This is a genomic window from Borreliella bissettiae DN127, from assembly GCF_000222305.1.
In the GTDB taxonomy this organism is placed as follows: Bacteria; Spirochaetota; Spirochaetia; order Borreliales; family Borreliaceae; genus Borreliella; species Borreliella carolinensis.
The window spans coordinates 576,715-634,385 of the sequence record NC_015921.1 but is presented as its reverse complement, the minus strand read 5'-3'; the positions used below and the strand labels follow the sequence as shown (position 1 = coordinate 634,385).

Genomic DNA, 57,671 nt, shown 5'->3' with positions numbered 1-57,671 from the left:
TTTTTTCCTTTATAGTAGGAGTAGCATAGCTTAAAGGCATTTTTGTTTCTTCTTTGAAAAATTCTTTAAGAGAATTGTTAATCACTTCTTCTAAAACAGTAGCTCTTAGCCCCTCAGAATATTTATTTTCAATAATATTAATGGGAACTTTTCCAATTCTAAAACCTTGAATCTTAAGTCGGGAAGAATAATCTTGCAATAATGAATTATATTTTTCCTGAACAACACTTTTTGAAACTTTAATGACAACCTCAACTTTTGAACCTGGAAGAAGCTTAATATCTTTACTCAAAATCACTGCTAATGCCCCAATTAAACCTTATTGATAATTATTAAAAAGCGAAAGACGGGATTTGAACCCGCGACTTCCACCTTGGCAAGGTGACACTCTACCCCTGAGTTACTTTCGCAATTTTACAGAAGGTGGGAGTCGAACCCACACGCCAAAGGCACTAGATCCTAAGTCTAGCGTGTCTGCCAATTCCACCACTCCTGCATACTTCATACTCAAACTAGTATACAAAAACTTAAAAGCTTTTGCAAGTATGCTCAATCTACTAAGTAAATAATAATTTCGCACTCAGCAGGAGTCGAACCTGCAACCTTCGGATTCGAAGTCCGCCGCTCTATCCAGTTGAGCTATGAATGCAGTTGAAAATAAAAATGATTAAAGGGTGATTGACGGGGCTTGAACCCGCGACATTCGGAACCACAACCCGACGCTCTACCAACTGAGCTACAACCACCAATAACTAGTGACTATGATTATTATAATATTTTATAAAATATTTAATATTTAAGTCAACAAAAAATAAAAATAATAAAAACCATAGGTCTTTTATTAAAAAATTTATAATAAAACACTAAATTTTCTAAAACTAAAATTTTTGAAATCTTTCTAAGCTTTTTTTCAAAAAATCATAAACTCTAATGGTTGAAGAAATATTCACTCTTTCTCTAGTAGTATGAGGCCATTTAATCCAAGGTCCAAGAGTAACAGATTCTATACCCCCCAACCTAGAAGATATTATGCCTGTTTCAAGCCCTGCATGTATTAAGGAAACATTAGCAGATTCAAGATACATCTCTTTGTATACGTCTTGAAGATGCTTTAAAAGATTGCTATTCTTATCGGGCTTCCAAGAAGGATCGTCATAAATTACACGCAAATTAGATCCTGATAAATCACTTATTGATTGTAAATGATTGCAAACATAATCTTTGTCTGAATCTAACAAAGATCTTATTAAAAAAGTAAAAATATAATCGTCTTGCATTTTTAAAAGACTTGAAAAATTTAAAGAGGTTTTTATAAGCTTATTTTCATAATTTTCTACTTTTTGAACTCCATGTAAAAATCCCATTCCCATATTCAAAAACTTATTTTTACTATCTTCATCAAGAACTTTAACTGATGAAAATTCTCTTTTATTAACAATAATATCAAATTCATCTTCAAGAGAATATACACTTTTAACTTTAAGTACGAAAAGTTTAAGCTCTTTATTTAATAAATCATAATCAATATCATCTATAAAGATTAAAGCCTTGGCTTCATTTGGAATTGCATTACTACTGTTTCCACCAAAAATACCTTCGATTTCAAAATTAATATTTGCTTTAATTTCAAAAAGAGCAAAAAACATTAATTTTAAAGAATTTGCCAAATCTAAATGAATATCTGCTCCAGAATGGCCACCTTTAAGCCCTTTAAACAAAATCTCTACCTTTGTTTTTTTCGTTACAAGGCTATACTTAGGAGAAAAAACAATCTCAATAAATCTTGATCCCGCACAACCAACTAAAAAATAACCTTCTTCCTCTCCATCAAGATTAATAAGGCTTTTACCACTACATAAATTAGGATCAAGACCAAGAGCACCTATTAAACCTATTTCTTCATCAACCGTAAATAGAAGTTCCAAATCGGGATGAGGAAAACTATTGGCTTCACTCATAATCCCCAGCATCATAGCTACTCCAATCCCATTATCAGCTCCAAGAGTAGTCCCTACTCCCTTAAGATATCCATCCTCTTCAACAATTTCAATTGGGTCTGTTTCAAAATCATGCAAACTGGATTCATTTTTTTCACAAACCATATCAACATGAGATTGTAAAATAACAGGAGGCATATCAATTTTATTATTTGACTTTATCTGCACCACAATATTCCCAACACTGTCTTCCTTAAAAGGGTAACCAAATTTTTTGGCCCTCTGCTTAATAAAATTAATAATTCCTTTAACATTTTTTGAACATCTTGGAATTTTTGAGATCTCTTTAAAAAAATCAATTACAATGCTCATAATAACTTTCCTTTGATTATATTAAATCCATAAATATACTTAGATTTAATTCATAATTAATCATATAATATACTAAATTAATCTTTAAATTCATTCAATGAATTTAATAATGCTAGTTAAGCTTTTCAACAAAATCTGCATAATAATTAAAATTTAAAAATTCTTTAGGAATTTCTGAAATAAATCTTGAGGGCACCTGATCAAAAATTTGCCTATCTTTTTTCCGCTTATTAGCCATGGTAATAACAAGAGAATCTTTTGCACGAGTTAATGCAACATAAAAAACTCGTCTCTCTTCTTCCAGGTCAAACTCACTATCTTCAATGATTCTATGATGAGGAATAATATTGTCTTCAACGGCAATAAAAAATACATAATCAAATTCTAACCCTTTAGCAGAATGCACTGTCATTAAATTAATATTAATATTTTCAGACTCCTCATTTGCTTCGTTAGATTGAAGAACTATGTAATTTAAAAAACTGCTTAAATCTCCCAATTCACCAAGTTGTTTGGATTCCCAATTTTTAATTATGCTTAAAAAGCCTTCTATATTTTGATATTTATATTCAGCCACTTTAATTGAATTGGGATTCTCATTAACTAAAAATCCCCAATATTCAATGCTTTCTATCATTTCTTTGATTATACTAGAATAAGTATTTTTTGTTATACTAAATTTATATTGATACTCTTCAATAAAAGATACAAAATCTTCTATGCTTTCAATGACTTGCTTATTTAAAGCTTTGTCATAACTAGAAATGTTTGTAAAAGAAAAAGTAATGTCACAAAGAGCCTCATAAATGCAACAACCTTTCTTGTCTGCTATATCTCTAATTTTTTTCAAATATTCCTTACCAATCCCTCTTCTTGGAACATTAATGATTCTAAGCAAATCATAATCACTTTTAGGATTTATTATTACATTTAAATAAGAAATAATATCTTTTATTTCTTTTCTCTGGAAAAAAGATGTTCCCCCCGAAACTTTATATTTTATGCCTTGTCTTCTAAAAATCATCTCAACGTTTTTAAAAAGAGCATTGGTTCTCATAAGAACCCCTATCTTTTTAGACTTAAAACCTTCCAGCCTTGAAAGCTGTATGATTTGACTCGCAACAAACTCAGATTCTTGAATTTCATCCTCAAATATGAAAAAATCTATAACTTTGTTACACATCTTTGAAGACCACAAAGTCTTTTCTTTTCTATTTTTATTATTTAAAATCACAGAATTGGCAACATCTAAAATATTTTTTGCAGAACGATAGTTTTGTTCAAGCTTTATTTCTTTAACATTGTAATCTTTTTCAAATTGCAACATATTGTTATAATTAGCCCCACGCCAAGAATATATCGATTGATCATCATCCCCAACACAACACAAATTATTATGATTTATTAAAAGACGAATAAAATTATATTGAATCAAAGAAGTATCTTGAAACTCGTCAATCAAAACATATTTATATCTTTTAGAATATTTATTTCTAATATCAGAATTACTACTTAATAATTCTTTTGGTTTTAAAATCAAATCGTCAAAATCAAAAGAATTATAAAGCCTTAATCGCTCTTCATAAAGCTTGAAAATGTTTATATCTTCTTCCTTTAAATCATTAAGGGTAAGAATACCGTTTTTTAAAAGCGAAATAACATTACTAAGTGAATTAAAAGAAACTTTTTTATTAAAAAGACCTTCATCAAGCAAAATCTCTTTAAGAAGAGAGATTCTATCATTTTCATCGTAAATGCTGAAGTTTTTTCTATATCCTAACAATTTATAATTTTCTTTTAAAAAGAAAAGCCCAAAAGCATGAAAAGTTGAAACCATCAGATTGCTAAGAGGACTTTTTAAAATTTTTTTAATTCTGTCTTTCATTTCATTAGCAGCCTTGTTGGTAAAAGTCAAGGCTAAAATTTCCTTCTGAGCAATGCCTTTTAAAAGTAAATACGCTATTCTGTGAGTAACAACCCTTGTTTTTCCACTACCAGCACCAGCAATAATTAAAAGAGCCCCTTCAATAGTAGTAACTGCTTCATATTGAAATTGATTGAGAGAATTTTTAAAAAAATCATCATTAGACAAAATTAAAAAACCTTTGTTCCGTCTGGATATTCCACAATAACTTTAAAATTTTCAGGAAAAGCAAAAATCTTTCGCGACTTAGATTGATCAAAATCTTTAGCTAAAATTGGAATACGATACTTATTTAATGTATTAACGGCAAACTCTGAATTTTCAAGCCCTACCTTAACCGATCCTTTTGCCATAAAATTAGTTCCCCCAAAAAGCTTGGCCTTAAGATTGCCTTTACTAGCCCCATTTTCTAACATTGCATTTATTAACATGGGAATAGCATAAACCCCATATCTTCCCCTTTGGTCAGGAGATATCTCAAGATCTGACTTAACTAGAACATAATGATTCATTCCAATTAAATTGTTTGATTCATCGCAAAGCACAACAGCAACACAAGAACCAAGAATTGTAGAAATAACTCTTTTATTTGAAACAAAAGCTTCACCAGGAACTATTATCGTAACATCGCGTTTTAATTTAAAATTAAAATGGTTTAACATAAAATTAATAGCCTCTTGAAAAAAAATTTATAAAACTCTTATAAAGACCTTGCCAAAACCCTAATTTATTCACTTTATCACTAAACAAAGCAACATCTCCTAATTTTTCATTTTCTAAAAAAATCATAGCCCTCCCAACAGGCATATCTCCACTAAGTGGAGCAACCAACTTATCAACAGTATAACTTATATTAATTTTATCAAATTCATCTTTAGTTAAAATATAATAAAAAGGCTCTTTAGAAAAAAGAGCAACTGTATCTACTGTACCATTATAGACTTTTTCTTTTAATTTTACTATTAAAGGAAATTTTGAATATTGATTAAATCCATATTCAAATAAATTTTTTGCAATAGAAGCTCTAATCTTCTCCCCAAATCCATTAATTCCTTTTTCAACCCCCAACACAACTGCTATCAATCTTATCTCGCCCTTTTTAGCAGTAGCAATAAGATTCAAGCCTGATTCCTTAATATATCCCGTTTTAATACCATCTGAATAAGGATAATCATGTATTAATAAATTGGCATTTCTTTGTTTTAAGTTTAAAAATTTTGATGATAAAGCAGTTCCTAAATTTTTACTCTTTGGATAAACAAAATACTTTAAAGAATGAATATTAAGCATAAATTTAAATTTTTCTACATAAGATTTTACAAAAAAAGCCATATCTAGTGCTGTAATTTTATTCTCACTGCTATATCCAGAAGGTTCAACAAAATGCATATTTAAAAGTCCTAAATTTAAAACATTAATATTCATCAAACTAACAAAACTATTTAAATTGCCTACTACAAACTCAGCAATTGCAATAGAAGCATCATTGCCTGAAGAAATTGAAAGCCCCTTTAAAATCTCTTCAAAATTAACAATTTGACCTTTTTCCAAAAACATTAAAGAAGAATTGGGAGGCGCATTATAATATGAAGCAGAATCGCTAATAGGAACTATGCTTTTTAATTTTATATTTCGCTTTTCAGCTTCAATTAAAGCTGTATAAATTGTAACAATCTTTGTAAGCGATGCTGGAGGAAAAACCAAATTGGGCTTCTTAGAATAAAGTATTCGTTTAGTATCAAAATCCATTAAAACTATTGATTTTGCATACTTTGATAATTTATTAATCTCAGCCAAATTAACTGCAAAAAGATCATAATATAGCGGGGAAAAAATTAAAAATAAAGTTAATAAAAATTTTACAATAACACAGATACTATTCATGTTGTAATATTAAAATAATATATTATTTATTAATTGTTAATTACAATACAATTAAAAAGGAGCCATTTTTATGAATTCTTATGATTTTATAACAGCTTTGGTCCCAATAATCCTAATAATTATTGGACTTGGCATAATAAAAAAGCCAGCTTACTATGTAATACCCATATCATTAATAGCCACTGTTTCTATAGTTATATTTTATAAAAACTTGGGAATAGTAAACACAAGCCTTGCAATGCTTGAAGGCGCCTTAATGGGGATATGGCCAATAGCAACTGTGATTATTGCTGCCATATTTACATACAAAATGTCAGAAGATCAAAAAGACATAGAAACTATTAAAAATATTTTATCAAACGTATCTTCTGATAGAAGAATTATAGTCTTGCTAGTAGCATGGGGATTTGGAAACTTTTTAGAAGGAGTTGCTGGATATGGAACTGCTGTTGCAATCCCAGTGTCAATATTAATAGCAATGGGATTTGAACCATTTTTTGCTTGCTTAATCTGCTTAATAATGAATACCTCATCAACAGCCTATGGATCTGTGGGGATCCCTATAACATCTTTAGCTCAAGCAACTAACTTGGATGTTAACATTGTTTCATCTGAGATTGCATTCCAACTAATACTTCCAACCTTAACAATACCTTTTGTGCTGGTAATTCTTACAGGGGGAGGCATTAAAGGATTAAAAGGGATATTCCTTCTTACTCTACTCTCAGGAATGTCAATGGCAATATCTCAAGTATTTATATCAAAAACTTTGGGTCCAGAACTTCCTGCAATCCTTGGAAGTATTCTTTCTATGACAATAACAATAGTTTATGCAAAGTTTTTTGGAAATAAAGAAACTGCTGAGCACCAAATCAAAAGCACAATATCCTTATCAAAAGGAATTATTGCATGCTCGCCCTATATTTTAATAGTAACATTTATAGTGCTTGTATCTCCTCTTTTTAACAAAATTCACGAATACCTAAAAACCTTTCAAAGCACTATTAGCATTTATCCAGAAGCAAATCCCCTACACTTTAAATGGATTATCTCACCGGGATTCTTGATAGTACTTGCAACAATAATATCCTATTCAATACGAGGAGTTCCAATATTAAAACAGCTAAAAATATTTATGCTAACCTTGAAAAAAATGGCATTATCTTCATTTATAATCATTTGCATTGTTGCAATATCAAGATTAATGACACATAGCGGAATGATAAGAGATCTTGCTAATGGAATCTCAATAATAACAGGTACATTTGGACCATTATTTAGCCCGCTAATTGGAGCTATTGGGACATTTTTAACAGGAAGTGACACGGTTTCAAATGTTCTTTTTGGACCCTTGCAAACACAAATGGCAGAAAATATTGGGGCAAATCCTTACTGGCTTGCAGCAGCAAATACAACAGGAGCAACTGGAGGAAAAATGATTTCTCCCCAAAACATCACAATAGCAACAACAACTGCTGGATTAATTGGACAAGAAGGCAGGCTTTTATCAAAAACAATAATTTATGCTTTATGCTACATTTTAGCAACAGGATTGCTGGTTTATTTAGTATAAATTAATCATTTAAAATAAATAAGATTAATTTATACTAAAATTAATCTTATTTATAAATTTGAATAATGTAAAAATCACAAAATAATAATATGTCCTTGAATTTTTATCTGATATTTTAATATCATATACATGTTATATATATGTTAATATATTATACATAATAGCATGTCTATAATATATTTATTAATACGTTTAATTAATAACTAGAACTAATAAAAGTTTATAGTTACAACAGGAAGGTATAATTATGAAAAACCATATTTTATATAAATTAATTATATTTTTAACCACATCTGCAGCAATATTTGCAGCAGACGCATTAAAGGAAAAAGATATATTTAAAATAAACCCATGGATGCCGACATTCGGATTTGAAAACACAAGTGAATTCAGATTAGATATGGACGAACTTGTTCCTGGATTTGAAAACAAAAGCAAAATTACCATTAAGCTTAAACCGTTTGAAGCTAATCCCGAATTAGGCAAAGACGATCCATTCTCAGCTTACATTAAAGTAGAAGATCTTGCATTAAAAGCGGAAGGCAAAAAAGGTGATCAATTTAAAATTGACGTGGGAGACATAACAGCCCAAATCAATATGTACGATTTTTTTATTAAAATAAGCACTATGACAGATTTTGACTTTAATAAAGAGTCTTTATTTAGTTTCGCACCTATGACTGGGTTTAAAAACACTTACTATGGATTTCCAAGCAATGATAGAATAGTAAGAGGAACAATTCTTGCAAGAGGCACCTCTAAAAACATAGGGACAATTCAGCTGGGATACAAACTACCAAAACTCGACCTTACATTTGCAATAGGGGGAACAGGCACAGGTAACAGAAATCAAGAAAATGACAAAGACACCCCATACAACAAAACATATCAAGGAATCCTTTATGGAATTCAAGCAAAATGGAAGCCAATAAAAAATACACTTGATCAAAACGAAGATACTAAATCTGTAATTGCAGAAACACCCCTTGAATTAAATTTTGGCTTGTCAGGAGCCTATGGAAATCAAACATTCAATAATTCATCAATAACATACTCTTTAAAAGACAAATCCGCAATTGGTAACGATTTATTGAGCCCAACTTTATCAAATTCTGCAATTTTAGCATCTTTTGGAGCTCAATATAAGCTTGGATTAACAAAAATCAATGATAAAAATACCTATCTTATTTTACAAATGGGAACTGATTTTGGAATAGATCCTTTTGCAAGCGATTTTTCTGTATTTGGACACATCTCAAAAGCAGCAAATTTCAAAAAAGGAGCATCCTCAGATCCTAACAAAAAAGCTGAGAATATATTTGATCCAAATAGCAATGCTCTTAATTTCAGTAAAAATGCAGAATTGGGAATTGCATTCTCAACAGGAGCAAGCATAGGACTTGCCTGGAACAAAGACACTGGAGAAAAAGAATCCTGGGCAGTTAAAGGATCTGATTCCTACAGTACAAGACTATTTGGAGAACAAGACAAAAAATCTGGGGTTGCACTGGGAATAAGTTACGGACAAAACCTTTACAGATCTAAAGATACAGAAAAAAAATTAAAAACCATATCCGAAAATTCATTTCAAAGCTTAAATGTTGAAATTTCAAGCTATGAAGACAACAAAAAGGGCATTATAAATGGACTAGGGTGGATAACATCTATCGGTCTTTACGATATTTTAAGACAAAAATCTGTAGAAAATTATCCTATAACAAGCCCAAGCGCTAATTCAGACAATCAAGCCGGACAAAGTTCAACAACACAAGCTACAACCCCTAATCTGACATTTGAAGATGCAATGAAGCTCGGCTTGGCTTTATATCTTGATTATGCAATTCCAATAACATCCATTTCAACAGAAGCATATGTGGTACCCTATATCGGGGCATACATTTTAGGGCCTTCTAATAAACTTTCAAGCGATGCTACAAAAATTTATTTAAAAACAGGGCTTAGCCTTGAAAAACTAATAAGATTTACAACAATTTCTCTTGGGTGGGATTCAAATAACATTATAGAACTTGCTAATAAAAACACAAATAACGCCGCTATTGGTAGTGCTTTCTTACAATTCAAAATAGCCTACAGCGGAAGCTAACAGCAAAAGAAGGGCTTTGGCCCTTCTTTTTTATCTTTTAAAAATTAATAAATTGTTACCTTATATTTCTTTCCTTGCAAATTTTTTCATAAGCATCTTGAATTTTAATAAATTTATCATTTGCATCTTTTTGCCTTACAGGATCATTTGCAAACTTATCGGGATGGTATTTTATAACAAGGCCTTTATACGCCTTTTTAATCTCATCATCACTAGCACTATATGCTAAACCCAAAATACTGTAAGGATTTACAATTCTAATATTAATATCTTTATAAGCTTCATAACCATCAGATTCAAGTTCTAAAAAAACACCAACATAAGAGATAAACTTTTCAGCTTCTAAATTTTTATACCTAGAAAGTCTGTTAATTTCTTTAAGAGAAGCAAAAAGCCATATAAAAAGATCTTTGTGCTGAAAATAGCCAAGCTTAAGAGTATACAAAATTTTATCAGCATTATTATTCTTAGTAATAGCAGAATGAAAGATAGTATACAATTCTGATTTACCACGCTCAGACAAATTCAAAGAATTAATAATAAAATTGACATAATTTAACTGCTCTCCAGTGACAGTTCCCAAAATAGACAGCAATTTGGCCATTAATAAAAAAGAAAGTTTATAAAATTCAAACTCTCTAGATCTAGAATATGAGTAATCTCTTGTAAAGTATATTCTAAAAACACCCAAAAAACTAAATAATATCAACACAAACGGAAATAATATAAAAAGCATTGCTATTAAAACGGGATTAAAAATAAAAATAAACAACAACACTAAAAAAAACATTCTAATTAGGCTTGGCATTTATTGATCACAACCTCCAACGCAATCAAGGCATGTCAAAATCTCTAATAAATTTTACAACTTCCTTTTTTATTTGTTTTAATTCAATATCAGACTTTGCCTTTAAAGCTCTAACAACAAATTTAGCAGCATTTAAAGAATCGCTTTCATTTAAGCCCCTAGAAGTAATAGCAGCACCCCCAATTCTAATGCCAGAAGCCAAAGAAGGGCTTTTCTTATCAAAAGGAATAGCATTTTTATTTAAAGTAATATTTACACTCTCGAGCAATTTCTCAGCATCAGCACCTGTGAGCCCCGAACTACTAAGATCAACCAAAAACAAATGGTTGTCTGTACCTCCACTAACAATCCGAAATCCTTCCGATTTGAAATATTCAGCCATAACTTTAGTATTTTTTATTACGTTAGCAATGTATTCTTTAAAATTTTCCTGAAGAGCCTCTTTGAATGCAATAGCCTTACCCGCAATAATATGAACTAAAGGACCCCCTTGAGTTCCAGGAAAAACTGTAGAATTTACAACATTAAACAAGGGCTTCTCTTTTCCATTAAAGTTTACTGATCTGTCAAAATCCTTTCCAGAAAGTATTATTCCGCCTCTTGGGCCTCTTAAAGTTTTATGCGTAGTGCTTGTAGTAAGATGCGCCACATCAATTGAGGAATTATGAAAACCGGCAACAATAAGGCCTGCAATATGCGCAATATCACACAAAAGATAAGCAGAAACATCATCTGCTATTTCTCTAAATTTTTTAAAATCAATTTCTCTTGAATAAGAAGAAGCACCGGCTATTATTAAATTTGGTCTGCAATCTCTAGCTATCTTAAGAACTTCATCATAATCAATTAGCTCAGAATCTCTAGAAACACCATAAAAATAAGTATTAAAAAATATACCAGAAAAATTTACTCTGCTGCCGTGAGTTAAATGTCCTCCATGAGATAATTGCATACCAAGAATTCTGTCGCCTGGGCTAATAAGGGCCATTATGGCAGCCATATTGGCCTGAGATCCGCTATGTGGTTGAACATTAGCATACTTTGCACTAAAAAGCTCTTTTGCTCTTGAAATTGCCAAAGTTTCAATCTCATCAATAAAAGAACAACCACCATAATATCGATTCAAAGGATATCCTTCAGCATACTTATTAGTTAAAATACTCCCAACAGTCTGCCTTATCTCCAAAGACGTAAAATTTTCAGAAGCAATAAGCTCAATATGTTCTTTTTCTCTTAATTTTTCTTTCTCAATTAAATCAAATATTTGATCATCCCTCATTTAAAATTATCCTCCAAAACAAATCTATGCATTAAAGAATACGATCCGTTTGTCAAGCTTTTATACTTTAAAAACCCAGAATCTAAATATCCATCAAAAAATTCATTTTTATCATAGTCCTCTTTGCATCCGTATTGAATATAGTTTTCAGACATATTTAAAAAATACTTGGAGCTATCCTTAAATAATACTGCATTTATTATATCAAAATATACAAAACCAACCCCAGCTAAAAAAAATTCAAACCAAAAATGCTCATTTAATTTAAGAGAATTAGAATCATAGTAAAGCCCAACTATATTTCTCAGCGGAATCTCGTACTTTAAAAATAACAAATTCGTAAGAACTATTAAATTACTAGATGAAATTTTTCCCTCTTTAATAGAATCCTTTAAACTTAAATTATTCTCAATAATCTTAAAATTTGAAGTCAAAACATCAATAATTGCTTTAGCCAACTTATAAACTGAATTACTACCAGCCGTCTTAGATAAAATTAGAGAATCTAAAGGCATTAAATCAACAGAGTTGTAAGATAAATAATCTTTTTTTTTGTCTTGAACATGTTTTTTGTACTCTTGATTATCAATATCTCTATTAACCTTAATGCCTTCTAAATATTTTGCATCTAAAAATTCCAAATTAAGTTTAGAAGTCTTTACCCTAGTCTTAAAAATAAATTTATTTGTCTTTAGGCTTTCAAAAAATAAATTACCAATATTAAAATCAAGATGTTCATTGCTGTGGTCTGCAATTTTTTGACGCTCATTCTCAATTGGTCTTAAATAGAAGATATTAAAATTAATATCTTCGGGATTTGAATCAAAATTACTACTAACATCTTGATTAAAATAAATCTCTTCAATTATTGCAAACTCTTTCGAATCATTCAAAGTCCATTTAAAAAAATCATCTTTAACATAAAACGGAATTTTATTGCTTTGAACATTGTCCAATAAAACATAAAGCTTCCCACCAGAATTTAAAGTTTTAGGAGAAATAAATTCTAATCTATTCTCAGAAACATCTAAAATATTTTGAGGTAAAATTGTATAAAGTTTGTCCTTAGTTTCGAGAAAAATTTTAATGCTACTAGAATATGGAAACAAATTCATGCCTTGTAATAAAGTTGAAGAATTTGCATTTAAAGTTATTTTATCCTCTGAAAAAATAAAAGGTATATTCCCCCTATTAAGCTTAACAGGAACTTGCCTGCTGATAACAAGAAAAAGTTCGTTGCTAGTACCCCTTTCGCCTTTTACAAAAATAAGTCCGGAATTTATTTCATCTGTAATTTTAAAAACTATTTCGGTGTTATTCCAACTAATAATGCTACTTTTAACCAAATAATTATTGTTGATATTAATCTCTCCTGTACTGTAGCCCAAATTATTTCCTTTAATAACAATAATATCCTTGTGCGAAGTGGGAATTGGAGATATATCATAAATAATTGGCTTTGAATAAAATAAAAATCCAGAAAAAACAAATAAAATCAAAAAAATAATAAAAATTAAGCTTAAATAAAAATATTTGTTTTTTAAAAAAATAGCCAAATATTAGCCTCTTTTAACCTTGGTTCCTTCCTTAGTATCAACCAAAACAAAACCTTTTTTGGCAAAAAAGCCTCTAATTTCATCGGCACGCTTAAAATTTTTTTCACATTTAGCTATTCTTCTCTCTTCAATCAAAGTTTTCATATTCTCATCAATAACTACATCATGGTTTTCTAAATTTTTTAAAATTTCTTCTCTCAGATTAAGTGATATAATCTCATCAAAAATAAAAGCCAATCTGAGTTTTGAAACAAATCCTAGATTTTCAGATTTAATTATCTCCCAAAGTAAAGCCAATCCTTGAGAAACATTCAAATCAAAAGAAACTTTTTCTATAAAAGAATCATAATATTCTTTTTCTACACTAAAACCAAAATTTTTTAAATCCTTATTAAGTATATTTAAATCATCTAGATCTAAGGATTCATAAAAATAACTTAGCCTGTTTATCAAATTTTCTCTAGCAATCTTGCTTGCTTGAAGATTATCCAATGAAAATTTTAATTGATTCCTGTAGTGTGATGTCAAACACAAATATCTAAAATCAAGAGGAGAAAAATTTTGATCTTCCAAGTCTTTAACTGTAATAAAATTTCCACGCGACTTTGACATCTTATTATAATCCATAATCAAAAATTCTCCATGAACAAAGATATCACACCATTTCTTATTTAAAAAACACTCTGCTATTGCTATTTCATTTATGTGGTGAACTCCAATATGATCAACTCCTCCCAAATGAATATCAAGCGTATCTTTGAAATACTCCAAATTCATAGCAGCACACTCCAAATGCCAACTTGGATAACCAAATCCCCAAGGAGAATCCCATCTCATCTCCTGATCTTTAAACTTAGAATTAGTAAACCACAAAACAAAATCGGTTTTATTCCTTTTAAATTTATCAATATCAACCCTGGACAAGGTCATATCTTTATCAATAAGATCAATACCGGCCATCTCGCCATAGCTTTTAAAACAAGAAGTATCAAAATAAACATTGCCATTAGAAAAATAAGTAATTTTTTTTTCTTCCAAAATTTTAACAACCTCTATCATGATTGGAATATATTTACTTGCAACAAGAACTTTGTCGGGATATACAATGTTTAATTTTCTACAATCGTTAAAAAAAGCTTCTGTAAAAAATTCACTAATCTCATAAACTGTAAGACCCTTTTCTCTTGCTGTCTTGGCAACTTTATCTTCTCCATCATCAAGATCACCTGTTAAATGCCCAATATCTGTAATATTCATAGCATAATTAACTTTATACCCTAAAAATCTTAAAGTTTTAATTAATAAATCTCCAAAAATATAAGTTCTAAAATTTCCGATGTGAGCATAATTATAAACAGTAGGCCCGCAAGCATACAATTTAACATTTTCAAAATTTGTTAATTCTGAAAAATCCTTTGTTCTAGTATTATATAACTTCAAAATCATACATTTCTCAAAATTGAAAAAATAAAAAATCTAATTTATTATTAAGTACGTATGCCTAAAAGCCTAAATAATTTTCTTAAAAAAATCAATATTAAGCCTCAAACAAAAAACCTAGCTGACTATACAACATATAAAATTGGAAACATTTCGAAATTATTTCTTACCCCTAAAAATATTAAAGAAGCTGAAAATATTTTTAAAGCAGCAATAAAAGAAAAAATTAAACTATTTATTCTTGGGGGAGGATCAAATATTTTAGTCAATGATGACAAAGAGCTTGATTTTCCAATAATATACACCGGACATCTAAACAAAATAGAAATTCACGAAAATAAAATTATCGGCGAATGTGGTGCAAATTTTGAAAATTTATGTAAAATTGCGCTTGATAACAGCTTAAGTGGCTTAGAATTTATCTATGGACTACCCGGGACGCTGGGAGGCGCTGTATGGATGAATGCTAGATGCTTTGGAAATGAAATTTCTGAGATACTAAAAAAAATTACATTTATAAATGATAAAGGAAAAACTATTTGCAAAGAATTTAAAAAAGAAGACTTTAAGTATAAAAAATCGCCTTTTCAAAATAAAAACTTTCTCATATTAAAAATTGAATTGAATTTAAAAAAAGAAAATAAGAAAATTATTGAAGAAAAAATGACTAAAAATAAACAAGCAAGAATAAATAAAGGCCACTATTTATTTCCAAGTAGCGGAAGCACTTTTAAAAACAATAAAGCATTTCTCAAACCTAGTGGGCAAATAATTGAAGAGTGCAAGCTCAAAGGATTAAGCATTGGCGGTGCTACAGTATCTAAATATCATGGAAACTTTATTATCAATATTAATAACGCCACTTCCAAAGACATAAAAAGCTTAATTGAAAAAGTAAAAGCTGAAGTCTACTTGAAAACTGGGCTTTTACTTGAAGAAGAAGTTCTTTACATAGGATTTAATTAATCAAAAAAACTAAAAAAGAATATCTTTAATCTCGTCATTAATCTTTTTAATCAATTCCTTTGTCTTTAATATCTTATCCTTAGAAGATTTCACCAAAGATGAATATTCTTGAAGAGAATTTACAGCATCCAAATTAATCTTAGAAACTTTAAACTCTTTCAAATCTTGGTTAAAGTTGTTAAACTTACTACTAACAAAATAATGGTTATTAAATATTTCTTTATACATATTCTTGGCATCTCTGATCTTAGTATCGTGAGATAAATACCTTTCTTTAAACTCACCAATTTCCTTAAAATGCTTAGCAAGAGTAAGATCTACTTTCTCGTGTCTTGAAAAATTGCTATCCACATTATCTTGAATGTCTATGAAATTTTTATAAATTGTATCAATCTCTGAATTGATCGCCGCAATAATGCTATCGACCATTTTAAGTTCATCTTTAATGGTTTTAGAATATTTTCCAGAATTAATAGCAAGCTTTCTAATCTCCTCAGCAACAACTGCAAAACTTTTACCTGCATCACCTGCTTTTGCTGCTTCAATTGCTGCATTCATAGCAAGCATATTGGTCTGAGCCGAGATTGAAACTAAAAGTTTATTTACACTTTGCAAACTATTTGTTTGAGACAAAAGATCTGCAAAATTTTTATTCACATTTTCAAAAACAATATTTAAATCAAAAACCTTACTTTTAATATTTTCAATATCAGTAGAATTTATAGTAGCAACCTTATTAAAAATTTCCAAATTTTTATCTATGCTATAGAAAAAACTAACATTCTCCTCAAAATTTGAAGAGATTTCTGATATATACTTATTGTGATCATTAATCGGATCAGCAATAGATTCAAAGCCTTTTAAAATATCAACAATTGACTTTTCAAATCTAGAAAAAGTATCCTTTAGTTGTTCGTAAGCCAAAATGCTAGAGTCTATACTCTCAGTATTTGATATAGCAGTCTCTATTTGTTCCAAATATTCATTTAAATCTTCAGAATAAAATTTTATCTTCTCAAAAGATTCATTACTCTTAGAGGACAGATTATCTAGCTTTGAACTAATATAAGAAATAATAGACGAAGAATACTTAACCTCTAAAGGAGGCTCAAGACTAAAAGGATCGCTTTTTGATTTTTGATAATCAACAATTCTGTTAAAATCATTAATTAATGAAAAAACAAAAGTTTTGCACAAATAAAAAATAATTGCAAAAGATAATAATAAAAATACAAAAAATATAATCCAATTTGATTTAAACATAATAGGAATGGAATTGACATTTAAAATCAGCCCTTGAGTCAAAAAATCATCAGTTTTTACAAAGTTTAAAGAATATAAATCTCTTTCATAATTAAAAGTGTACTTAGAGCTAGAAGAATCTTTTTTAGCATAAGCTATAACTTTTTTTAAAAAATTCTCATTATAAGATGGAGAAAAAGATTTGGCGTGAAGATTATTAAAGTTTAAAAAAATGGGCATATGATTTCTGTCAAGCATAAAAAAATTATAATTCTTACTGCTAAATTTAAGAGCAGAATACAACTGATTTTCAATAATATCTAACGACTCATCAAAGCATACTAAAATCCCTATTACACCCAATGTTGCAACAGAATCTCTAACCGGAAAACTTATTATAGAATAAATTTTTCCATCTATTATCATGTATCTTGAATAATATTTAAAATTTTTTTCTACAGGAACAGAATAAATTGGATCCAACCTAACATCTTTTAAGCCTAAAGATGAAAAATTTGAATTTGATATTAAAACATTTTTCCCTATAGGAATATAAAATACTCCTTCAAGTGAATCTTCTGCTAAAGGAATAGTTTTGAAAATTTTATCTATAGAGCTAAATTCTCTTGACTTTAAAAACAAATCACTATTTTCATCTAAGCTATCACCCAATTTTAAACTTGAAGACAAAAGAAAGCTTTTTGAAGAATTAACCAATATCCCAAACCTATAGCTATCTTTTACAAGCTCCTCAAGAAACCTAGAAGATTCCGAATATTTAGCTTTAATAACAGCAGAAACACTGTTTAAAAACAACTTAGAATCAAATTTAAAACGATCCAAATACTCATTTTTATAATTCATATAAGCATAGCCTATGAATAAAAAATTTAAAAAAAGAAATCCAAATAAAACTAGATAAAGAAATCGTTTAGTATTTTTCAGATTAACATCGATTAAATTCTCATCTGTCATAAAAGCTCTCCAAACATAACATTAGTATGATTAAAATCTTAAAACAAACCTTTCACCTTCATAAATCACATACAAATAATTACTAATAACACTTGGCAAATTAAACCTTTCTTTCTGAATCTTAAAGATTAAATCCTTCAAATATTTGCAAATAATTATTTTATTATTTAGCTACATGCATATATAATTATATAATAAAACATATAGAATACTAAAAATTTAATGTTTTAAAATTTTAGTAAAAAACAAAATTTTGAGGGGACTTAGTGAAAAGAAAGAAACTTAACTCTAGCCTTTTTTATAAATTCAATTTTATAATTTTGGCATACACAATAATCATTATTGCAACAACCTTTTTGCTACTAGATCAAGGCTATAAAAAAATCATAACAAAAGAACTTCAAGACTTTACAAAATTTATTAACCAAGCAATGATCAAAAGCTTTTCTGATGAATCTAAAGAAATAATAAAAGCTTTAAGCGTATTAACAACCAGATATGATTATAAATCTGCAATTCTTAATAACAAAAGTGAAGAGCGCTTAGTATCTGACAAAATTTTAATTACACTACCGTCTTTTATTAAAATAATAGAGTATGCAAACAAAGATGGATACATAATCGAATCAAGTGAAAAAAAAAGAAGCGGCCAATATATAAGCTTAAAAGAATTACTTCTGGGCAAAGCTATAACTACATTTCAAATTTCAATTCTTCACAACAGTTTAGTAAAAATAAATAACAATTTTTATATTCCAATAGCATATAAAATAACAGATTCAAAAAAATCTAATATTGGATATATTATTTTATATGCTGACATTTCAGAAAAAATTGCCGAACTAAAAGAATATCTTTTACTGCTTTTGGAAAACTCCTTGCTAGAACAAAATGCAAGCAGCCAAAACTCATCAAAATACTTTAATGTATACTTAATAAACAGCAGTGGGGATGCATTTGGCGGAAAAGACGAAGTTTTAAAAAACATAAAACACATATTTAGCTTTAACGCAAAAACATTAACTCAAATATTAAGTGCATTATCCCAAGGAAAAACAAATTACAATACAAGCAATTCAAATGAAATAATCTCATTAGCAAGGATCACAACATCCCATTGGTACTTAGGAATAAAAATAGATTATAACAACATATTTTCAAAAGAATTTAAAAATATGAGATTAGTTTCACTTTCTATTATATTTATTTTGGTAATAATTTTTATATTAATAATGATATCAACCATAAAAACTTTAATAATATCAAAAATAGACAAACTCAATGTTGTCATTCCAAAGGTTAAAACCGGCGACTTAACATTTAAAATCGAATCAAAAGGCAAAGATTCAATAAGCTCAACAATAAATCTTTTTGGGCATTTTATTGAAAATCTAAAACACGTAATTAATTCACTACAAGAACGAGTAAAATTGCTTAAAGAAAACGGAGACCATTTATTTAGCGAAATAAACAAAACCCATAATACAATTAAAAATTCAAATCAATACATAGAAAAAACACAAGAAGAAGTAGAAAAACAGGTAGAATTCATATCTAATACAACAAATATCATTGAAAGTCTTTCAAAAAATATTTCATCTCTTGATAATTCAATTGAAACCCAAGCCGCAAGCGTTGAACAATCCTCATCAGCTATCGAAGAAATGATAGGGGGAATCCAATCAATAACGGAAATAACTCAAAAAGCTGCAAAAAGCACAGAAGAACTAAAAAGATTCTCTGATGATGGGCGAAAAAAACAAGAGGAAGTTATTACTCAAATCAAAGAAATTTTCAAAAACTCAACAAGATTACAAGAAGCAAACTCTTTAATTTCATCTATAGCAAGCCAAACCAACCTGCTCTCGATGAACGCTGCAATTGAAGCATCTCATGCTGGTGAAGCTGGAAAAGGATTTGCCATTGTCGCAGAAGAAATAAAAGACCTAGCAGAACAAGTAACATCACAATCAGAATCTGTTGCCTCATCAATTAATGAAATAATGGATTCGATAACCAAAACCGTAAACACCTCTGAATTAACAAATAAAGCTTTCAACCAAATATTTGATTCAATCAATTTAGTTGTTCAAGTAATAGAAGAAATAAATCATACAATGCAAGAACAATCAATAGGTAGCCAAGAAATTTTAAAGGCTTTAAACACAATGCGGGAAATAACATATGAAGTAAAAATCGGTTCAAATGATATGTTTAGAGGCAACAAAGAAATCATTAGCACCATTAAACTGTTGGGAGAGATTAATATTACGGTCTCAAACTCAATGAAAGGTTTAAAAGAAGAGATTAATAAACTAGTAGAAGCAATTGAGCGCATTAAGGTTTTAGGAACTACAAATTCAAGTCACATTTCTGGAATTAGTGAGAGCACGGATCAATTTAAAACCAAATAAACTAAATTAAAAGGGAATAATATGCAAAAAAAGACATTTTATAATACTGAAAAATATCTTAAAAGCCATTTAATGTTATTTCCTATTTTTGCTTATACAAAAAACTTTTTAGATGCTAGTATTGCATCTGTTTGGATTTCAATATGCATTATACTTCCTGCCCTAATAATCAATCAAATAGAACTGAAAAAATATAAAAACCATATATTAGGGATATATCTATTAATAATAGGAATTTTTACCAGTCTAACTTACTTATTCATGTTTTATTTAACGCCAACACTATACAAAGAATTTAAATTTTCAATACCCATTTTAATAGCCATAATAATATCATTTCATAAAAACGAACCTTTTAAAATCTTAAGAAATTCATCAATGATAATCAAATATTCTAAAATTCCAATTTTAATTTTCATTGCCCTAAGCTCAACAATCTCACTAATTAGAGAAATATTAAACACAGGGAATTTAAAGCTTTTTAATAACGAAATAACTATAATAAAAGGGCTTGCAAATACAAAAATGTCAGCTCATAGTTCAAACATTTTCATTGTAGCGTCTTTAACTTTACTATTAATCAATATACTAACAAGTGTTAAAGAAAAAAAAATTAATAAAAGCGTTAAAGAGGAAAAAAATGAATAAAAGTATTAAAAAAAAGATTAAAGACGAAATTAGCATTATAGTTGCCGATCTAGCATTATCAAATAACATAAAGCCAGATAATATCAATATAAATATTCAAAAACCTCCAAAAAGTGATCTGGGAGATATTTCTATATTAATATTTGAGCTTAGCAAAACATTGAAACTTCCTATTGAAACCATCTCTGAAAAAATAATAAAAATACTTAAGGCTAAATACAAAATTAAAGCTATGGGAGCTTACCTAAACATCAAAATTCCCAGAAAAGAATATATAAAAAATACAATACAAATGGTAAATGCCCAAAAAGATAACTATGGGGCAAGTAAATATCTAGACAATAAAAAAATAATATTGGAGTTTTCATCGCCAAATACAAACAAACCACTGCATGTAGGACATCTTAGGAATGACGTAATAGGAGAAAGTCTGTCAAGAATATTAAAGGCTGTAGGTGCAAAAATTACAAAAATAAACCTAATAAATGACCGGGGAGTTCATATCTGCAAATCAATGCTTGCATACAAAAAATTTGGAAATGACATTACCCCTGAAAAAGCTTCTAAAAAAGGAGACCATTTAATTGGTGATTTTTATGTTAAATACAACGAATACTCGCAAGAAAATGAAAATGCTGAAAAAGAAATTCAAGATCTGCTTTTAAAATGGGAACAAAAAGATACAAACACAATTGAACTTTGGAAAAAACTAAATAGCTGGGCAATTGAAGGAATAAAAGAAACTTACAAAATTACAAACACCTCATTTGATAAAATTTACCTTGAAAGTGAAATTTTTGAAATTGGAAAAAATGTGGTGTTAGAAGGGCTTGAAAAAGGATTTTGTTACAAACGAGAAGATGGCGCAATATGCATTGACTTACCCTTAGACTCAAGCGAAAAAGAAGACACCAAAGTAAAACAAAAAGTACTCATAAGACCAAACGGAACATCTATTTATCTTACCCAAGATTTAGGAAATATAACAGTTAGAACAAAAGAATTTAATTTTGAAGAAATGATTTATGTAGTTGGAAGTGAACAAATTCAGCACTTCAAAAGCTTATTTTTTGTATCAGAAAAATTAGGAATTTCTAAAAACAAAAAGCTTATTCATTTGTCACACGGAATGGTTAATCTTATTGATGGCAAAATGAAATCAAGAGAAGGCAATGTAATTGACGCGGATAATTTAATCTTAGAGCTAATGGAATCAATAATGCCTGAAATTATACAAAAAATTGAGAATAAAGATAGTGCTAGAAAAAATGCTTTAAATATTGCACTAGGAGCAATTCACTATTATCTGCTAAAATCAGCTATACATAAAGACATTGTATTTAATAAAAAAGAAAGCCTATCTTTTACAGGAAATTCTGGGCCATATATTCAATATGTTGGAGCAAGAATTAATAGCATTCTTGAAAAATACAATGCACTTTCTATTCCTGTAATAGAAAAAATTGATTTTAAACTTTTAAAACATGAAAAAGAGTGGGAAATTATTAAAATTATATCAGAGTTAGAAGAAAATATAATCAAGGCAGCAAAAGATTTAAACCCTTCAATACTTACTAGCTATTCATACTCGCTTGCAAAGCATTTTAGTACGTACTATCAAGAAGTTAAAGTAATAGACATAAACAATACTGATTTAACAGCCGCAAGAATCGAATTTTTAAAAGCCATATTACAAACAATAAAAAATTGCATGTACCTACTCAATATCCCTTATATGTTAAAAATGTAGACAAGAAAATATTGCAATATTTTCTTGTCTAATATCCGTTTAAATCTAAGTCACTTTTGCTAAAAATCAATTTTATTTTATCTTCATACTTTTGGGATATATAATATCTTTTTAACTTAAGAGTATTGGTAAGCTCTTCTCCAATTGAAAAAGGATCTTGAAGTAAAACAAAGCCTGCTATTTTTTCAAAATTTTTAAAACCTACTTTGGTATTAATAGTATCTGAGATATGCTTAGAATAAAGCTTATTAACGTCCTCATTGGCTAATAAATCACTTCTGGAAGAAAAAGACACTCCACTGGAATTTGCCCACTTTTCAAGATTATCAAAATTAGGCACAATAACGGCCCCCAAAAATTTTTGATCCTGGCCAACAATCATAATATTTTCAATAAACAAAGATTTACCCAAAACTCTCTCAAGAGGCTCAGGCTCAATATTTTCCCCACCTCTTAGAACAATTGTATCTTTGCTTCTACCAACAATTGAAATTTCATTATTAATTGTCAATCTAACCAAGTCTCCAGTGTTAAACCAACCATCTTCTGTTAAAACTTCATTCGTCTTAGCCTTATCCTTAAAGTAGCCATTCATTATCTGTGGGGACCTTACCCAAAGCTCACCTTTTTCTCCATAAGGCAAAACATTACCATCAAATCCAACTACTTTGTATTCAACATCCGGCAAAATAGGCCCTACAGTTTTTGCTACAGGGCCCTTAAGACGCCTAACGCTCAAAATAGGGCCCGTTTCAGTAAGGCCATAACCTTCAAGAACTTTAATTCCTACAGCCTTAAAAAAATAATCAACATAATCAACCAACGCTCCACCACCAGAAACTCCAAATTCAAAATTTTGTCCAAGGGCATTTTTTATTTTTTTAAATACTAAAATATCACCCAATAATTTAATAGGAAAAATTAAAACAATTCCAACAAATATAAATAATTTTGAAAAAAGTGAAATAAACAAACTGGTTTTTTTATAAATAGGAGAAAGCCCCAAAAATCTCTCCTTAAGCTTTGCATAAACAATTCCAATTTTTAAAAAGCCCCCAAACACAAGCTTTTTAATAAAAGATTCCGATACCTTTTTAATAATACCTATTCTTATACCTTCCCAAATTCTAGGCACAGAAATAATCATTTGGGGATTCAAAAGTAAAAAATCTTTTAATAAAACAGGACCTATGGGCTTTGAATATGCAATTGCTATGCCCTTTAAAGCAACTATATATTCACAAGCTCGCTCAAAAGAATGCCAAAGGGGAAGAATTGAAATCATTATCTTGCCAGGTTTAAGTGTTGGAAGATAATCATAAAGTCTATCTAATTGAAAAATAAAAGATTCGTGTCTCAACATTACTCCTTTTGGCATACCTGTTGTACCAGAAGTATATATTATAGTTGCAATGTCTTTTGAAGAACCTTTTTCAATCTCCATATCAAATGCTTTTGGATTAGCTCTTAAATACTCAGCTCCAAGTTCTAATAATTTTTTATAAGAAAATACAGTAATATTGCCCATTTTTTCTTCATAAGATTTATCATCATCAATAACAACAATACATCTTACCAATCTAAGATCATGCTTTTTGGATAAAACTTTGTGAAGTTGCTTATTGTTTTCGACAAAAATAAAAGTAGATTCAGAATGGTTAATAATATAAGTTAATTCATCCTCAGAAGAATCATTTCCCCTGGGAACATCAATGCAGCCTAACCCCAAAGTAGCAACATCGATTATTATCCATTCTCTTCTAGAATCAGAAATAATTACAACCTTTTCTCCCCTTTTAATGCCACAATGCAAAAGCCCAGATGCCACTCTTTTTGTCTCATTCCAAAAATCAGCGTATATTTGCTTCTTAAAGGTTTTCGATTCCCCTTCCTTATATATAAAAATATCAAGCTCACTATAAAGAGTCACCGCCTCTTTAAAACGCTTAGGCACAGTATCACTCATAAATCCCCCTCATAACAATTTAAAATTAATTTAAAAAAAGCAACAGGCTGCTAACAATAATATTATAAAAACTATGTATAAAAATCACATAATATACATTTTTATACCTTAAATAGATAAAAGCAAAAAATATCCCTAATATAAATGTAACCAAAAATCCCAAAATTCCATAATATAAATGCCCATAAGCAAAAAACATACTACTAAGAATAGCGGTAACTACAACAGAAAATCCCATTTGTGTAAACTTGGTAATAACAAAAGCCCTATAAAAAAGCTCTTCAAAAGCTCCTGTAAAAAAAGAGGTAAAAGTCATTAAAAAAAATGCTTTTTTACTGCTAATCTTCCAATTAAATCCAGCATTGTTTTGGAAATAATAGACAAGTACTGATTCTGGTAATAGATATTCAAGTAAAAAAGCTATTAAAAAAATGACTATCATTGCGGTCAATATTGTTTTAATAAAAATTAAAACAGACTCCCAAATAAAAATAAATTTAAATTTAGGAATAAAAAACTCTACTCTAAAATCATTATAAGAACTGGTAAGTTTAAAAAAATAAATTATAAAAATAATTAAAAAAGATCTTGAAATCCAAAAATAAAAATGATTTTTATCAACATTCCAAAATTCTGAATTAACATTTTCAAAAGGAGATGCCAAATAAACAATAATGTAGGCCAAAAAAAGATCAAGCAAAGCTCGCTTGAATGAATATTTATTTTTTAACAATTGCATAAAGTATTTTAATTAAATAATTATTAATTGTCAACGAATGATTATTGATTGATTAATAAAAACAAATTAAAATTCAAAATATAATTATATCTACATAAAAATAAGAATATTATAAATGATTTTAATATTTGTCCTTATTTCACTTAATTTATCAATTCAATACTATTTAAAACTCAATTTAATTTATTTTAACACAATACTAGCATTATTTTTTATAATAAAAAATAACAAACACTTAGCACTTAGTTTTATTTTTTGCACAATATTGTTATCAGGCTTTCAAGCCAGATTAAATTTTAAAACATTAAAAAAAAATATTTACCAAATAACAAATATTAAAAATTTTAAAAAACATTCAAAAACCATTATAGAAGTAATTGACAATGAATCAAATATATACAAATTTAGCTTCAAAAATATTGAAAATATTTACAAAATAGGGGATATCATTAAAATTGAAAATCAAAAAATAAAACTTATTAAAAGGCCCTTTTTTGCCAAGCTTCGAGAAAAATACACAAACACATTAAACAATTTTTTTACTACATTAAATCCTAGTTATTCCCATTTTTCAAAAGCAATAGTTTTGAATATAAAATCAGAAATAACAAAATATGAAAAAACATTATTTCAAAATGCAGGAATTGCCCACATTTTAGTAGTATCTGGACTGCATTTTTATCTAATAAGTTTAATAAGTTACTATTTGCTTTTAATAATCACAAATGAAAAATTAAAATACTTAATATTAAGCATAATTTTATTAAATTATCTAATATTAACTGGATTTGCACCTTCAACGCTAAGAGCATTTCTAATGACAGAATCTCTTATAATATACAAACTGATTTACGGCAAAATTAATTTAATAAGCTGCACATCTATTAGTTTTATAATAAATGCTTTTTTATTCCCCGAAACATTAAATTCAATAGGATTTAAAATCTCCTATCTTTCAACAATAGGGATATCAGCATCGGTTCATCTAAAAAATAGATACGATCTTAACAGACTAACATCATCAATGCTTACAACATTTTTTATTCAAATATTCACCTCGCCAGTAATTTATGTTAATAATTTTGATCTAGCACCAATCTCAATATTGTCAAATTTAATAATTATTCCATTAACATTGATTTTCTTAACAATAACAATATTAAGCTTAATAACTTACTTTTCAAGCTTAAATTTGTTTTTTCCCCTTGACCTTATCAATGCCTACATATTCCAAACAATAAAAATTACAGCAACATTTTTTAGCAAATTCTTTATAGTCAAGCATCACCAAATACCTATATTTTTAATCTTAAGTATCCTTCTTATAACTTACATTATTTATAATAACGAAACTAAAAAAATTAAAATAATTCAAAAATAACTGCCATTATTAAGAATAATATGGTACTATCTCTTTTATCTATGAAAATCAACTATAACAGTATAGCTAGCATAAAACAAACATTAAAAGAAAGAAAAATCGCTCCAAGAAAATTGTGGGGACAAAACTATCTAATAAACGAAAGCATAAGGCAAAAAATAATAGGAAGCTTAGATATAAAAGAAAATGAAAAAATTTGGGAAATTGGTCCAGGACTTGGCGCAATGACTGAGATTTTATTAAAAAAAACTAATCTTTTAACCGTATTTGAAATTGACTTAAAATATTCAGAAATATTAAATGAAAAATTTGGGAAATTAAAAAACTTTAAATTGATAAAAGGGGATTTTTTAAAAAAATACAAAAACGAAAATCAAAACATTGATAAAATATTTTCAAATTTGCCATACAATATTGCATCAAAAGTAATATCTAAATTAATTGAAGAAAACTTTTTAAAAGAAATGGTATTCACAGTGCAAAAAGAATTAGCCGACAGAATAACTGCAAAAATAAATAGCAAAAACTATTCTTCATTTACAGTCTTAGTACAATCACACTTCAAGGCAATTAAAATATTAGATATAGGAGAAAACAATTTTTATCCTGCACCTAAAGTTAAGTCTACAACACTAAAATTAATTCCTAAAACACACAACATAAAAGACTTCAAAGAATTCAACAAATTGATTAGAACTGTATTTTCAAGCAGAAGAAAGAAATTAAAAAACACTATTATTAATTTCGTAGCAAATAAAGCTACTTTGAGAGAAAATTTTTTAAAAGAATATTTAGACAAAAGACCTGAAAACATTTCTGTTGAAGAATTTATACAAATTTCCAACACTTTAACTGCTTATCATTAAAGCACTTGCAAATACAATCTCATCAACAGAGCAGCCCCTTGAAAGATCGCTAATGGGCTTGGAAAAGCCTTGTAAAAAGGGGCCGTAAGCTTTAGCAAAAGCAAATCTCTCTACTAATTTATAACCAATATTGCCTGCATCTAAATTGGGAAATATTAAAACATTAGCAGAGCCCGCTACTAAAGATTCTCTACATTTTTTCTCTGCAACATCTTTTATTATGGCTGAATCAAGTTGAAGCTCTCCATCAATAAGCAAATCACTCTCTTTATTCTTAACAATATTTAAAGCATTTTTTACTTTTTCAGTTTCTTTAGCACTAGAAGACCCTTTTGTTGAAAAGCTTAAAAGAGCAACCTTGGGTTTTGCATTTAAAATATCTTTAAAAGATTTAGCACTTTGCAATGCAATTTCTGCAAGCTCTAAAGAATCGGGATTAACTACTACAGAACAATCTGCAAAAAATAAGATTCCCTTATGTCCAAAACAAAAATCAACATTACGAGCAATACTTAAAGTATCCATAATCATAAAAGAAGATATAATCTTAACACCTTCCAACTTAGGCATTATTCTTAAAGCATTAGACAAAACCTTAGCGGATGTTGAAATCGCTCCACAAACACAAGATTTGGCATACCCAAGTCTTACCATAAGCATTGCAAAAGTAATTTCATCTAAAACTTGAGTCTTTAAACTTTGCTTAGTAGCTCCTTTTGACTTTAGCAAGCTCCAATATTCATCCAAATAAATTTCAATATCTGAAAAAGAATTTGGATCAACAACTTCTATTCTTTCTAAAATATCATTACAATCAGAAAATTCTTTTAAAGAATTAATAACAGGATCTTTTTTGCCTATCAAAATAATAGAATCTGCAAGATTTTTTTGCAAAACAACAACAGCTGCCTTTAAAATTCTAGAATCACTACTTTCAGGAAAAACTATATTGGCCTTAAGCTTATTCTCTTTTGCGAATATTCTTGCCTTATTAAAAATATAATCTTTTAAACAAAACACCTTATAAAAAAGAATACAATATAAATTGACAAATACATAAAAAAAGACATTTTTATTTAAAAATGTCTTTTTTTATGCATGATTTTCAATTATAAAATTTAATATTTCTTATTCTTAAAAAATTCTTAAAATTTCTTGTACAACTTTAGCTGCATTAAAAGCTGCTAATTTAGCAAATTTACTATATTCAACTTCATTTCCTTCTCTATTTACAATGTCAGATATTGACCTAATAACTATAAAAGGTACATTAAACATATGAGCAACATGCCCTATTGCTGCGCCTTCCATCTCAACAGCTATTACATCTTTAAAGTTTCCTATAATTTTGTTAATATAATTTGGATCAATAAACTGATCTCCTGAAACTATTAATCCTGAATATGCATTGGAATCTCCAACCTTTGATTTAACAGCCTCTGTGGCTTTCTTGATTAAATTCTTATTGGCAATAAATTTTTGAGGCAATCCCATAAGCTGTCCCACCTTATGTCCAAATTTAACCAAATCAACGTCATGATATGCAACCTCTGAAGACACTACCACATCCCCAACTTTAATATCTTTGTATTTAGCACTAACAACACCACCAGCAACTCCAGAATTAATTACATGACTTATATTGTATTTTGATAACATATAGCCAGTCCACACACCCGCATTAACCTTGCCAACCCCACAAACAACAACCATAACATTGCGATTAGACAACTTTCCCTTTAAAATCTTTTTATTAAGATTATACTCCTTAAGAACTATTTCTTCCTTATTAGACATAAGCTTACTTATCTGCTCAAATTCAGAATCCATAGCAGTTATTATTAAAACATTAACATTTTTAGAAAAAGCAACATAACCGTTTGAAAAAACTAACAAAAAAAGAAAAAATTTTATTAAAAAATTATTCATAAAATTTCACTCCTTATAATAAAAAAATATTTATATCATAATTTTACAAAAAAAAGTCAAAACTGGATTACTTTTGAGAGAATTTTGTAAAAGAAATTGAAAAAAAATATCCTATCCGTATTACAATATTAATAGTTTAAAAAAAGGGGAAACTGAATGAAAAAAATGAATTTAATTACAGCTGCTCTGCCCTATGTTAATAACATACCTCATCTTGGAAATTTAGTTCAAGTACTATCAGCTGATGCTTTTGCAAGATATTCGAAAATGTCAGGAATTGAAACTCTTTATATCTGCGGAACAGATGAATATGGAACAGCCACAGAAACCAAAGCCTTAATTGAAAAGACTACCCCTTTAGAACTTTGCAATAAATATTATGAAATACATAAATCAATTTATAAATGGTTCAATATTGAATTTGATATCTTCGGTCGCACGACTAACAAGCACCATCAAGAAATTGTACAAAATTTTTTCCTACAATTAGAAAAAAACGGTTACATTAAAGAGCGAGAAACTGAACAGTTTTTTTGCAATAAAGATTCAATGTTCTTAGCTGATAGATATGTAATGGGAGAATGCCCAGAATGCCAAAGCACGGCTAAAGGAGATCAGTGCGACAACTGTTCTAAGCTTTTAAATCCAACAGATCTAATAAATCCAAAATGCATAATTTGCAAAAATACACCTATTTTGAAAAAAACCAATCATCTTTATTTAGACCTTCCTAAAATAAAAACAAAACTTGAAAAATGGATAAAAAATCCAGATATTAGCAAGAATTGGAATACCAATGCCCTTAAAATGACAAAAGCTTTTTTAAGAGATGGCCTTAAAGAAAGAGCAATTACAAGAGACCTGAAATGGGGAATTCCTGTGCCTAAAAGGGGTTATGAAAATAAAGTATTTTATGTGTGGTTTGATGCTCCAATAGGATACATTTCAATCACCAAAAACATTGTCAAAAATTGGAAATCTTGGTGGAAAAACAATGATCAAGTAAATCTTGTACAATTTATTGGGAAAGACAATATATTGTTTCATACAATTATATTCCCTTGCATAGAAATTGGAAGTGAAGAAAATTGGACAACATTAAATCAACTCGCATCAAGCGAATACTTAAATTACGAAAATCTTAAATTTTCAAAATCAGAAGGAACAGGAATTTTCGGAAACGATGCTATTACCACAGGAATCCCTTCTGATATTTGGAGATTTTATATTTATTATAACAGACCTGAAAAATCTGATTTTCAATTTATGTGGCAAGATCTCATGGAAAGAGTAAATACAGAGCTTATTGATAATTTCTCAAACCTTGTAAACAGAGTATTAACATTTCAAAGAAAATTCTTTGGAGATGTAATAGAAATAATAGAAATTCAAAATAAATTTTGGAGACAAATAACGCCAAAATATAGTAAAATACTAAATCTTTTTAAAAAGATAGAACTAAAATCCGCACTCAAAGAAATACTTAAAATTTCATCCCTTGGAAACAAAATATTTCAAGATAACGAACCATGGAAAAAAAAAGACAACTCTCCACAAGAAACAAAAGAACTAATCTCAAACTTAATATATCTAATCAGAGACTTATCTATTTTAATGATGCCATTCATTCCCGAAACAAGCAAAAAGATACAACAATTCTTTGGCAACAGTTATCAATTTTCAACCAAAATTCTTGGAACTAAATCGGGAATTAAAAAAATTGAATTCACAGAAATATTATTCAATAAACTAGAACAAAAAAAAATTAACAATTTAAAGCTAAAATATTCAGGAGAGAAAAACATGAAAGAAAAAGAACCAGCAGAAAATTTGCTTATAGAAAAAGAACAGCCAGAAAACTTGTTTAGAGAAAAAGTGATATTAAGAGTTGTAAAAATAAATAAAATAGAAAGAAATCCTGAAGCTAAAAACTTATTCATATTAAAACTAGATGACGGAACTAACAAGGACAAACAAATAGTAAGCAGCCTTGAGGGGCATTACACAGAAGAAGAGCTTTTGGGAAAACATATAATAATAGTAGATAATTTAAAGCCTGCAAAGTTTAGGGGAATAAAATCAGAAGGAATGCTAATAGCTGCTGAGGACAAAAATAAAAATTTTAAAGTTATAATTGTAGAAGATTCAATCAAAAATCCTATTGCTGGAGAGAAAATAATACTTGAAAACGATCAGAATAAAGATCTTGCCTACCCACCTAAAATTGACATAAATAAATTTCTAAAAGCCAAAATAGTAACAGAAAACGGAGAGCTTAAAATAAACGGAATAAATTTAATATTAGAAAATTCTAAGCACAAAATTTTATCTAAAGATATTCCAAACGGAACAGTTTGCTAAGAGCTATTAATGACTATTAAAAAAATAAAAACAAAAGAAATGGAAGAAAATTATCTTCAAAGCGAGCTGTGGACATTAATAAAAACAACAAAAAACAACAATTGGAAAGCCTTAGCATTTGAGAGCGATGTTCTTGGCAAAATTGTTGTAATGCAAAGAAGACTGTTTAAAAATTTTTATTTAGCATATATTCCACATCCAGAATTCTCAAACAAAACTCTTGAAAACATTAATATTGATAAAATCAGTAAAAGCATTAAAGAATTTAGTATTAAAATAAAACCCTACTTACATAAAAATACAATTTTTTTAAGATTCGATTTAATGTATTACTATCAAAGAACACTAAATGACAAATACTTTCCACTAAAAATTAAAATCAAATACCTAAAAAAATCATTTAATGACATACAGCCTTCAAACACAACAATATTAAACTTAAATAATTCTCTTGAGAATATTTTGTTTAACATGAAAAAAAAAACAAGATACAACATAAAGCTCAGCACAAAAAAAAATCTAAATATAATAATGGACGATGAATTTAAACATTTAAATGAATTTTACAAACTTTACAAAGAAACTAGTAAAAGAGACAAATTTACTATTCACTCAGAAGAATATATACAAAACCTCATTAAAATATTCAAACAAGACAAAAATGCACAAATAAAATTGATAATTGCATTTTACAACAACATAATTATTTCTGGCATAATAGTTGGAATTTACAAAGAAAAATCAGTCTATCTTTATGGGGCCTCAAGCAACGAATACAGAAATTTAATGCCCAATTACGCAGTGCAATTTAAGGCAATACAAATCTTAAAAAAATTAGAAATAAAAGAATATGATTTATTAGGAATTCCCCCAATTGCAAATAAAAAACACCCCTTATATGGTCTTTATGGATTTAAAACAGGATTTGGAGGAAATATTATTCACAGAATTGGGTGTTATGATTTTACTTACAAAAATTTTATTTATAGGATTTATGCAAATCTTGAAAAACTCAGATACTTTTATTACAAAGTAATAAGGAAAAAAATTTAATCAAGCATATTAACCAAATTTTTGAATTGCAAGCCCCTATCAAACTCATTATTAAAAAGCTCAAAAGAAGCACTAGCAGGGGAAAATAATACAATGTCACCTGGAATTGAAATTTTGAAAGAATAATTTACTGCATCTTTTAAAGAATCAAATACAAAATATTGTATGCTACTTTTTTTTAAAATCTTAATAATTTTTACAGTTGCACTACCTTTTATTAAGATCCAAGTTTTCACAATATTTATTATCTTGCTAAAACTTGAAAAATCAAGCTCTTTATCGGTTCCCCCAACAATTAAATTAATGTGGTTATCATGTGTTTTTAAACTTTTAACAGATAAAACCGTAGACTCAGGAATAGTTGAAGCTGTATCGTTATAAAACATTACATCTTGAACTAATCTAACAAACTCTAATCTATGCTCAATGCCTTTAAAATTATTTAAAATTTGAGACGCATGATTAAGGTCTATATTTAAATAATGCGAGGCAAAAAAAGCAATAAACTTGGGAATCATAAAAACAACTTGGGACTCAGAAAAACTTCCAATCAAGTTGTCATTAAAATATACTTTGCCTTTACTGCAATAAAAAATATCTTGATCAAAATCACAAGGATTGGATTCGGAAAATAAAATAACTTTGGCTTTTGATTTAAATTTTGAAAAATATTTGTAATAAGCCTTATCCTGAATAATCACAATTCCTGAAATTTGATTTACAAAAATTTTTGACTTATCGATAATATAGTCATCAAAATTTAAATAATAGTTTTGGTGATCGTTATAAACATTTGTAATAATGCTAAGAATAGGACTAAAATTGTCTAAAGATTGCAATTGCCAAGAAGAAAGCTCTAAAATCACAGGGGATCTTCCATCAAGTTGATCAAAAAAACTCAAAGGAGACACACCAATATTTCCTCCAAGCTTTGCTCTTGGATATTTTTTTTTCAAAACCTGATACAAAAGAGACACAAGGGTCGATTTACCTTTAGTACCTGTTACTGCTATTATAGGGTTCTTGTTAAATATTAAAAACAAGCTAATATCTGTTTCAACTCGTTTTGCAAACTTTAAATATTTGTTATTGGGTTTCACACTGGGATTTTTCACAACAATATCAGCATTTTTAAAATCGTTTATATCGTGCTTACCTAAAACATACCTAATTTGATTATCTAAATCTCTTAAAGAATCAATACTTAAAGCTAATTCTGCCTCACTTTTAAGATCAGTAATTACTAACTTTGCCCCATGCTTTAATAAAAATCTAGAAAGAGCTACTCCTCCCCCATTAATACCCAAACCCATGACTAAAAATTTCAAATTTTTAATTTCGTCTAAGTGCACAATAAGATTATATCAAACCTACCAACCTGTTTTAATAGATTTAATCCACCTTTCACTATAAAAATAAGGAAGTGAAATAGCAAGTTTGATTGCATCCTCAAGAGCTGGAATAAAAACAATAATTTCAAAAGGCAAATTTGTATAATTTGCTAAAACAAAAGCAATAGGAATGGTATAAACAAAAGTTACAGAACCTTCCATAATAGCACCAAAACTTGGAGATGCTCCCGCACGAAAAAATCCAAAAAGATACTGAAAAGCAAGAGCCATAAAAAAGGCAGAAACAGAAGAATACCTTAAAATAGTTCCTATAAGTTGCGAATATTTTAATGTATAAAAAATATAAGGAGCAAAAAATGAAAACACAAACAATGCAAAAGATGTTAAAAAAGCAAGTTTTAAGCCAATTTTACCTAAATACATTGCAACTTTCATGACTTCTTTTTTACTATTATGCATTTCATAGCCCATCATAATATTTAAAGAAATACAAAAGGAATTAATTATATTAAAGATAATAAAATAAACAGAAAAAGATATGCTGTAAGCAGCATATCTGTGAATATCAATTCCTATAAAAATTGACGTCAAAACAAGATATCCAAAAAACCAAATAAAATCATTTAAAAGGATTGGAATAAAAAATTTAATTAACTGAACAAACAGCTTAATGTTAATATTTAAATCATTAAGCTTAAGGTTTAAAATTGATTTCTTGTTAAACACTGTATAAACAAGATAAACAATAAGCTCAAAAGCACGAACAACTGTTGTTGCAATAGCAGCCCCAACGACACCCATATTAAAAACAAAAATAAAAATGTAATTTAATATAAAATTCAAAAAAACTGAAAAAACAGAAATGTAAACTTGAAATTTAACAATTTCAACAACCTTAAGAGCATTAGCAACAAGCCCTTTTATAATTGCAAATACGAAAGAAAAAATAGCTATGTTTAAATATATAGCCCCATAATAAACTGCCTGTGCATCATTAGAAATCAATCTAAGTAAAAAAAAGGGGCTCACTCTGGAAATAAATACAAACGGAAAAGAAAATAAAATAATAGTAAATATACTAATAAAAAATGTATTCCTAAAACTCTTAAAATCCCCCTGATTGTATTGCCTTGTGGCTATTATATTGTAAGCCCCTACCATAGCAAACCCAATAGTAACAAACAACTCAAAAAATTTATTTGCAAGAGAAACTCCTGCGACAGGATAATCACCAAGATATGCAACCATAGCATTATCTGTAAGGGAAATAAAATTAAATAAAAAAAACTCAATAGCAGTTGGAATTGCAATTTTTAAAAGATCTTTATAAATTTTATCCTTTTTTGATGCACTTAATAAATACATAAACTTCTCCAAATAAAAAATCAAGATTTTTGTAAAGACAAATACTGGAATCTACAATAAAACAAAAGAAATTGCTTTTAAATCAGCATTCAAAATGAATTTTGGATTCACTAAAATCATTAAAATTTTTATTAACACTAAATATATCACGCTACTCCCCATACTCAAGCAAGCTTTTCATACTCAATCTCTCGTATCCAGTCATCGTGAAAAAATTCAATTATGATAAATATATTTTTAATGATCTCTTCCAGATTTACAATAAAAACCACTATTGGCAAACTTAAATTTGTATAAAACACTAATAAATAAGCAACCGGAAGCGTATAAAAAACAATTACCCCCGATTCAATAAAAAAACAAACATTTGGTACGCCACTAGCTCTAAAAACTCCAACAAGAACTTGTGCTGTAAAAGCTTTAAAAACTACAATACTTGCAAAAACATATATAAACACGCTAACAAGTTCGGGAGAATCTAAATTACTAAAAATATAAGGTGCAAAGCCCGATATTCCAATAAGCAAAATAACTACAAAAATACCTAAAAGAAATCCTAAAAAAGATAAAAAAAATCCAACCGACCTGACATGTTTCTTATCATAAATCATTAAATGCCCAATAACAACCCCTGTTGCTAGCCCCATGCCATGAAGCAACACAAAGCAAATGTCAAAAAGATTTGATGCAATAGCAAATGAGGCGTATTCAATGCTCCCAACACGGGCATAAAATGCATGTAAAATAGTTATACTCAAAACCCAAAAAATCTCGTGAGACAAAACGGGTATAATCAGTTTTAAATTAGCTCTAATAACCACCTTTGAAGCAAAAAAATCACTAAACTTAATCCTATAATATGAATTACTGTTTATCAGACTATATAAAAAATAAAAAACAAACTCAACACTTCTAGCAAGCACAGTAGCATATGCAGCACCTTTTATTCCCATGCTAAAACCAAAAATAAAAATATAATTAAAAATAATATTTATTAAAACAACAATAGAAGTAACATATAAAGGTATTTTTACTTCTTTAGCACTTTTAAACCCCATAGCCGATAAAAAAGAATATGCCATTAAAACATAAGACAATGAAATAATTTTTAAATACTCTGATCCAAAATTTAAAGAATCCTGATTAGCTGTAAATAGCTTGATAATGTTTTTGGGGAAAAGAAATGAAAATATAAAAAAAATTATTCCTATTGTAGTTCCAATTGATAATATATAAGCAAAAGATTGTCTTATTTGAAGAAACTTCTTTTTTGCAATTGCTTGGGACACGTAAGCGCTTAAAGCTGTACCAAGTCCAAACACAATAATAAAAAAAAGAAAAGTTACTCTATTTGCTAAAGAAACTCCTGTAACGTGAAAAGATCCCAAATAGGAGATCATGAAATTATCAAAAAAAGTTACCATTTGAAATAAAAGCGATTCAAAAGCTGTGGGAATAGCTATAATAAAGAGCTCTTTTATTATCTGATCATAATTTTTAAACTTTCTGATCATATTTTTTGTATACAATCTCCTTTATTTATTGCTTTTAACTAAATTTAATCTAATCTATAATATATAGAGATATATATTTAGAATTAACTATTAATTATACTAAAATATATTATAATTAAATAATATGAAATCTATTTATGTTTTATTATTTCTATTTATTAACCTATCTTTGTTGGCTAACAACATTTCAAAAAAAGATTTAAAAATACTGCTAAATATCAGCAAGACAATGAATAAAGAGTGCAAAAATTTTATTGAAAAAAATCCTATTCAGTTCTTAAAAGAAATAAAGCCTTTAGTAGATGCAGAAAAAAATAATCTCTTAACTCTAATAAATAAAAAAATACCAATTCCTGTAGATTATAAAATACCCGATCTGGTATATGTTAATGATTTTAAAGATCTCGAGAATCTTGGAGCAAAAAATATTAAAGTAAGAAGGATATTAATTGAAGATTTAATTCAGCTAATAAAAGATGCAAAAAAATTTAGAATTGAAATTAAAATCAAATCTGCCTATAGAACACAAGAATACCAAAAATTTTTATTTGATTACAATGTAAAAACTTATGGAAGAAAAGTTGCAGAAGCTCAATCAGCAATTCCAGGCCATTCTCAACATCATATGGGAACAGCAATAGATTTTATAAATCTAGATGATAATTTACTAAACACAAAAGAAGGAAAATGGCTTTACGAAAATTCTCTAAAATATGGATTTTCTATTTCATACCCAAAAGGATATGAAATAGAAACTGGATATAAAGCAGAGCCTTGGCACTATTTATACATAGGGCCTAAACCATGCTCTATACAGAAAAAATATTTTAATAATTTACAACATAAGCTTCTTGAATTCTGGAACCATAACAAAACAATTCTTATTGAGCTAATTGAAAAATACACAAGCTAAATACTTCTTCCGACATTCAAATAAGAACAAAAAAGATTATCTAGCAAATCAATATCAAGCTTGTCGTAAGCAGAATTATCATAAAAGAATAAGTCAAGTTCTTCCCTGATCAATACTATAACATCTCTATCATCAACAAAATTGGCTATTTTTAATTTTAAATATCCGGCTTGCTCAAGTCCAAATAAATTGCCAGGCCCTCTTAATCTTAAATCTTCCTCTGCTATTTTAAATCCATCCAAATTTTCTTTTATAGTTTTTAATCTAAATTTTCCAGCACTTGTCAAAGGCTCTTTATATAGTAAAAAGAAAAAAGATTTTAAATTACTTCTACCAACACGACCTCTAATTTGATGCAAAGTAGAAAGTCCAAAACGCTCAGCATGCTCTACCACCATACAAGTTGCATTTGGACAATCAATTCCAACCTCAATAACACTAGTAGCCACCAAAATATCTACTTTTTTTAAATAAAAATTTTTCATAATTTCTTCTTTTAAATCGGACGACAACTTAGAATGAAGCATGTCTACAACATATTCGCCAAATACTTCCTTCAATTTTAAACACATATTATTAACATCTTTTAATTCAAATTTCTCTGAAGATGAAATTAATGGATAAACAAAATAAACCTGATGACCCTTTAAGAGCTCTTTTCTTAAAAACTCATAAACTTTATCTTCATTGCCATGCTTTGCTAAATAAGTAGTAATAGGCAAACGGCCTTCAGGCAAGGTTTTAATAAAAGAAATTTCAAGATCACCAAAAAGCGTTAACGCAAAACTTCTAGGAATGGGCGTTGCAGACATTAAAAGCATATCTACACCTTCTCCTTTGTTTTTAAGCTCTTCTCTTTGAACAACTCCAAACTTATGCTGCTCGTCAATGATAACATATGCTAATCTTTTAAATTCCGTGCTTTCATAAAAAATAGCATGTGTTCCAACTATTAAGTCGGAAGTTCCATTTCTAATATTTTCTAATGCTTGTTCCTTATCCTTCTTCTTTAAACTACCAGTCAAAAGAGTTACTGAAATGTTAAAAGACGACAATATGTTGGATAAATTATCATAATGTTGACGAGCCAAAAGATCGGTGGGCGCCATAAACGCCACCTGATATCCCGCTTCAATTAAAGGAAGCCCCGAAAGCAGGGCAACAAGGGTTTTGCCGCTCCCAACATCACCTTGAAGCAATCTATTCATTGGCTTAGAAGAGTTAAGATCAAAGAATATCTCATCAACAGAAATTTTTTGATCTTCTGTAAGTTCAAAGGGCAAACTTGAAACAACCCTTTCAAGCAAATCTTTTGATAAATTCCTTTTTTCTCGAAAAAGAACCTTAGAAGATCTATACCTTGAAAAAAACTGAAGCAAGAAAATTTCTCTGTAAATTAAAGTTTTTTTTGCCCTTTCAAGCATTTCTAATGAACTTGGGAAGTGAATCTCTTTTAAAGCATCGCTTAACGACAATAAAGAATACTTTTCTATTAAAAATTTAGGAATATCTGTTTGACCAAACTTTAAAAAATATTCAAGCGCTTCCCTTACATATAATGAAATCTTCTTTGATGTTAATCCCTCTGTCAAAGAGTAAACTGGAAAAATTTTCTTAAACCTTTCAGGCTTGTCACTGTAAACTTCACTGTCAAAATTAGAACAACTCCATAAACCACTATAATCGTTATAAGTAAATTTAGAATAAATATAGAATTTTTTATCTATTTTAAAAACATTTTCTAAAAAAGCCCTATTAAAAAGCAGAATTTCAAAAGTCTCATCATTTACACTTCTAGCCGTTAACTTTAAATTTTTTTTAGAACTATCCCCAAATTTTTTATGCCCCACAACAGTAAACACCGTCATCATATCACAACTTTTCACCTTAGAAAAATCTGGAAAAGTTTGCATATTTTGACGATCTTCATATTTTACAGGAAAAAACTCAATAAGATCTTTAACATTAAAAATTTGCAGATTATTTAACCTTTCAACCCCTTTCTCACCAAGACCACTTATATCTTTAAGCTCATATTCAAACTCATGTAAAAACATTTCAATCTCCTAAAAAGGCAAATATGTTCCTAAAACTCTAATAGCAAATACAACTTGTTCAATAATAATTATAAATGCTACCATTAAAGCACTCCCAACAATCAAACGTAAAGCATAAGACATATGCTTATCAGTAATTACACCACTTATCCTGGTGGATAAAGGAAGTAAAAATGAATCTACTGTTTTCAAAAAGTCTGAGCCTTGGAACAAATTCAAAAGCAACAATGCCAATCTCAACAATAAAAAGAAAACTATAGCAATAAAAATGCTTCTAAATATTCCCCAAACTTCAACAATGAATAAAATAATAAATGTAGAAAGCTTATAATTCCCATAAGCTAGCATTCTTTCAAAAATAGTTAAAGTTATTAAAGCTGCAATTGGAGAAAAATCAAACATACCAAATGTAAAAAAAGGGATTTTTCTGAAAAAAGATAAAAATGGCTCTGTGACAATATGTATAAATCTGAAAAATACATTGGTATTAATCCCTGAAGACACAAGCCAGCTAAGAAGGATCCTAATTAAAATTAAAATCCTATAAATCTGCAAAAATACCATTAAAATTTCTATTAAAACAATCAATACAGCACCTCCTAATCAACCCAAACATCTTCAACTATCACACACTTTCTTAACTTATCAAGTTTGTCCTCATCTGGCACAAAATTCAAAATTGAATTCATTTTTAATTTCAAATCTTTGCCATTTTCCCTTAAATAAAAATAAACATTTGAAAATCCAGAATTGTCCTCAAAATTACTTATACTTTCCTTTAAAGAATTAAGTAACTGTAGGTCATTTAATTTATTATTTAAAAATTTAATATGAATATTATTTATTTTATCTTCGGAAAGTCTTTCAATATTTACAACTTTTTCAACTACAATTGAAAATTTATCCCTGTTAAACGTAAGCCTGCCCATAACTCCAATAACATTGCCTTCAAGCAAAAAATTTTTATACTTTTCATAGCTTTCGGTAAAAATTACAATATCTATTGCACCTTTAAAATCTTCTATAACTCCAAAAGCCATTTTTGCATTATTTCTTTTAGTTTGAATAACTTTTACTGAATTTAAAATGCCAGAAAATTGGACAATGCTATCTTTTTTGGCAGCAAGATCTTTTAAAACATTTAAATTGGAAAAACTATCAATTGCCTTTTTATAAGGATCCAAAGGATGCCCCGACACATAAAATCCTAAAAGCTCTTTTTCAAATCCTAAAAGCTCAGAATAAGAATATTCTTCAAAAGTTTGATAATTAAAACTTTGCCGAATTGGATCTTGACTTTCAAGGGCACCAAATAAGCTATTTTGACCAAGTTTTTTATTATTTTTATCTTCTGAAACAACTTCAATCAAACGATCAAGATTTTCAAACAAGGTTTTTCTATTTTGATCCAAACTATCAAAAAGTCCAGATTTTATTGCAGATTCTAAAAATTTCTTATTAATTACTTTATCATCTACGCGTCTTATAAAATCCTCAAAAGAACTATATTTGCCGTTTTTTTCTCTCTCATCAATTATTAAATCAACAACAATTCCTCCAAGATTTTTAATCCCATTAAGCCCATAAGAAATTCCAGAATCAGTTACACGAAATTCCCTAAATGATCGATTTATATCGGGTTTGAGCACGTTTATACCTATAGCTTTTGACTCTTCAATGTAATAAGAAAGTTTATCATTATTATTAATTTCATTAGTCAAATTGGCAGCCATAAAATATTCAGGGTAATTGGCTTTAAGATAAGCGGTTTGATATGCTATTAAAGAATACGCCGCTGCATGCGACTTGTTAAATCCATATCCCGAAAAAGGCTTTAAAAGTTCAAAAATTTCACTAGCAATTTCTTTGTCATATCCTTTCTCAACAGCCCCTCTTAAAAAGTCGACTTTCATCTCATTCATCTCGTCTTCTTTCTTTTTACCCATAGCACGTCTTAAAATATCAGCTTTGCCAAGAGAAAAGCCTCCAATTATTTTTGCAACTTCCATTACTTGTTCTTGATAAACAATAACCCCATAAGTTGGCCTTAAAACTTCCTTTAAATCTGGATGAGGATATTTAATTCTCTTAACACCTTTTTTAGCAGCAATAAATTGAGGAATAAATTGCATAGGACCTGGCCTATAAAGAGCATTTAGGGCTATTAAATCTTCAATGCTATCGGGCTTTGCATCTTTTAGAATTTGCTGCATTCCTTCAGATTCAAACTGAAAAACAGATGCACTTCTTCCTTCTCCTAGCATCTTAAAAGTCTTAACATCATTATCTGGAATATTTTTTATTTTAAAATCTGGATTTACACTTCTAATAAGATTTTCTGCATTTTTTATTAACGTCAATGTTTTCAAACCAAGAAAATCCATCTTAACAAGCCCACATTCTTCAAGCAAATCCATTGTGTATTGAGTAGAAACAGAACCTTGCTTATAATCCTTATAAAGGGGTACATAGTCAGTTAAAGGGGTTTTAGAAATTACAATTCCTGCAGCATGAGTTGAAGCATGTCTATTCATTCCCTCAAGAACCAACGCAGCATCCATTAACTCTTTATAAACAGGCTTGCTAATAAAATACTCTTTCAAAGAATTGTCATCTAAAACCTCTTTTAAAGAAACTTTAGGCCCATCAGGAATAAGCTTGGTAAGTTCATTTGATTCAGCAAATGGAATATCTAAAACTCTGGCTACATCCTTAACTACGGCCTTAGGCTTTAAAGTTCCAAAAGTAATTATTTGAGCTACCTTATCTTCTCCATATTTATTGGTAACATATTTTATAATCTCATCTCTTCCTTCAAAGCAAAAATCAATATCAAAATCGGGCATAGAAATACGCTCGGGATTTAAAAATCTCTCAAAAAGTAAATTATACTTTAAAGGATCAATATCAGTAATTCTAAGAGCATAAGCTACAATTGAACCAGCACCAGAACCGCGCCCAGCTCCAACAGGAATATCGTGATCATGAGCAAATTTAATAAAATCCCAAACAATCAAAAAATAGCCTTCAAAACCCATTCCAATTATTACGCTCAATTCATAAAAAGCTCTATCTTTTATTTTGTTTGTCAAAGTTTTGTATCTAAATTTCAACCCTTCAAGAGTGAGATGTTCCAAATATTCACCAAGAGTATTAAATTCAACAGGAATTTGATAATCAGGCAAAATAGGGCCTGGAAAAGTTATTTTAAAATCATCACACTTTTCTGCAATCCTTACAGTATTTTCTAAAGCTTCAGGCAAATCATTAAAAAGTTCACACATTTCCTCTTGAGATTTAATATAAAATTCATTGGTTTCCATTTTTAATCTATTCTCATCGCTTTTCTTAGCACCAGTACCAATACAAACAATGATGTCTTGAGCAGCTGCATCTTCTCTGTTCACATAATGAGAATCATTGGCTACTGTTAAAGGAACTCCAAGCTCCCTAGAATACTCAACCAGCCTTTCATTTACAATGTCTTGATCTTTAATGCCATGCCTTTGAAGCTCAAGATAAAAATCATTACCAAAAACCTTTTTAAACCAAAGAATTTCATTCTTAGCATCTTCAAATCTATTGGCCAAAATAAGTCTTGGAATAAGCCCCCCAATGCAAGCTGAAGTACAAATCAAACCTTCTGAATATTTTTCAAGATCCTCTTTATCTATCCTTGGACGATAATAAAACCCCTCAAGATAAGAAATACTTGTTAGCTTTAATAAGTTTTTATAACCCAGCTCATTTTTGGCAAGCAAAATTAAATGGTAAGACATTTTTCCAAGATCATCCTGTTTTTTTAAAAACTTAGAAGTTTTTGCCATATAAGCTTCAATTCCAATTATTGGCTTAATTCCTGCTTTTTTAGCTTCTTTATAAAATTTAATAGCTCCAAAAAGGTTGCCATGATCAGTTAATGCAATATGAGACATATTGCATTTTTTTGCTTTTGAAATAATATCTGATATTTTTGCAGCTCCGTCCAAAAGAGAATAATCTGAATGAACATGAAGATGAATAAACCTAGCCCTAAAACTCATACCTAAAATTATTTTATCAAAATAAAACTTGATTTTTAACAAACCTTAGTCAAATAAATAAATAAATAAAAATTTAAAAAGCCATAATGATTTTTAAATCTCTAATTTAAATTATTGCAACAAATCTTATCAAAATAATCAAGAAATAAATAATTAAGAAAAAATACTAATCCCTTGATTATCCAATTCAATTACCATCTTTTTAATGTGCTCAAGTTTTCTAACAATTTCTTCAGATAAACTTTCAGCTTGAGACAAAAAATCTTTGGCTTGCCTTAAACCGCTATCATTGCGATTTTCTACCCTAAATATAATCAAAATTTCAGCTGCAAACTTATTAATGTTTAAATAGGGAATGTATACTTCTTCCCACAACTGCCTGATAGAATCATTCTTAGGAGACAATCCTTTATAAAACAATCCAAACCCATGTTTGGAAGCATCTGTTTGAATGAATATTGACTTTTGTCCCTCAACAAGTAATCTCAAATTATTAATCCAAGAAAATTGTTCTGAGAGAATAAATTCTAGCTCCTTTAAAAATTCATCATTAGACAGCATAAAAGTATCAGAGCTAATCAAAGAATCACAGCTTCTTGTATAATAAGCCATACTAGCATCTATACTCTCAAGATTTTCAATCAAAGAAGAAAATTCCTCTTGACTTCTTGAAAAACGTTTAAATATGTTCTCAAGATAATTAAGCTGTTCAAGAATCTCGGCAAAGAACTTATCAATATCAATCTGCAAATCTTTAAGGTTATGAGAAATTAAATCTTTAGAAACCTCTTCAATTTCCTTTACAGAAATCATATTCATAACACCTTTTGCCTGATCAGAAAGCCGCTTGATCTCATCTGCAACAACAGAAAATCCTTTACCATATTCTTTAGCTCTTGCAGCCTCAAGCTTTGCATTAAGAGAAATCATATTGGTAGCACCCAGGAAATTACTTATTGTTTCTAAACTGCCCTGAATTCCAACAATAACAGAAGATATTTGATTTAATTTTTCCTTATTATTTTTGCCAAGATCACTAAAAATAACACTTATTTGATCACGAGCATTATTTGTCATCCCAACAAGAGCAGAAAATATCTGATCAAAATCTTCTATTCCAGAAAACAAAATTCTTTGTAATGACTCAAATCCTACTTTTAGAGTAGAAATGGAAGCTTTGGTATGATAAAATCCCTTTAGCATTTCCTTAACAGGAACTTTATATTCATAAGTACTTAAATCTTTTTTGTCATTATTGACATCATTTAAAAGATTTAAATCAACAATTTGTTTCTTTTTTTTAAAAAACGAAAATTTTTTCATAAAGGGATTCTACCATAAAAACTTTTTTTTGAATAGAGCCACAGGTACTTAATTTGACATATTATTAAAACTTCAACATCAAATCAAATACATCAATAAACAAAAAAATATTTTTACATTTAAATGGTAAAAATTAACCACTTTGAAATAAATTTAAGATTTCATCTTAAACCATAAAACCATCTAAAGATACAAATCATTCTCCTCATTTAATAAAATTTAAAACTAATTTTAAATTAAATTTACTTTCTCTTTACCCAAGAGTAACGCCCACTAATCTCATTATACTCAAAAAGAACATCTCTGTAAGAAAAAAAACATAAAAAAATATCTATAAACTCTTCTAATTTAGCTTTAACTTTTGGCAAGTTAAAATCATTATCAAAATTAAAAATATCGTCTGATTCTGCTTTAAATAATTTATCATCTTGTTTGAGAATAACTTTTTTGGGTTGCCAAAAAAGAACGTTGGTTTTTTTGTCCTGAAGAAAAAATCTATTAAATTCATAATCAAGATCAACTTGATCCGTTTTTGCTTCAACAATCCCAACAATAACACATTTTTCATGATCAATTCTTTTAATCAAAACAGCATCTGTAAGCACAACTCTCTCGCCAACTTCAAGAGCAAACTGTTCTTCTATCTCATATTGCTTATTAAAAGGAAGATTTGCAATTTTTCTGAAAAGATTAAGAAGTATATACTTGGTGCTCATCTCTTTATTGCTTATTCTCAGACAAGGAATCTTCATTCTATACTTAAGCTCATCAAAAAAATATTTAACTAGTCTTTTCATTAAAATTGTTTTTCTAATGTCTTCTTCCTTCATTCAATCCTCCTAATAAAAATTGCCAAAAATTAAAGCTATTATATAAATATAATAAAATCCGAATCTTATTAAAGAAATAAAAAAATTTTATTATTATACTAATTATAATTAAATCACTACCTAAAATAAAAGAGGAAATTATGTTAATCAAATTTATGTTCTCAAATATCAATCTAATATTAATAATCAGTATAACTTTATTTAAAATATTATTAGAAATAATATACCGAAAAATATTATTAAAAAAAATAATTTACAGTACCAACACATTAAATACTCAAAAAAAACAATATAAAATAATTGTTATCTTTATTTTAACTTTAAATCATTTATTGCAAAGTTTTTTAGTAAATGCTCTTATCAATTTATTCAACAATTTAATAACTCTTACTAACAACTCTCTTGGAAACTTAACAGACTTAAATTACAATATATTATCTGCAATACTAATATCTAGCATAACTTGGCTTGCATTTAGCTTACCCAAAGTAATAAACGATATAATCTATGAAAAAAGACCGTTTAATTTAACAATAGCTAATGCTTTTTTTGACCTTTTAATAATAATATTGCTAACCACATTCTCTAAATTATTTTTAAGCTACAAAATTTTGCAATTTGAGAACACTACAAACATTAATTTTGAAAACCTGCCTACTCATTAGATAACCAAATAGACACTCAAAGACAAGCTTTAATTAATCCCATAAAAAGCTTGGCTGGATTTTCTATTCTTGTAATAAGTTCTGGATGAAACTGGCAAGCTACAAAAAATTTATTTTTAGGAATTTCTATTAATTTTGCCATTTTAAAATCACTTGAAAATCCAGATACTATAAGTCCATTTTTTTCAAATAAATCTATATAATCATTATTAACTTCATATCTATGTCTAAATCTTTCAATTATCCGATCTTGGCCATAAAGCTTAAAAGCTATTGTATTCTTTTTAAGAATTACAGGATATCCTCCAAGCCTCATTGTAGCACCCTTATCTTTAATTCCCTTTTGCTCAGGAAGTAAATGAATAACAGGACTTTTTAAAGGTTTGTCTTTTGCTAAATTTTCTTCCGTATCAGCATCAAGTATTCCACAAACATTACGAGCAAATTCTATTACAGCAAGCTGCAAGCCAAGACAAATTCCAAGAAAGGGAATATTATTCTCACGAGCATATTTAATAGCCATAATTTTACCTTCATATCCTTTTCCCCCAAAGCCACCAGGAACAATAATGCCATCAAACTCTTTTAAACAGTTCTCATTTAAATCATTAGAATCAATTAAAGTACTTTTAATAAGCAAGTCCAAATGAGCTGCAACATGAACCAAAGACTCTCTAATTGACGCATAAGAATCATCAAGTTCGGCATATTTACCACAAACAGCAATATTAATAATTTTTTTAGGCGCAAAAAAATTAGATTTTATAACTCCCACAAGGTTTGAAAGCTCTTCTATTTTTGGATCAACCTTAATATTCAACTTAGAACTTAAAATCTCATGTACACCTTGTTTGTAAAAAGATATAGGAATTTCATAAATAGTAGAAACATCAACATTATCAATAATAGAAGTGCTCTCAACATTACAAAACATTGCCACTTTTTTTCTGATTTGATCTGTCAATACCTGAGAACTTCTAGCAATAATTAAATCAGGGAAAATGCCTGCTTTATTTAAAGTTTTAACACTCTGTTGAGTAGGTTTAGACTTTTGTTCATTAATTCCGGCCGGGCTTGGCACATAGGTTAAGTGAATAAAAGCAATATTACCACTTCCAATCTCCTGTCTTATTTGCCTTACTGTCTCAATAAATAAAATATTTTCCATATCTCCTATAGTTCCACCAATTTCAATTATTAACATATCGCTATTCTCAGAACTTGCAATCTGAAAAATTGTAGACTTGATCTCATCAGTAACATGGGGAATAAGCTGAACTGTTCTTCCCAAATATTTGCCCTTTCGCTCATTTTCAAGTATCTTTTTGTATATTTTCCCCATTGTAATGTTCCAACTAGACTTTGCATTAAGATTTAAAAACCTCTCGTAATGACCAAAGTCCATGTCAACCTCTCCTCCATCATCAAGCACAAAAACTTCTCCGTGCTCAACAGGATTAATAGTCCCAGGATCAGTATTTAAATATCCATCACATTTAATTGGAGTAACTCTAAAATCATATCTAAACAACCTTGCAATACTTGCCGATGTAACTCCTTTGCCAATTCCAGAGATCACTCCCCCTGTTATTACTAAAATCTTTAAGTTTTTTTTCATGTATACCCCAAAATTAAACCTTTAAATTTCAATCCAATTAAGCCTACGAAGAAGAACTCACAAGTTATAATAAAACATACTTAATTGCATTAAAACAAACAAAAATATTAAACTAAACTAAACTAAACTAAACTAAAAATTATTAATGCTTAGCTACAAAGCTATTTTTAAGCCATTGTTTTAAATCTTTCAAACTATTTTAATTATAATTAACAAAACAATATAATGACCCTTTGGTTAAATAGTAATAATTAAACATTGCCAAAAAAATTAAAAATCCAAGAATCGCAAACAAATTGCTTTTTTTTCTAATACTGCCAAACTCTACTATCTTGAAATATGAAGCTAAATATAAAAAAAATCCCAAACTATAAACTATTTTAAAAAATAGGTCACCTAAAAATCTATCAAAAGAAAAAATTAAATCTGAAGAACATGGCACATATTTAAAACCCCAATAAAAAAAAGACGTGAAAAAAAACAATAATACAATGACCCCTAAAAAGAATATCAAAACCTTAACAAAAGGATGCGTTTTAAAAGCTATTCTAAAAAACATAAAGATTGGGAAAATAGATAAAAAATTAAAATAGCGAAAAAATATAAAATCAGAAAGATATCTTAATTCTAAGAATGAAGTACCTTCACCTCTTAAAAAGAATGCGCTATCTAGAAATAGAAAAATATTAACCCCTAAATAATAAATAATTATTAAAATCAAAGGTAAAGCAAATAAATATTTAATTAAATTGAAAAAATAATGCTCAAAAGTTGAAACGGGCAAAGATAAATAAAGAATATTTCTAAACGGATCGTGAATTACTTTGTAATAATCACACATGGTAAAAATCGATATAATCAGGGTTAAAATAAAAATTTTAGGAGCAAAAAATTTTAAAAAATCAGTTGCTGAAAAATTAAAATAAAATCTAACAAGCAAATAAGATATAAATATCATTCCTAAAATTTGAATTATTAATAAAGTATAGAATTTTCTATTGTAAACAAAATCAAAATAAAATAAATTCAAAAATCTTTTTAAGCTAAACATCTTTTATTACCTCTCCTTTTTATTTTCAGTAATATATAAAAAGAAAAACTCAATATCAACAGCTTTATCTCCATTACTGCTCTCAAAATAAAGCGCCTTAAACCCAGCCTTATTTTTTTCATAATATAATTCATTTCCATTCAGTTCGCTGATGATTTTAATCTTATAATTTCTATTAATATAAGATACTGAATTGGAGAAAAGAATTGACTTTTCCCCAACAATAATTAAATAGTCCACAACTCCTGTCAAATCCCTTACATTGTGACCTGTAATAAAAATGATCCTATCCTTTAAATTAGAAAGCATATTTCTAAAAACATTTTTTGAAACAATATCAAGACTATTTGTTGGCTCGTCGAACAATAAACAAGAAACATTTGTAGCCAGAGAGAACGCAATAATACTTTTTTTCTTCTGCCCAAAAGAAGCTGAAGATAAATCAAGAAAAATATCAAGATCAAAATCCAATAAATATTTTTTAAAATCTGCCTTATTGAAATTTGGATAAAATATAGATAAAGCTTTGCTGTATTCAGCTAAAGACAATCTAGGAAGTGAAAATTCTTCAGGAATAAAAAACAAATTCACTAAATTCAAGGGATCTCTTGGGAAAGCTGCTAAAGAGTTAAATAAAACTTTCCCTTTTAGGGGCTCCAAAAGTCCACTTATAAGCTTAAGCAAGGTTGTTTTTCCAACTCCATTTTTGCCAAGAAGCAAATAGACCTGAGGCGTCTCAATGTTTAAATTTAAATCTGAGTAAACTTCTTTTCTCCTATAAGAAAATTTTACATTAACAGCCTCAATAGCCATAACCACTCCTTAATATCCTTAATATATTAAAAGTCAAAAAATAAAAAAATAATTAAATCAAAAATATAAATTTAATTTTTTATGAAAAACTTATAAATAAATATAGAAAAATTTACATAAAGTCTTGAGCTAAAATTCCAAATTTTTAGCATAATTCTAGGCAAAATTTGAATTTCATTAAATCCAAAATTTTTTGCATATTCATAACAATCTTGAAATTCAGACAATCCTTTAATCTCATCAAGAACAGAAATAAGCTTTTCTTTATAAGCCCTATAAACAAGCTTATCTGAAATACTCCAACTAATAATATAAATTTGCTTAAAAGAAATAAAATAATAAAATTGCAATAAAAATCTTTTATACAAATTTTGACATTCGTTAAAAATACCTTCTTTTTTTAATAAAGTTTCCATTGTATTAAGAGATAATTTAGACTTATGTAAAACACTAATAGAAGAGCTCATGCTTCCCATTCTTTGGAAATTAGTATAAAAATAATTATTTACAAAAGAAACTTTAGCGGCTTTTAAAAAAATTTGCATAACAAAAACTATGTCTTCAAATACAACATTTTGCTGACGTATATTATTCTTTAAAATTAATTCCCGTCTAATCAATTTATCCCATAACGTTCCAACAACAAAATTTTTCCTTCCAAAAGTCGCATAAACAGTAAAAAGCAAATTTTTAAAAGCTTCTTTGCCTGTTAATGGATAATTGGGGAAAGGAAGCAGAGATTTTCTTTTTACATTTATTGCAAGAAAATATACATAAAATTGCGAACAAACAATATCAGAATTATCTGCTTTTGCTCTATTATATAGAACCTCAAGCATGGTGCTCTCTACAGAATCATCCCCATCCCAATAAATAACATATTCCCCTTGAGCCTCATAAAGTCCCCTGTCTCTAGAAGCAGAAAGTCCCATATTTTTTTGACTAAAAATTTTAATAAAGCTGTACTTATTGGCATATTTTTCTGCTATTTCTAAACTACCATCATAAGAACCATCATTGATTAATATAATTTCTTTATCTTTTAATGTTTGATTAACAGCATCCTTTATCATTGCATCAAGAGTTTCAGCCGAATTAAAAAAACAAATAATAACAGAAACTTTATACTTATGCACAATATCCTCCAAAATAAAAACTGCTAAGCAAAATCAAAGCTAAAACACTTAACAACAAATTCTTCTAATTTTTTGCATAACAATTAAATTGTAATATATAATTAACAAGTTTATATTTTTTCAAACTTATTTTTAATGAAAAGTTTAGCAGAAATTGCTATATTATTAAAAGTAAAAAATTTAAAAAACATTAACCCAAATAAGGAGCTTGGATGCTTGAAATAATAAGTCTTGGAGGAGGAGTAATAAATTCAAATCAAATCAACATAGAATTCATTAAAAACTTTAAAAACTTTGTTTTTAAATGGCTACTAGAAAATGAAAAAAGAAAAATCATTTTAATAGTTGGTGGAGGAAGAGTTGCAAGAGAATACCAAGATGCCTATAAAAAAATCAACCCTGATTTTAAAGTTCATGAGCTTGATGAGATTGGAATAATGTCAACAAAGTTAAACGCAGAATTTCTGTGTAAAGTAATGAATCCGCTTTGTAAGGACAAAATTGTCACCAATCCCTTAAAAAATTTTTCTTTTACAGGGAAAATACTAATTGCTTCCGGATGGAAATCGGGATTTTCAACAGATTACATTGCCGTAAAATTTGCAGAAAAATTTAATAAAAAAGATATTATAAATATAACAAACGTAAATCAAGTTTATGATAAAGATCCAAAAAAATTTAAAAACGCAACCGCTTTTAACAAATTAACTTGGGAACAATTGCAAAATATTGTGGGCCAAAAGTGGACCCCGGGCTTAAATTTACCTTTCGACCCAATAGCAACAAAGCTCTCTTCAAAACTTGGACTTACTCTTTACATAGTAAACGGAAATAATATTGAAAACTTAGAAAAAGTTTTTAACAAAAATAATGATTTTTTTGGCACTGTTATAGTAAAATAAAAGTTACTGCCGGTATGGCGGAATTGGTAGACGCGCCAGACTCAAAATCTGGTGGGGGCAACTTCGTGTCGGTTCGACTCCGACTACCGGTATTTTAATTACTCTTTTAGAAACTTCAAAATTACCAAGCATTACTAATAAAAATTTACATATAAACCTTATGATTAATCAAATTTAATATTATTATTAGAATAAAGATAAAACATTCCATTTAATATGTTATCTTTATTCTAAAATATTAATTACAATAAAACTTTAAAGTCTACATTAATTGAAAATATAAACTTAAAATATCTTTGAAATGGTTTTCATTAAAGCTTCAGGATTAAAGGGTTTAACAAGCCAACCAGTAGCACCCGCTTTACGGCCCTCATCAACCTTAGATTGCTCAGATTCAGTGGTAAGAACAAGTATAGGAACAAAGCTGCCAAATTCCCTTATCTGCTTAATAACGCCAATGCCGTCTAAATTAGGCATGTTGATATCTGTAATAACAAGGTCAAAATCTTTATCTCCTTGCCCAACTGCTTCTTTAAACTTTAAAACCCCTTCTAAGCCATCCTTTGCTTCTGAGACACCAAAACCGTTTTGTTCTAAAATATAAGCAACGCTTTGCCTTATTGCTCTATTGTCGTCAATAACCAAAATTCTTTTTTTCATCTAATTTTCTCCTAAAACCCTCCCAAAAGTATATAAAAATTAAAACAAAATTACACTACCCTCATCAAAGGAATGAACATCCTTGGCTTCCTCTATCAAAGATAATAAGTGTTTTTTATGAACAAATAAAGTAAATCGATTAGCAATTCTATTAACAAATTCTTTATCTTCAATCTCAATAGATTGAATTCCAACCTTAGATAATTCTAGATTAAGATTGAAATTTATTTTGCTTTCCATATTGCTTAAAAAGTTGTCTATATCCAAAAGAGAATTTTTTAAATTTCTAACATTATAGACTTCTAACTTCATTTCTTCAAATATTTCCATAAATTCAATTGAAAAAACTTCATAAGACAAAATATTATCAATAGCTATATTTTTAATATCAAGAATATCATTTTTAATTTCCATAAATAATTTTTTAAATTTATTAAAATAATTTTTTTCAAGATAAAATCTATTATCATAATCCTTAACAACTTTTTCAAGAAAAAAGATTATTTGATCTAAAAATTCTATTCCCTTGGTAATATTAGAGTCAATTTCTTTGATAATCTTAGACATTTCTGAAATATTACCCTCCATAGCTTTAAGCTCTGATCTTTTGACAACTTCTATCTTTGAGGCTATATTAATATTTTGAAACCTAGCAGAAATAGCTGAAATATTTGAAAACATTAATTCTAATGATTTTATAAGTTTAACCTGTTCATAATATAAATTTAAAAAATTAGAATTATTTTTCTCAACATCATCAATTCTTCTAAGCAGATCAGACAAAATGCTCGAAAATTGTTCTATTATTTTAGGAATATCTATGTATAAAGAATTATCAGACCTTAAATCGTTAATGGTTTGAATAGAACTAAGAGAAGAGTCAATAAATTTCTCAAAAACAGTATAATTTTTTTCAAGCTTTTCAAGAACATCTCTTACTATAGCTTTTGATGTATCAGTAAAAACTGATAAAATTTTTAATTTTTGGATCTCGCTTATATCTCTAAATTTAAAAACATCAATATTAGAATACATAATATTTAAATGCTGCAAAGATTGAGTTAGCCTGTCTTGGAACTGAAGATAAGAAATAGAATTTACAAGTTTAAACTTAAATTGTGATAAAACTTTTAAAATATCATCATAAAGAGCAATAACGCTTCCTATTCCATCTGAAAAAGCATCTATTTTTTTCATTAAATTATCTCTAAATTCTTCAAGAATTTTATTTTCGGCCGTATTGCTTTCATATACTTGATTTTTAGCCCTATCTAAACCAATTTTAACTTCGCGCCCCTTGCTTGTAAGTTGATCTGCCTGTTTAATCATAGATTGGGTTAAAACCTTAATTTCACTTGTAATATAAGAAAAGGCTCCCCCAGCCTTACCCGCTCTCATAGCAACTGTTAACGTATTAATAGACATTATTTCCATATCAAGAGAGCTTTTCTTCATTCTTTCAATAACATCTTCAAGTATTTCTATATCTTTAACCTTACTCCGTATTATGCTAAATTGAGATTCAAGAGAAGTTGTTGAAGAATTAAAGTAAGCAACAAAATCATCTAATGCTCCTATAATTTTAGCTATAAAATTATTCAAAGAAGCATCATTATCAAGATCAAGATTGGAAATCAAATCAATACTAAAAGATAAATCCTTAGAATCTTTAGAAATTTTTTCTATTAATTTAGGAATTGACTTGCTTAAATTTGAATAAATATGCCTTGTACTCTCATCAAAAGCCTCAAGTTTATGAAATAAGGTTGCCAAACAATCATTGACATCAAAAAAACCATTATTGTCATTATCCATTACTAAGATCTCCTCAAAACATGATCAGCTATTTCGCTTAAAGGAAGGATTTTGTCTACGGCTCCTATTTTTATAGCTTCCATTGGCATGCCAAAAACAACAGAGGTTTCTTGATCTTGGGCAATAGTATAAGCACCATTTTTTTTCATTTCAAGCATACAAACAGCACCATCATCTCCCATGCCTGTAAGGATAACTCCAATAGCATTAGAGCCTGCATACATTGCAGCAGACCTAAAAAGTACATTCACAGAAGGCTTGTGTCTACTAACAAGAGGTCCATCTAATAAGTTTACAAAATAATTTCCGCTACTATATTTTACAATCAAATGATAACTCCCATTAGCAATTATTACAAGACCCGGACGAAGAATGTCTCCATCTTCAGCCTCTTTAATATCAATATTAAACTCATTGTTTAAGTTTTTTGCAAAAGATTTTGTAAATCCTCCCGGCATATGCTGAACAATAATAATTGGAGGAGAATCTTTTTTAAAAGACCTTAAAAAAATTCTTAAAGCCTCTGTGCCGCCTGTTGAAGAACCCACAACAATAATTTTGCCAGTTTTGTGCTTATTGATAAGACCTTGATATTTAATAATAACATCCGGATCATTTTTGGGAGCAAAATTAATAACATCAGAAACTTTATAGCTTTTCCTTATACTTGAATCATCTAAACTATTTTCTTTCAATTCTACTTTAGAATTACTAGAAAAATCGGGTGCATGAATCCTTTTAACTTCAAAAGAAGATATTAATTTATTTTTGCCTAGATTTTTCAACTCCAGCTTTATTAAAGCTAAATACTTACTGCGAAATAAATCAACTGTAAGCTTAAAATTAAGCTTATTTATTATTAATCTAATCTTTTCCTTGCTTTGCTCAAGACATCCAAAATTTGGAAACATTTCATTTTGAGCAATAAATACAACCGGAAGAGATATCTTATTAAGAACATTGTTTAAAGAATTTCCAAAATTAGATCTTGCTGTATTCTCATCAATAATAACTAAATCTGGAAATTTTTGTAAAAATACATTAATAAGATTTAAAGAATTAAAACCAGCATTTAATATCTCAACATCATTATCTTTAGAAAAAGCTCTAACAAAAACTTGCTTTATAAGACCTTGAATATCAATTACTAATATCTTCATTGCTATATTTTAATATTTTTAACCTTTAAAACCAAAAATCTATATTTTCGAATTTCTTTATTTTATAAGTTTAGTTATTGCATCAATATCAACAACTAAGGCCAAACTTCCATCACCAAGTATAGTAGCCCCAGAAACCCCTTCTACTCGAGAATAAATTTTACCCAAAGTTTTTATAACAGTTTGATGTTGCCCCAAAACCTCATCAACCACAATGCCCATTTTTCCGCTATTTGTATTTACAACAACAACTTGCTCATTTGAACTCTTTTCACTAGAAACCTGAAAAAACTCTCTAAGCCTAATATAACTAATCATGCTGCCCCTATAATTCATTACATTGCTTTTAGTCTCAATCCCATCTATTTGAGAAATTAACTTACTAGATTCTAAACAAGACTCAACATTAGAAAGAGGAACAATAAAGTGCTCATCTTTTACTCTGACAAGCCAACCTTCAATAATAGCCAAAGTCAATGGAAAAATTAACTTAGTTCTAGTATATTTTCCAAATTCACTTTCAAGTACAACATGCCCCCTTAAAGATTCAACCTGTTTTTTAACAACATCCATGCCAACTCCACGGCCTGAAATATCAGTAACAGAACTTGCAGTTGAAAATCCAGGTTCAAAAATCAAATTATAAACATCAATATCTGATAAAGTTTTGGCAACTGAGTCAGAAATTATATTACGCTCTATAGCTTTTTTAAGTATTTTATTTTTATCAAGCCCTCTTCCATCATCCTCAATAATAACAATAACAGAATCTCCAGATTGACAAGCTGAAAGCTTAATAACACCTTTGGGATCTTTGCCCAAACTTTCTCTCTCTTTAGACGATTCAATTCCATGATCTATTGAGTTGCGAATTAAATGAACCAAAGGCTCATTTAGCTTTTCAATAATGCTTTTGTCAAGAACAGTGTCGCCTCCATAAGCATGATAAATAATCGACTTACCAAGACTAGTAGATAGATCTTTTACTATTCTTTGAAATTTCACAAACAAAATTTCAATAGGAACTGTTCTAAGCCCTGTTGTATAATCTCTAAGCTCATTAATAAGTAGAGAAAATTCTGCTGATATTGAATTTAAAATATTGCTATTCCTATTTTCAGCTTCTTTTGAAAGTTTTGACTGTATTGTAACAAGCTCTCCAACAAGATTTACCAAATGATCAAGCTTTTTAGAATCTACCTTAATGCTAGCAATATTAACCTTGCTTCTAGCAGTGTCATATTGAACATTAGATCTATTTTTATCTCCATTTAAAAAGGACTTCTC

General features: G+C 28.6%; 43 protein-coding genes and 5 tRNA genes (2 of these 48 only partly in view). 14 read left to right on the top strand and 34 right to left on the bottom strand.

Annotated elements, in window-relative coordinates:
- From tig to BBIDN127_RS02995, 9 genes are all read right to left on the bottom strand, one after another.
- Positions 1-298: the 5' portion of a trigger factor gene (gene tig / locus BBIDN127_RS03035; RefSeq protein ID WP_014023825.1), read on the bottom strand. Its footprint begins 1,067 nt before the window's first position; only the first 298 of its 1,365 coding nucleotides appear in the window; the start codon lies at positions 296-298; its stop codon lies beyond the left edge, outside the window.
- A gap of 40 nt (positions 299-338) precedes the next feature.
- Positions 339-410 (bottom strand) — tRNA-Gly (locus BBIDN127_RS03030).
- 5 nt (positions 411-415) lie between these two features.
- A tRNA-Leu gene (locus BBIDN127_RS03025) sits at positions 416-496 on the bottom strand.
- Between the two features lie 79 nt (positions 497-575).
- A tRNA-Arg gene (locus BBIDN127_RS03020) sits at positions 576-649 on the bottom strand.
- Between the two features lie 24 nt (positions 650-673).
- Positions 674-746, bottom strand: a tRNA-His gene (locus BBIDN127_RS03015).
- 132 nt (positions 747-878) lie between these two features.
- Positions 879-2,309, bottom strand: coding sequence for a beta-Ala-His dipeptidase (gene pepD / locus BBIDN127_RS03010; protein ID WP_014023824.1), 1,431 nt, complete (start codon positions 2,307-2,309; stop codon positions 879-881).
- A gap of 112 nt (positions 2,310-2,421) precedes the next feature.
- On the bottom strand, positions 2,422-4,401 hold the full coding sequence (locus BBIDN127_RS03005; RefSeq protein WP_014023823.1) for an ATP-dependent helicase: 1,980 nt from the start codon (positions 4,399-4,401) through the stop codon (positions 2,422-2,424).
- A 2-nt stretch (positions 4,402-4,403) separates the two neighbouring features.
- Complete coding sequence (gene cheD / locus BBIDN127_RS03000) at positions 4,404-4,895, bottom strand: chemoreceptor glutamine deamidase CheD (RefSeq protein ID WP_014023822.1); 492 nt, start codon at positions 4,893-4,895, stop codon at positions 4,404-4,406.
- A 4-nt stretch (positions 4,896-4,899) separates the two neighbouring features.
- A complete protein-coding gene (locus tag BBIDN127_RS02995) occupies positions 4,900-6,117 on the bottom strand; it encodes a D-alanyl-D-alanine carboxypeptidase family protein (RefSeq protein ID WP_014023821.1) in 1,218 nt (405 codons plus the stop codon).
- 70 nt (positions 6,118-6,187) lie between these two features.
- Here BBIDN127_RS02995 and BBIDN127_RS02990 point away from each other — a divergent pair, with 70 nt between their 5' ends.
- Both BBIDN127_RS02990 and BBIDN127_RS02985 read left to right on the top strand, forming a co-directional pair.
- On the top strand, positions 6,188-7,690 hold the full coding sequence (locus tag BBIDN127_RS02990; protein ID WP_014023820.1) for a lactate permease LctP family transporter: 1,503 nt from the start codon (positions 6,188-6,190) through the stop codon (positions 7,688-7,690).
- Between the two features lie 247 nt (positions 7,691-7,937).
- Positions 7,938-9,794 (top strand): integrin-binding adhesin P66, encoded by a 1,857-nt coding sequence (locus tag BBIDN127_RS02985; RefSeq protein WP_014023819.1) that lies wholly within the window; start codon positions 7,938-7,940, stop codon positions 9,792-9,794.
- A 55-nt stretch (positions 9,795-9,849) separates the two neighbouring features.
- On the opposite strand, the gene BBIDN127_RS02980 is transcribed toward BBIDN127_RS02985, so the two are convergent.
- The 4 genes from BBIDN127_RS02980 to BBIDN127_RS02965 are packed head-to-tail and all read right to left on the bottom strand — an operon-like array spanning position 9,850 to position 14,883.
- On the bottom strand, positions 9,850-10,602 hold the full coding sequence (locus BBIDN127_RS02980; RefSeq protein WP_014023818.1) for a J domain-containing protein: 753 nt from the start codon (positions 10,600-10,602) through the stop codon (positions 9,850-9,852).
- 25 nt (positions 10,603-10,627) lie between these two features.
- Positions 10,628-11,881 carry a serine hydroxymethyltransferase gene (gene glyA, locus BBIDN127_RS02975; protein ID WP_014023817.1) on the bottom strand — a complete coding sequence of 418 codons (1,254 nt, stop codon included), beginning with the start codon at positions 11,879-11,881 and terminating at the stop codon, positions 10,628-10,630.
- On the bottom strand, positions 11,878-13,437 hold the full coding sequence (locus BBIDN127_RS02970) for an IPT/TIG domain-containing protein (protein ID WP_014023816.1): 1,560 nt from the start codon (positions 13,435-13,437) through the stop codon (positions 11,878-11,880). The genes glyA and BBIDN127_RS02970 overlap by 4 nt, the downstream gene beginning before the upstream one ends.
- Before the next feature lie 3 nt (positions 13,438-13,440).
- Positions 13,441-14,883 (bottom strand): cysteine--tRNA ligase, encoded by a 1,443-nt coding sequence (locus BBIDN127_RS02965; protein ID WP_044054967.1) that lies wholly within the window; start codon positions 14,881-14,883, stop codon positions 13,441-13,443.
- Between the two features lie 51 nt (positions 14,884-14,934).
- Between BBIDN127_RS02965 and murB the strand changes: the two genes are divergently transcribed.
- Positions 14,935-15,843 carry a UDP-N-acetylmuramate dehydrogenase gene (murB, locus tag BBIDN127_RS02960; protein ID WP_014023814.1) on the top strand — a complete coding sequence of 303 codons (909 nt, stop codon included), beginning with the start codon at positions 14,935-14,937 and terminating at the stop codon, positions 15,841-15,843.
- A 9-nt stretch (positions 15,844-15,852) separates the two neighbouring features.
- Here the strand turns inward: murB and BBIDN127_RS02955 are convergent, their stop codons facing one another.
- Complete coding sequence (locus BBIDN127_RS02955; RefSeq protein ID WP_014023813.1) at positions 15,853-18,060, bottom strand: methyl-accepting chemotaxis protein; 2,208 nt, start codon at positions 18,058-18,060, stop codon at positions 15,853-15,855.
- 266 nt (positions 18,061-18,326) lie between these two features.
- Here BBIDN127_RS02955 and BBIDN127_RS02950 point away from each other — a divergent pair, with 266 nt between their 5' ends.
- Genes BBIDN127_RS02950 through argS form a run of 3 tightly spaced genes read left to right on the top strand, consistent with a single transcriptional unit; the run spans position 18,327 to position 22,872 of the window.
- Positions 18,327-20,474, top strand: a complete 2,148-nt coding sequence (locus BBIDN127_RS02950; protein WP_014023812.1) for a methyl-accepting chemotaxis protein — start codon at positions 18,327-18,329, stop codon at positions 20,472-20,474.
- A gap of 21 nt (positions 20,475-20,495) precedes the next feature.
- Positions 20,496-21,122 carry a hypothetical protein gene (locus BBIDN127_RS02945; RefSeq protein ID WP_014023811.1) on the top strand — a complete coding sequence of 209 codons (627 nt, stop codon included), beginning with the start codon at positions 20,496-20,498 and terminating at the stop codon, positions 21,120-21,122.
- Positions 21,115-22,872, top strand: a complete 1,758-nt coding sequence (gene argS, locus BBIDN127_RS02940) for an arginine--tRNA ligase (RefSeq protein ID WP_014023810.1) — start codon at positions 21,115-21,117, stop codon at positions 22,870-22,872. Before BBIDN127_RS02945 ends, argS begins: the two co-directional genes overlap by 8 nt.
- A gap of 28 nt (positions 22,873-22,900) precedes the next feature.
- Here the strand turns inward: argS and BBIDN127_RS02935 are convergent, their stop codons facing one another.
- Complete coding sequence (locus BBIDN127_RS02935) at positions 22,901-24,838, bottom strand: AMP-binding protein (protein WP_014023809.1); 1,938 nt, start codon at positions 24,836-24,838, stop codon at positions 22,901-22,903.
- Between the two features lie 25 nt (positions 24,839-24,863).
- Positions 24,864-25,577 carry a CPBP family intramembrane glutamic endopeptidase gene (locus tag BBIDN127_RS02930; RefSeq protein WP_014023808.1) on the bottom strand — a complete coding sequence of 238 codons (714 nt, stop codon included), beginning with the start codon at positions 25,575-25,577 and terminating at the stop codon, positions 24,864-24,866.
- A gap of 115 nt (positions 25,578-25,692) precedes the next feature.
- Here BBIDN127_RS02930 and BBIDN127_RS02925 point away from each other — a divergent pair, with 115 nt between their 5' ends.
- On the top strand, positions 25,693-26,958 hold the full coding sequence (locus BBIDN127_RS02925) for a ComEC/Rec2 family competence protein (protein ID WP_044054966.1): 1,266 nt from the start codon (positions 25,693-25,695) through the stop codon (positions 26,956-26,958).
- 20 nt (positions 26,959-26,978) lie between these two features.
- Positions 26,979-27,824, top strand: a complete 846-nt coding sequence (gene rsmA, locus BBIDN127_RS02920; protein ID WP_014023806.1) for a 16S rRNA (adenine(1518)-N(6)/adenine(1519)-N(6))-dimethyltransferase RsmA — start codon at positions 26,979-26,981, stop codon at positions 27,822-27,824.
- On the opposite strand, the gene pta is transcribed toward rsmA, so the two are convergent.
- Together pta and BBIDN127_RS02910 are read right to left on the bottom strand one after the other, a co-directional pair.
- On the bottom strand, positions 27,807-28,844 hold the full coding sequence (gene pta / locus BBIDN127_RS02915) for a phosphate acetyltransferase (protein ID WP_014023805.1): 1,038 nt from the start codon (positions 28,842-28,844) through the stop codon (positions 27,807-27,809). The two genes, rsmA and pta, sit on opposite strands and share 18 nt — an antisense overlap.
- A gap of 114 nt (positions 28,845-28,958) precedes the next feature.
- Positions 28,959-29,753 (bottom strand): 5'-methylthioadenosine/adenosylhomocysteine nucleosidase, encoded by a 795-nt coding sequence (locus BBIDN127_RS02910; RefSeq protein WP_014023804.1) that lies wholly within the window; start codon positions 29,751-29,753, stop codon positions 28,959-28,961.
- Between the two features lie 156 nt (positions 29,754-29,909).
- Between BBIDN127_RS02910 and metG the strand changes: the two genes are divergently transcribed.
- Both metG and BBIDN127_RS02900 read left to right on the top strand, forming a co-directional pair.
- Positions 29,910-32,114, top strand: a complete 2,205-nt coding sequence (metG, locus tag BBIDN127_RS02905; protein ID WP_014023803.1) for a methionine--tRNA ligase — start codon at positions 29,910-29,912, stop codon at positions 32,112-32,114.
- Positions 32,115-32,123: 9 nt separating this feature from the next.
- On the top strand, positions 32,124-33,167 hold the full coding sequence (locus BBIDN127_RS02900) for a lipid II:glycine glycyltransferase FemX (RefSeq protein ID WP_014023802.1): 1,044 nt from the start codon (positions 32,124-32,126) through the stop codon (positions 33,165-33,167).
- Here BBIDN127_RS02900 and murD read toward each other — a convergent pair.
- From murD to BBIDN127_RS02885, 3 genes are all read right to left on the bottom strand, one after another.
- Positions 33,164-34,519, bottom strand: coding sequence for a UDP-N-acetylmuramoyl-L-alanine--D-glutamate ligase (gene murD, locus BBIDN127_RS02895; RefSeq protein ID WP_044054965.1), 1,356 nt, complete (start codon positions 34,517-34,519; stop codon positions 33,164-33,166). The two genes, BBIDN127_RS02900 and murD, sit on opposite strands and share 4 nt — an antisense overlap.
- 18 nt (positions 34,520-34,537) lie before the next feature.
- Complete coding sequence (locus tag BBIDN127_RS02890) at positions 34,538-35,884, bottom strand: MATE family efflux transporter (RefSeq protein ID WP_014023800.1); 1,347 nt, start codon at positions 35,882-35,884, stop codon at positions 34,538-34,540.
- Between the two features lie 164 nt (positions 35,885-36,048).
- Entirely contained in the window at positions 36,049-37,398 is a 1,350-nt protein-coding gene (locus BBIDN127_RS02885) for an MATE family efflux transporter (protein WP_014023798.1), read from the bottom strand.
- Between the two features lie 124 nt (positions 37,399-37,522).
- Between BBIDN127_RS02885 and BBIDN127_RS02880 the strand changes: the two genes are divergently transcribed.
- Positions 37,523-38,311, top strand: coding sequence for a M15 family metallopeptidase (locus tag BBIDN127_RS02880; RefSeq protein ID WP_014023797.1), 789 nt, complete (start codon positions 37,523-37,525; stop codon positions 38,309-38,311).
- Here BBIDN127_RS02880 and recG read toward each other — a convergent pair.
- From recG to BBIDN127_RS02855, 5 genes are all read right to left on the bottom strand, one after another.
- Positions 38,308-40,368: an ATP-dependent DNA helicase RecG gene (gene recG / locus BBIDN127_RS02875; protein ID WP_014023796.1), complete on the bottom strand. Its 2,061-nt coding sequence runs from the start codon at positions 40,366-40,368 to the stop codon at positions 38,308-38,310. The two genes, BBIDN127_RS02880 and recG, sit on opposite strands and share 4 nt — an antisense overlap.
- A 9-nt stretch (positions 40,369-40,377) precedes the next feature.
- Positions 40,378-40,956 carry a YggT family protein gene (locus BBIDN127_RS02870; RefSeq protein WP_014023795.1) on the bottom strand — a complete coding sequence of 193 codons (579 nt, stop codon included), beginning with the start codon at positions 40,954-40,956 and terminating at the stop codon, positions 40,378-40,380.
- An 11-nt stretch (positions 40,957-40,967) separates the two neighbouring features.
- Positions 40,968-44,453, bottom strand: a complete 3,486-nt coding sequence (gene dnaE / locus BBIDN127_RS02865) for a DNA polymerase III subunit alpha (RefSeq protein WP_014023794.1) — start codon at positions 44,451-44,453, stop codon at positions 40,968-40,970.
- 111 nt (positions 44,454-44,564) lie between these two features.
- On the bottom strand, positions 44,565-45,734 hold the full coding sequence (locus tag BBIDN127_RS02860; protein WP_014023793.1) for a methyl-accepting chemotaxis protein: 1,170 nt from the start codon (positions 45,732-45,734) through the stop codon (positions 44,565-44,567).
- Between the two features lie 242 nt (positions 45,735-45,976).
- The gene (locus tag BBIDN127_RS02855) at positions 45,977-46,564 is read right to left on the bottom strand and encodes a hypothetical protein (protein ID WP_014023792.1); all 588 of its coding nucleotides are present in this window, start codon (positions 46,562-46,564) and stop codon (positions 45,977-45,979) included.
- A gap of 140 nt (positions 46,565-46,704) precedes the next feature.
- Here BBIDN127_RS02855 and BBIDN127_RS02850 point away from each other — a divergent pair, with 140 nt between their 5' ends.
- Positions 46,705-47,229: a DUF1761 domain-containing protein gene (locus tag BBIDN127_RS02850; protein ID WP_014023791.1), complete on the top strand. Its 525-nt coding sequence runs from the start codon at positions 46,705-46,707 to the stop codon at positions 47,227-47,229.
- A gap of 16 nt (positions 47,230-47,245) precedes the next feature.
- Here BBIDN127_RS02850 and pyrG read toward each other — a convergent pair whose 3' ends face one another.
- The 4 genes from pyrG to BBIDN127_RS02830 form a co-directional block, all read right to left on the bottom strand.
- A complete protein-coding gene (pyrG, locus tag BBIDN127_RS02845) occupies positions 47,246-48,847 on the bottom strand; it encodes a glutamine hydrolyzing CTP synthase (protein WP_014023790.1) in 1,602 nt (533 codons plus the stop codon).
- Positions 48,848-49,046: 199 nt separating this feature from the next.
- Positions 49,047-49,898, bottom strand: coding sequence for a hypothetical protein (locus BBIDN127_RS02840; RefSeq protein WP_014023789.1), 852 nt, complete (start codon positions 49,896-49,898; stop codon positions 49,047-49,049).
- A gap of 6 nt (positions 49,899-49,904) precedes the next feature.
- On the bottom strand, positions 49,905-50,711 hold the full coding sequence (locus BBIDN127_RS02835; RefSeq protein WP_014023788.1) for an ATP-binding cassette domain-containing protein: 807 nt from the start codon (positions 50,709-50,711) through the stop codon (positions 49,905-49,907).
- A gap of 71 nt (positions 50,712-50,782) precedes the next feature.
- Complete coding sequence (locus BBIDN127_RS02830) at positions 50,783-51,859, bottom strand: glycosyltransferase family 2 protein (protein WP_044054964.1); 1,077 nt, start codon at positions 51,857-51,859, stop codon at positions 50,783-50,785.
- A 200-nt stretch (positions 51,860-52,059) separates the two neighbouring features.
- Here BBIDN127_RS02830 and pyrH point away from each other — a divergent pair, with 200 nt between their 5' ends.
- On the top strand, positions 52,060-52,749 hold the full coding sequence (gene pyrH / locus BBIDN127_RS02825; protein ID WP_014023786.1) for a UMP kinase: 690 nt from the start codon (positions 52,060-52,062) through the stop codon (positions 52,747-52,749).
- Between the two features lie 8 nt (positions 52,750-52,757).
- Positions 52,758-52,841, top strand: a tRNA-Leu gene (locus BBIDN127_RS02820).
- 193 nt (positions 52,842-53,034) lie between these two features.
- Here BBIDN127_RS02820 and BBIDN127_RS02815 read toward each other — a convergent pair.
- The 4 genes in view from BBIDN127_RS02815 to BBIDN127_RS02800 are tightly spaced (at most 57 nt apart) and all read right to left on the bottom strand, a layout consistent with a single transcriptional unit that may run on beyond the window.
- Positions 53,035-53,409: a response regulator gene (locus tag BBIDN127_RS02815; RefSeq protein WP_002557158.1), complete on the bottom strand. Its 375-nt coding sequence runs from the start codon at positions 53,407-53,409 to the stop codon at positions 53,035-53,037.
- A 39-nt stretch (positions 53,410-53,448) separates the two neighbouring features.
- Positions 53,449-55,224, bottom strand: coding sequence for a BB0569 family chemotaxis protein (locus tag BBIDN127_RS02810; RefSeq protein WP_014023785.1), 1,776 nt, complete (start codon positions 55,222-55,224; stop codon positions 53,449-53,451).
- 2 nt (positions 55,225-55,226) lie between these two features.
- On the bottom strand, positions 55,227-56,384 hold the full coding sequence (locus BBIDN127_RS02805; protein ID WP_014023784.1) for a CheB methylesterase domain-containing protein: 1,158 nt from the start codon (positions 56,382-56,384) through the stop codon (positions 55,227-55,229).
- A 57-nt stretch (positions 56,385-56,441) separates the two neighbouring features.
- Positions 56,442-57,671: the 3' portion of a chemotaxis protein CheA gene (locus BBIDN127_RS02800; protein WP_014023783.1), read on the bottom strand. It continues 924 nt past the right edge of the window; the window shows 1,230 of its 2,154 coding nt (coding positions 925-2,154); its start codon lies beyond the right edge, outside the window; it ends in the stop codon at positions 56,442-56,444.

Excerpts from the sequence above, each read along its gene's own strand:
- pepD (WP_014023824.1), bottom strand. The coding sequence starts at position 2,309 with ATGAGCATTGTAATTGATTTTTTTAAAGAGATCTCAAAAATTCCAAGA.
- cheD (WP_014023822.1), bottom strand. The coding sequence starts at position 4,895 with ATGTTAAACCATTTTAATTTTAAATTAAAACGCGATGTTACGATAATA.
- BBIDN127_RS02995 (WP_014023821.1), bottom strand. The coding sequence starts at position 6,117 with ATGAATAGTATCTGTGTTATTGTAAAATTTTTATTAACTTTATTTTTA.
- BBIDN127_RS02990 (WP_014023820.1), top strand. The coding sequence starts at position 6,188 with ATGAATTCTTATGATTTTATAACAGCTTTGGTCCCAATAATCCTAATA.
- BBIDN127_RS02985 (WP_014023819.1), top strand. The coding sequence starts at position 7,938 with ATGAAAAACCATATTTTATATAAATTAATTATATTTTTAACCACATCT.
- BBIDN127_RS02980 (WP_014023818.1), bottom strand. The coding sequence starts at position 10,602 with ATGCCAAGCCTAATTAGAATGTTTTTTTTAGTGTTGTTGTTTATTTTT.
- glyA (WP_014023817.1), bottom strand. The coding sequence starts at position 11,881 with ATGAGGGATGATCAAATATTTGATTTAATTGAGAAAGAAAAATTAAGA.
- BBIDN127_RS02965 (WP_044054967.1), bottom strand. The coding sequence starts at position 14,883 with ATGATTTTGAAGTTATATAATACTAGAACAAAGGATTTTTCAGAATTA.
- murB (WP_014023814.1), top strand. The coding sequence starts at position 14,935 with ATGCCTAAAAGCCTAAATAATTTTCTTAAAAAAATCAATATTAAGCCT.
- BBIDN127_RS02955 (WP_014023813.1), bottom strand. The coding sequence starts at position 18,060 with ATGACAGATGAGAATTTAATCGATGTTAATCTGAAAAATACTAAACGA.
- BBIDN127_RS02945 (WP_014023811.1), top strand. The coding sequence starts at position 20,496 with ATGCAAAAAAAGACATTTTATAATACTGAAAAATATCTTAAAAGCCAT.
- argS (WP_014023810.1), top strand. The coding sequence starts at position 21,115 with ATGAATAAAAGTATTAAAAAAAAGATTAAAGACGAAATTAGCATTATA.
- BBIDN127_RS02935 (WP_014023809.1), bottom strand. The coding sequence starts at position 24,838 with ATGAGTGATACTGTGCCTAAGCGTTTTAAAGAGGCGGTGACTCTTTAT.
- BBIDN127_RS02930 (WP_014023808.1), bottom strand. The coding sequence starts at position 25,577 with ATGCAATTGTTAAAAAATAAATATTCATTCAAGCGAGCTTTGCTTGAT.
- BBIDN127_RS02925 (WP_044054966.1), top strand. The coding sequence starts at position 25,693 with ATGATTTTAATATTTGTCCTTATTTCACTTAATTTATCAATTCAATAC.
- rsmA (WP_014023806.1), top strand. The coding sequence starts at position 26,979 with ATGGTACTATCTCTTTTATCTATGAAAATCAACTATAACAGTATAGCT.
- BBIDN127_RS02910 (WP_014023804.1), bottom strand. The coding sequence starts at position 29,753 with ATGAATAATTTTTTAATAAAATTTTTTCTTTTTTTGTTAGTTTTTTCA.
- metG (WP_014023803.1), top strand. The coding sequence starts at position 29,910 with ATGAAAAAAATGAATTTAATTACAGCTGCTCTGCCCTATGTTAATAAC.
- BBIDN127_RS02900 (WP_014023802.1), top strand. The coding sequence starts at position 32,124 with ATGACTATTAAAAAAATAAAAACAAAAGAAATGGAAGAAAATTATCTT.
- BBIDN127_RS02890 (WP_014023800.1), bottom strand. The coding sequence starts at position 35,884 with ATGTATTTATTAAGTGCATCAAAAAAGGATAAAATTTATAAAGATCTT.
- BBIDN127_RS02885 (WP_014023798.1), bottom strand. The coding sequence starts at position 37,398 with ATGATCAGAAAGTTTAAAAATTATGATCAGATAATAAAAGAGCTCTTT.
- BBIDN127_RS02880 (WP_014023797.1), top strand. The coding sequence starts at position 37,523 with ATGAAATCTATTTATGTTTTATTATTTCTATTTATTAACCTATCTTTG.
- recG (WP_014023796.1), bottom strand. The coding sequence starts at position 40,368 with ATGTTTTTACATGAGTTTGAATATGAGCTTAAAGATATAAGTGGTCTT.
- BBIDN127_RS02860 (WP_014023793.1), bottom strand. The coding sequence starts at position 45,734 with ATGAAAAAATTTTCGTTTTTTAAAAAAAAGAAACAAATTGTTGATTTA.
- BBIDN127_RS02855 (WP_014023792.1), bottom strand. The coding sequence starts at position 46,564 with ATGAAGGAAGAAGACATTAGAAAAACAATTTTAATGAAAAGACTAGTT.
- BBIDN127_RS02850 (WP_014023791.1), top strand. The coding sequence starts at position 46,705 with ATGTTAATCAAATTTATGTTCTCAAATATCAATCTAATATTAATAATC.
- pyrG (WP_014023790.1), bottom strand. The coding sequence starts at position 48,847 with ATGAAAAAAAACTTAAAGATTTTAGTAATAACAGGGGGAGTGATCTCT.
- BBIDN127_RS02840 (WP_014023789.1), bottom strand. The coding sequence starts at position 49,898 with ATGTTTAGCTTAAAAAGATTTTTGAATTTATTTTATTTTGATTTTGTT.
- BBIDN127_RS02835 (WP_014023788.1), bottom strand. The coding sequence starts at position 50,711 with ATGGCTATTGAGGCTGTTAATGTAAAATTTTCTTATAGGAGAAAAGAA.
- pyrH (WP_014023786.1), top strand. The coding sequence starts at position 52,060 with ATGCTTGAAATAATAAGTCTTGGAGGAGGAGTAATAAATTCAAATCAA.
- BBIDN127_RS02815 (WP_002557158.1), bottom strand. The coding sequence starts at position 53,409 with ATGAAAAAAAGAATTTTGGTTATTGACGACAATAGAGCAATAAGGCAA.
- BBIDN127_RS02810 (WP_014023785.1), bottom strand. The coding sequence starts at position 55,224 with ATGGATAATGACAATAATGGTTTTTTTGATGTCAATGATTGTTTGGCA.
- BBIDN127_RS02805 (WP_014023784.1), bottom strand. The coding sequence starts at position 56,384 with ATGAAGATATTAGTAATTGATATTCAAGGTCTTATAAAGCAAGTTTTT.